At 61.2% G+C, this 57,671-nt stretch carries 48 protein-coding genes and 1 pseudogene (1 of these 49 only partly in view); 20 read left to right on the plus strand and 29 right to left on the minus strand.

The window, feature by feature from the left end; all coding sequences use genetic code 11:
- The first annotated feature begins 402 nt into the window (after positions 1–402).
- Entirely contained in the window at positions 403–1,134 is a 732-nt protein-coding gene (locus ACLD1X_RS05720) for a class II aldolase and adducin N-terminal domain-containing protein (RefSeq protein WP_429366507.1), read from the plus strand.
- A 73-nt stretch (positions 1,135–1,207) separates the two neighbouring features.
- Here ACLD1X_RS05720 and ACLD1X_RS05725 read toward each other — a convergent pair whose 3' ends face one another.
- From ACLD1X_RS05725 to ACLD1X_RS05735, 3 genes are all read right to left on the minus strand, one after another.
- Positions 1,208–2,272 (minus strand): GlxA family transcriptional regulator, encoded by a 1,065-nt coding sequence (locus tag ACLD1X_RS05725; protein ID WP_429366508.1) that lies wholly within the window; start codon positions 2,270–2,272, stop codon positions 1,208–1,210.
- 9 nt (positions 2,273–2,281) lie between these two features.
- Positions 2,282–3,943 (minus strand): choline dehydrogenase, encoded by a 1,662-nt coding sequence (locus tag ACLD1X_RS05730; protein ID WP_429366509.1) that lies wholly within the window; start codon positions 3,941–3,943, stop codon positions 2,282–2,284.
- Positions 3,944–4,077: 134 nt separating this feature from the next.
- Entirely contained in the window at positions 4,078–5,247 is a 1,170-nt protein-coding gene (locus tag ACLD1X_RS05735; RefSeq protein ID WP_429366510.1) for an aromatic ring-hydroxylating oxygenase subunit alpha, read from the minus strand.
- Positions 5,248–5,548: 301 nt separating this feature from the next.
- Between ACLD1X_RS05735 and ACLD1X_RS05740 the strand changes: the two genes are divergently transcribed.
- A complete protein-coding gene (locus ACLD1X_RS05740) occupies positions 5,549–5,899 on the plus strand; it encodes a hypothetical protein (protein WP_429366511.1) in 351 nt (116 codons plus the stop codon).
- A 1,446-nt stretch (positions 5,900–7,345) separates the two neighbouring features.
- Here the strand turns inward: ACLD1X_RS05740 and ACLD1X_RS05745 are convergent.
- Together ACLD1X_RS05745 and ACLD1X_RS05750 are read right to left on the minus strand one after the other, a co-directional pair.
- A complete protein-coding gene (locus tag ACLD1X_RS05745; RefSeq protein ID WP_429366512.1) occupies positions 7,346–8,527 on the minus strand; it encodes an acetyl-CoA C-acyltransferase family protein in 1,182 nt (393 codons plus the stop codon).
- Entirely contained in the window at positions 8,524–9,306 is a 783-nt protein-coding gene (locus ACLD1X_RS05750; protein WP_429366513.1) for an enoyl-CoA hydratase-related protein, read from the minus strand. Before ACLD1X_RS05750 ends, ACLD1X_RS05745 begins: the two co-directional genes overlap by 4 nt.
- A gap of 215 nt (positions 9,307–9,521) precedes the next feature.
- On the opposite strand from ACLD1X_RS05750, the gene ACLD1X_RS05755 reads away from it, so the two are divergent.
- Genes ACLD1X_RS05755 through ACLD1X_RS05765 form a run of 3 tightly spaced genes read left to right on the plus strand, consistent with a single transcriptional unit; the run spans position 9,522 to position 12,991 of the window.
- Positions 9,522–10,628 carry a polyamine ABC transporter substrate-binding protein gene (locus ACLD1X_RS05755; RefSeq protein ID WP_429366514.1) on the plus strand — a complete coding sequence of 369 codons (1,107 nt, stop codon included), beginning with the start codon at positions 9,522–9,524 and terminating at the stop codon, positions 10,626–10,628.
- Between the two features lie 39 nt (positions 10,629–10,667).
- Positions 10,668–12,086, plus strand: coding sequence for an aminotransferase (locus tag ACLD1X_RS05760; protein WP_429366515.1), 1,419 nt, complete (start codon positions 10,668–10,670; stop codon positions 12,084–12,086).
- Positions 12,083–12,991: a helix-turn-helix domain-containing protein gene (locus tag ACLD1X_RS05765; protein ID WP_429366516.1), complete on the plus strand. Its 909-nt coding sequence runs from the start codon at positions 12,083–12,085 to the stop codon at positions 12,989–12,991. The genes ACLD1X_RS05760 and ACLD1X_RS05765 overlap by 4 nt, the downstream gene beginning before the upstream one ends.
- A 162-nt stretch (positions 12,992–13,153) precedes the next feature.
- Here ACLD1X_RS05765 and paaZ read toward each other — a convergent pair whose 3' ends face one another.
- The 12 genes from paaZ to paaF form a co-directional block, all read right to left on the minus strand.
- Positions 13,154–15,208: a phenylacetic acid degradation bifunctional protein PaaZ gene (gene paaZ, locus ACLD1X_RS05770; protein ID WP_429366517.1), complete on the minus strand. Its 2,055-nt coding sequence runs from the start codon at positions 15,206–15,208 to the stop codon at positions 13,154–13,156.
- 154 nt (positions 15,209–15,362) lie between these two features.
- Positions 15,363–16,439 (minus strand): 1,2-phenylacetyl-CoA epoxidase subunit PaaE, encoded by a 1,077-nt coding sequence (gene paaE, locus ACLD1X_RS05775; protein ID WP_429366518.1) that lies wholly within the window; start codon positions 16,437–16,439, stop codon positions 15,363–15,365.
- A gap of 34 nt (positions 16,440–16,473) precedes the next feature.
- Positions 16,474–17,007, minus strand: coding sequence for a 1,2-phenylacetyl-CoA epoxidase subunit PaaD (gene paaD / locus ACLD1X_RS05780; RefSeq protein WP_429366519.1), 534 nt, complete (start codon positions 17,005–17,007; stop codon positions 16,474–16,476).
- Positions 16,994–17,755: a 1,2-phenylacetyl-CoA epoxidase subunit PaaC gene (paaC, locus tag ACLD1X_RS05785; protein ID WP_429366520.1), complete on the minus strand. Its 762-nt coding sequence runs from the start codon at positions 17,753–17,755 to the stop codon at positions 16,994–16,996. The genes paaD and paaC overlap by 14 nt, the downstream gene beginning before the upstream one ends.
- A gap of 8 nt (positions 17,756–17,763) precedes the next feature.
- Positions 17,764–18,045 (minus strand): 1,2-phenylacetyl-CoA epoxidase subunit PaaB, encoded by a 282-nt coding sequence (paaB, locus tag ACLD1X_RS05790; RefSeq protein ID WP_007943393.1) that lies wholly within the window; start codon positions 18,043–18,045, stop codon positions 17,764–17,766.
- A gap of 28 nt (positions 18,046–18,073) precedes the next feature.
- Entirely contained in the window at positions 18,074–19,063 is a 990-nt protein-coding gene (gene paaA / locus ACLD1X_RS05795) for a 1,2-phenylacetyl-CoA epoxidase subunit PaaA (RefSeq protein ID WP_085718506.1), read from the minus strand.
- 936 nt (positions 19,064–19,999) lie between these two features.
- Complete coding sequence (paaK, locus tag ACLD1X_RS05800) at positions 20,000–21,325, minus strand: phenylacetate--CoA ligase PaaK (protein ID WP_429366521.1); 1,326 nt, start codon at positions 21,323–21,325, stop codon at positions 20,000–20,002.
- 99 nt (positions 21,326–21,424) lie between these two features.
- On the minus strand, positions 21,425–22,636 hold the full coding sequence (gene pcaF, locus ACLD1X_RS05805) for a 3-oxoadipyl-CoA thiolase (RefSeq protein ID WP_429366522.1): 1,212 nt from the start codon (positions 22,634–22,636) through the stop codon (positions 21,425–21,427).
- Entirely contained in the window at positions 22,633–23,079 is a 447-nt protein-coding gene (paaI, locus tag ACLD1X_RS05810; RefSeq protein WP_429366523.1) for a hydroxyphenylacetyl-CoA thioesterase PaaI, read from the minus strand. The genes pcaF and paaI overlap by 4 nt, the downstream gene beginning before the upstream one ends.
- Positions 23,072–24,589 (minus strand): 3-hydroxyacyl-CoA dehydrogenase PaaH, encoded by a 1,518-nt coding sequence (gene paaH, locus ACLD1X_RS05815; RefSeq protein WP_429366524.1) that lies wholly within the window; start codon positions 24,587–24,589, stop codon positions 23,072–23,074. The genes paaI and paaH overlap by 8 nt, the downstream gene beginning before the upstream one ends.
- Before the next feature lie 3 nt (positions 24,590–24,592).
- The gene (paaG, locus tag ACLD1X_RS05820) at positions 24,593–25,384 is read right to left on the minus strand and encodes a 2-(1,2-epoxy-1,2-dihydrophenyl)acetyl-CoA isomerase PaaG (protein WP_429366525.1); all 792 of its coding nucleotides are present in this window, start codon (positions 25,382–25,384) and stop codon (positions 24,593–24,595) included.
- A 37-nt stretch (positions 25,385–25,421) separates the two neighbouring features.
- Positions 25,422–26,195: a 2,3-dehydroadipyl-CoA hydratase PaaF gene (paaF, locus tag ACLD1X_RS05825; protein ID WP_429366526.1), complete on the minus strand. Its 774-nt coding sequence runs from the start codon at positions 26,193–26,195 to the stop codon at positions 25,422–25,424.
- A gap of 349 nt (positions 26,196–26,544) precedes the next feature.
- Between paaF and paaY the strand changes: the two genes are divergently transcribed.
- The 3 genes from paaY to feaR all read left to right on the plus strand — a co-directional run bounded on the left by paaY (position 26,545) and on the right by feaR (position 29,260).
- Positions 26,545–27,141 carry a phenylacetic acid degradation protein PaaY gene (gene paaY / locus ACLD1X_RS05830; protein ID WP_429366527.1) on the plus strand — a complete coding sequence of 199 codons (597 nt, stop codon included), beginning with the start codon at positions 26,545–26,547 and terminating at the stop codon, positions 27,139–27,141.
- Between the two features lie 179 nt (positions 27,142–27,320).
- Entirely contained in the window at positions 27,321–28,244 is a 924-nt protein-coding gene (gene paaX, locus ACLD1X_RS05835; RefSeq protein WP_429366528.1) for a phenylacetic acid degradation operon negative regulatory protein PaaX, read from the plus strand.
- 101 nt (positions 28,245–28,345) lie between these two features.
- A complete protein-coding gene (gene feaR, locus ACLD1X_RS05840) occupies positions 28,346–29,260 on the plus strand; it encodes a transcriptional regulator FeaR (RefSeq protein ID WP_429366529.1) in 915 nt (304 codons plus the stop codon).
- Between the two features lie 139 nt (positions 29,261–29,399).
- On the opposite strand, the gene ACLD1X_RS05845 is transcribed toward feaR, so the two are convergent.
- Together ACLD1X_RS05845 and ACLD1X_RS05850 are read right to left on the minus strand one after the other, a co-directional pair.
- Positions 29,400–30,143 (minus strand): anti-sigma factor family protein, encoded by a 744-nt coding sequence (locus ACLD1X_RS05845; RefSeq protein WP_429366530.1) that lies wholly within the window; start codon positions 30,141–30,143, stop codon positions 29,400–29,402.
- Positions 30,136–30,648, minus strand: coding sequence for a sigma-70 family RNA polymerase sigma factor (locus ACLD1X_RS05850; protein WP_429366531.1), 513 nt, complete (start codon positions 30,646–30,648; stop codon positions 30,136–30,138). The genes ACLD1X_RS05845 and ACLD1X_RS05850 overlap by 8 nt, the downstream gene beginning before the upstream one ends.
- Before the next feature lie 154 nt (positions 30,649–30,802).
- On the opposite strand from ACLD1X_RS05850, the gene ACLD1X_RS05855 reads away from it, so the two are divergent.
- A complete protein-coding gene (locus ACLD1X_RS05855; protein ID WP_429366532.1) occupies positions 30,803–31,771 on the plus strand; it encodes a metallophosphoesterase family protein in 969 nt (322 codons plus the stop codon).
- 14 nt (positions 31,772–31,785) lie between these two features.
- Positions 31,786–32,094 carry a cupredoxin domain-containing protein gene (locus ACLD1X_RS05860; RefSeq protein WP_429366533.1) on the plus strand — a complete coding sequence of 103 codons (309 nt, stop codon included), beginning with the start codon at positions 31,786–31,788 and terminating at the stop codon, positions 32,092–32,094.
- Positions 32,095–32,247: 153 nt separating this feature from the next.
- On the opposite strand, the gene tynA is transcribed toward ACLD1X_RS05860, so the two are convergent.
- A complete protein-coding gene (gene tynA / locus ACLD1X_RS05865) occupies positions 32,248–34,536 on the minus strand; it encodes a primary-amine oxidase (RefSeq protein WP_429366534.1) in 2,289 nt (762 codons plus the stop codon).
- A 233-nt stretch (positions 34,537–34,769) separates the two neighbouring features.
- Between tynA and ACLD1X_RS05870 the strand changes: the two genes are divergently transcribed.
- From ACLD1X_RS05870 to ACLD1X_RS05880, 3 genes are all read left to right on the plus strand, one after another.
- Entirely contained in the window at positions 34,770–35,270 is a 501-nt protein-coding gene (locus tag ACLD1X_RS05870; RefSeq protein WP_429366535.1) for a sigma-70 family RNA polymerase sigma factor, read from the plus strand.
- Positions 35,271–35,310: 40 nt separating this feature from the next.
- Positions 35,311–36,294: a FecR family protein gene (locus tag ACLD1X_RS05875; protein ID WP_429366536.1), complete on the plus strand. Its 984-nt coding sequence runs from the start codon at positions 35,311–35,313 to the stop codon at positions 36,292–36,294.
- A gap of 98 nt (positions 36,295–36,392) precedes the next feature.
- Entirely contained in the window at positions 36,393–38,816 is a 2,424-nt protein-coding gene (locus tag ACLD1X_RS05880; protein WP_429366537.1) for a TonB-dependent siderophore receptor, read from the plus strand.
- A gap of 65 nt (positions 38,817–38,881) precedes the next feature.
- Here the strand turns inward: ACLD1X_RS05880 and ACLD1X_RS05885 are convergent, their stop codons facing one another.
- A complete protein-coding gene (locus tag ACLD1X_RS05885) occupies positions 38,882–40,399 on the minus strand; it encodes a trypsin-like serine peptidase (protein WP_429366538.1) in 1,518 nt (505 codons plus the stop codon).
- 141 nt (positions 40,400–40,540) lie between these two features.
- Positions 40,541–41,692, minus strand: a complete 1,152-nt coding sequence (locus ACLD1X_RS05890; RefSeq protein ID WP_429366539.1) for an MFS transporter — start codon at positions 41,690–41,692, stop codon at positions 40,541–40,543.
- 165 nt (positions 41,693–41,857) lie between these two features.
- On the opposite strand from ACLD1X_RS05890, the gene ACLD1X_RS05895 reads away from it, so the two are divergent.
- The 3 genes from ACLD1X_RS05895 to ACLD1X_RS05905 all read left to right on the plus strand — a co-directional run bounded on the left by ACLD1X_RS05895 (position 41,858) and on the right by ACLD1X_RS05905 (position 44,573).
- On the plus strand, positions 41,858–42,850 hold the full coding sequence (locus ACLD1X_RS05895; protein ID WP_429366540.1) for a diaminopimelate epimerase: 993 nt from the start codon (positions 41,858–41,860) through the stop codon (positions 42,848–42,850).
- A 246-nt stretch (positions 42,851–43,096) separates the two neighbouring features.
- On the plus strand, positions 43,097–43,585 hold the full coding sequence (locus tag ACLD1X_RS05900; protein WP_429366541.1) for an Hcp family type VI secretion system effector: 489 nt from the start codon (positions 43,097–43,099) through the stop codon (positions 43,583–43,585).
- A gap of 10 nt (positions 43,586–43,595) precedes the next feature.
- Positions 43,596–44,573: a hypothetical protein gene (locus tag ACLD1X_RS05905; RefSeq protein WP_429366542.1), complete on the plus strand. Its 978-nt coding sequence runs from the start codon at positions 43,596–43,598 to the stop codon at positions 44,571–44,573.
- Between the two features lie 937 nt (positions 44,574–45,510).
- Here the strand turns inward: ACLD1X_RS05905 and codA are convergent.
- From codA to ACLD1X_RS05925, 4 genes are all read right to left on the minus strand, one after another.
- Positions 45,511–46,755, minus strand: a complete 1,245-nt coding sequence (gene codA, locus ACLD1X_RS05910) for a cytosine deaminase (RefSeq protein ID WP_429366543.1) — start codon at positions 46,753–46,755, stop codon at positions 45,511–45,513.
- A gap of 112 nt (positions 46,756–46,867) precedes the next feature.
- A complete protein-coding gene (locus tag ACLD1X_RS05915; RefSeq protein WP_429366544.1) occupies positions 46,868–47,698 on the minus strand; it encodes an alpha/beta fold hydrolase in 831 nt (276 codons plus the stop codon).
- A gap of 150 nt (positions 47,699–47,848) precedes the next feature.
- Positions 47,849–48,205: a 6-carboxytetrahydropterin synthase QueD gene (gene queD, locus ACLD1X_RS05920; protein ID WP_008021670.1), complete on the minus strand. Its 357-nt coding sequence runs from the start codon at positions 48,203–48,205 to the stop codon at positions 47,849–47,851.
- 75 nt (positions 48,206–48,280) lie between these two features.
- Complete coding sequence (locus ACLD1X_RS05925; RefSeq protein WP_429366545.1) at positions 48,281–49,360, minus strand: patatin-like phospholipase family protein; 1,080 nt, start codon at positions 49,358–49,360, stop codon at positions 48,281–48,283.
- Positions 49,361–49,764: 404 nt separating this feature from the next.
- Here ACLD1X_RS05925 and ACLD1X_RS05930 point away from each other — a divergent pair, with 404 nt between their 5' ends.
- The 3 genes from ACLD1X_RS05930 to ACLD1X_RS05940 are packed head-to-tail and all read left to right on the plus strand — an operon-like array spanning position 49,765 to position 52,070.
- The gene (locus ACLD1X_RS05930; RefSeq protein ID WP_429366546.1) at positions 49,765–50,085 is read left to right on the plus strand and encodes a PepSY domain-containing protein; all 321 of its coding nucleotides are present in this window, start codon (positions 49,765–49,767) and stop codon (positions 50,083–50,085) included.
- 3 nt (positions 50,086–50,088) lie between these two features.
- Positions 50,089–50,757 (plus strand): response regulator transcription factor, encoded by a 669-nt coding sequence (locus tag ACLD1X_RS05935; protein ID WP_429366547.1) that lies wholly within the window; start codon positions 50,089–50,091, stop codon positions 50,755–50,757.
- Positions 50,754–52,070 (plus strand): sensor histidine kinase, encoded by a 1,317-nt coding sequence (locus ACLD1X_RS05940; RefSeq protein WP_429366548.1) that lies wholly within the window; start codon positions 50,754–50,756, stop codon positions 52,068–52,070. Before ACLD1X_RS05935 ends, ACLD1X_RS05940 begins: the two co-directional genes overlap by 4 nt.
- Positions 52,071–52,204: 134 nt before the next feature.
- Here the strand turns inward: ACLD1X_RS05940 and ACLD1X_RS05945 are convergent, their stop codons facing one another.
- The 3 genes and pseudogenes from ACLD1X_RS05945 to ACLD1X_RS05955 form a co-directional block, all read right to left on the minus strand.
- A complete protein-coding gene (locus ACLD1X_RS05945) occupies positions 52,205–53,881 on the minus strand; it encodes an MFS transporter (RefSeq protein WP_429366549.1) in 1,677 nt (558 codons plus the stop codon).
- A gap of 293 nt (positions 53,882–54,174) precedes the next feature.
- Positions 54,175–54,930, minus strand: coding sequence for a methyl-accepting chemotaxis protein (locus tag ACLD1X_RS05950; RefSeq protein ID WP_429366704.1), 756 nt, complete (start codon positions 54,928–54,930; stop codon positions 54,175–54,177).
- Positions 54,931–55,032: 102 nt separating this feature from the next.
- Positions 55,033–56,526 (minus strand): annotated as a pseudogene (locus ACLD1X_RS05955) (HAMP domain-containing protein); the annotation flags it as partial.
- A gap of 156 nt (positions 56,527–56,682) precedes the next feature.
- Between ACLD1X_RS05955 and ACLD1X_RS05960 the strand changes: the two are divergent.
- On the plus strand, positions 56,683–57,671 hold the 5' portion of the coding sequence (locus ACLD1X_RS05960) for a Na+/H+ antiporter family protein (protein WP_429366550.1). It continues 328 nt past the right edge of the window; 989 of the gene's 1,317 nt are visible here — the first part of the coding sequence; it begins with the start codon at positions 56,683–56,685; its stop codon lies off the right edge, out of view.

The raw sequence follows: 57,671 nt of genomic DNA on the forward strand, positions 1-57,671 counted from the left end.
CCTGTTGGAGCGGCGGTTAATTATGATGGGTGTAATATGACGTATGTAATATTTTGTGGCAAATGGTTTTTGCTGCCGGTCGTCAGGTGACTGGTTTGATGCGAGGGCAGTTGAATAGGTGGCGGTCGATCTGACGCCTTCGCGAGCAAGCCCGCTCCCACAGGGTATGTGTCGAACAAACTTTTCTGTGAACAACACAGGTCCCTGTGGGAGCGGGCTTGCTCGCGAAGGCGGTGTTACAGACGAAAGAGATGTGGCAAGTAAATGATTACGGACTCGCCATCTCGGCCGTTCACCCTGACGAGCCGGCCGATAGCGGCAATCCGTGTCGTTTCCCGTCAAGTGCGCGAAAGGCGTCGCTCTACACTGCCAGCAACCGATCTACATCCGGGGGAGCACGGGATGAATCAACCTGTCGAGCAACTGCGTATCCGCCTGGCCTGTGCGTTCCGCTGGGCGGCGCGGCTGAACCTGCACGAGTCCATCGCCAACCACTTCAGCGTCGCGGTATCGGGGGACGGTCGCGAGTTCCTGATCAACCCTTACGGCAAGCACTTCTCGCGGATCAAGGCCAGCGACTTGCTGCTGCTCAACGCCGATGAGCCCGCCAGCCTCGATCGCCCGGACGCGCCGGACATCACCGCCTGGGCCTTGCACAGCGCCTTGCACCGCAATCAGCCGCATGCCCGTTGCATCCTGCATACCCACTCGAAATACGCGACGGCCCTGGCCTGCCTGGCGAACTCGCGCCTGCCGCCGGTCGAGCAAAACTGCATGCGTTTTTTCGAGCGCGTGGCGATCGACGAAGGCTTCGACGGCATGGGCCTGGGAGAAGAGGCGGAGCGTGTCAGCCACCTGCTGGGGGACAAGCCCATCCTGCTGATGGGCAATCACGGCCTGCTGGTGGCGGCACCGAGCATCGCCCAGGCGTTCGATGACCTGTACTACTTCGAACGCGCCTGCGAGACCTACATCACCGCGCTGTCCACCGGTCGCGAGCTGCGTATCGCCAGCGATGAAATCGCGCGCAAGACCTGTCGGCAATGGCTCGACTATCCGGGCTTTGCCGACAAGCATTTCAATGCGCTGATGGAGATTCTCGACGAAGAAGAACCGGAGTATCGGAGTCTGTAGGAGCTGGCTTGCCAGCGATGGCGTACCTGAGATCGCCATCGCCGGCAAGCCGGGCGCCTGCGAAAAGCGTTCGTCAATCGGCCTCGACCGGCCGGTGCTCCTTGCGCAGCGGCTGGCGCATCACCGGGGCGGTCCACACCTGGCTGCGGTCTTCGCTGGGCGGGCAGCCGAAGCGGGCGCGATAGGTACGGGAAAAGTGCTCCAGCGAACCGAAGCCCGAGCAGGCCGCCACCTGGGCGACGCTCAGGCGCGTCTGTTGCAGCAGACTGTGGGCCTTGGCCAGGCGCAGGGTGATGTAGTACTTGAGCGGCGACAGGCCGGTCTGATCCTTGAATTGCCGCTCCAGTTGTCGCCGTGAAAGGCCGACCTGAGCGGCAATCGCTTCGCAATCCAGCGGTTCCTCCAGCGCCTGCTCCATCAAGCCGATGGCGCGGCGGATCTTGCTGCCGTACAGCCCGGTGTTGGTCAGGCCGCCGTCCAGCTGATTGTCGGCCGGCGCGCGCACCTGGCCCATCAACAGGTGCATGCCGATTTCCCGGGCCAGTTCGCTGTCCAGGCTCTGGCCGATCCAGCCCAGCAGCATGTCCAGAGTCGTGGTGGCGCCGGCGCAGGTCATGCGCTGGCGCTCCAGGGTGTAGAGCTGCGGCCGGGCGTGGACCCGTGGATAACTTTCCTGGAAACCCTGCAGGTTGTCCCAGTGCACGGCCGCTTCGTAACCGTCGAGCACGCCGGCGGCGGCAAGCAGTTCGGTGCCGGTTTCCACGCCCATCAGCACGGCGCCGAACAACGCCTGCTTGCGCAACCAGCTTTTCAGCGCGAGGTTGCGGCTGTGCTTGTGCACATCGAAACTGGCGAGCACCACGCACACATCGAAACCCTGGTCGGCCTTCAAGCCGTCATTGGCGACCGTGGTCAGGCCGTTGCTGGCCTGCACCGGTTCACCGTCCAGGGACAACAGCGACCACTCGAATACGCTGCGCTGGGTCAGCCAGTTGGCGATGGCCAGCGGTTCCAGCACGGCGGCCAGACCGAAGTTGGAAAACGACGGCAGCAACAGCACCGCGACACGCAACGGCGCGACATCGCCGCGCTGCCAGGTGAAAGGTGCATCGGTGCTGTTGGACGGCTGATTGCTCATGGGTGGTCTCTATCGTTGCTGCGTTTGCCATTGTGGGTGAATCCATACCGGCGCATCGACGGCCGGCAGTGGTGGCAGGCCGCGAATCAGGTCGCTGGCCTTTTCCGCGATCATCACCGTCGGCGCATTGGTGTTGCCGCTGACGATCGCCGGCATGATCGAGGCATCCACTACCCGCAGTCCGTCGAGGCCATGCACCCGCAGTTGCGGATCGACCACGGCTTCGACATCGCTCGCCAGCCCCATCTTGCAAGTGCCGCTGGCATGGTAGCCGGTTTCCGTGACCTGCCTGGCCCAGGCGTCCAGCGCCTCGTCACTTTGCGCGTGCGGGCCGGGCACCAGCTCTTCGCCACGATAAGCGGCCATCGCCGGTTGCGCGATGATCTCGCGCACCAGCCGTGCGCCGGCGCGCATGTCGGCCCGATCCTGCTCGGTTTTCAGGTAATTGAACAGGATGCGCGGCGGCTGCCTGGGGTCGGCGCTGTCGAGCGTGACGCTGCCCAGGCTGGTGGGGCGCATCAGGTCGATGTGGATCTGGAACGCGTGGCCCGGCACCAGGTCGACACTGCCGGGCTTGACCGCCAGGGGCATGAAGGTCAGTTGCAGATCGGGAAACTCGACCCCGGCCCGAGAGCGGATGAAGGCCCCGGCCTCGAAATGGTTGCTCGCCGCCAGCCCGTCGTGGGTGGCAAACCAGCGTGCGCCGATCCACCATTTGCCCGGCGCGGTGGTCCATGGGTAGAGCGAAACGGGCTGCTTGCACAGGTATTGCACCACCGTGTCCGGGTGATCGTTGAGACGCCGGCCGACGCCGGGCAGGTCGTGCCTGACCTCGATCCCCAGGTCCCGCAGTTCCGCCGCCGGCCCAATGCCGGACAGCAACAGTAATTGCGCTGAGTTGATGGCCCCGGCGCTCAGCAACACTTCACGCCGGGCGAAGGCCTGGTGGACCTCGCCGTTGTGCTCGTATTCAATGCCGGCGGCGCGTTTGCCGTCGAACAGAATGCGCAGCGCCAGCGCGTCGGTACGCACCTGAACGTTGCCCCGGGCCAGCGCTTCACGCAGATAACCACGGGAGGTGCTCCAGCGCCGCCCGGCGCGGGTGGTGCGATCCACCGGGCCGAAGGCTTCCTGGCGATAACCGTTCAAATCGTCGCTCAGGCCATACCCGGCCTGCGCACCGGCCGCCAGAAACGCCGCGCACAAGGGCGTCGTGGTATCGCCGGGGGTGACGTGCAGATGCCCCGTCGCCCCACGGTAATCGTCCGCGCCGTCGGCATGGGTCTGGGCGCGTTTGAAATACGGCAGCACGTCCTGATAACCCCAGCCGTCGCAGCCCTGTTCGGCCCAGCCGTCGTAGTCCCGGGCATGGCCACGGATGTAGACCATGCCATTGATCGAGGACGAACCGCCCAGCGTGCGACCTCGCGGCGTGCCGATCCGGCGGCCGTTCAGATAGGGTTCCGGCTCGGAACTGTAGCTCCAGTTGTAGCGCGTGCCGCCGACCACCAGGCCCACGGCCGACGGCATGTCGATGGTCCAGCTCTGGTCCGCCGGCCCCGCCTCCAGCAGCAGAATCCGCACCGCCGGGTCTTCGCCCAGGCGGTTGGCCAATACGCAGCCGGCGGATCCTGCGCCCACGATCAGGTAATCAAACGCATGGTTGGGCATGATTGGGAGTGCTCCATAGTGTAGGAGCGAGCTTGCTCGCGATGGACGTCAACGATGACGCGGGCTGTTTGAATACCCGCGTTGCCTTCACGTTTTTCGCGAGCAAGCTCGCTCCTACAGGGATCGGGGGTGATTCAGATCGCGGAATCACCATGAATCCCGTTAAACACCAACCGGTGAAAGTGATGCACCAGGTGCTCGCTTTCATTGCTGCGCTGGGCATCGATCATGTAGCGCCCCTGGTCGTAGCCGAGCGAGCGCAGGCCTTTTTGCACCGAGATGTTCAGCGCGATGTCCTCCGGCCCCAGGTCCTCGTTCATCCACTTCATGCACGAAGTACTGACCTTTGCGGTCTCGGCATTGCTGGAGTAGTAACCGAAGCGCAGCAGCGAGCGTTCGGCGTCCAGCGGGATCATGATGAACGAGCCCAGGAACTCCGAGAACGGGAAGGTGTAGAAGGTGTTGTTCGGCCACATGCCAATGTTGAAGAAGCACTCGTCCGGGTTCAGGTCCTTGCGCAGGGGCACGCCGTAGGCTTCGGTCACCGACAGGTTGGCCGGGGCAATGTAGGTCCACCAGTTGTCGCGTTTGCTCAACTGATAGCCCTTGAAGTCGATCAGCTTCGCCAGGTCGATATGGCAGGGCCCGGACAGCTTGAAGTGATAACCCTCGATGGAGTTGTCCATGATCACCTTCCAGTTGGCGGGCACGATCACGTCCTGTTCCTCGATCAGGCGCATGTTGGCCAGGTCCGGAAACACCCGGTGCATTTCCTCGTCCGCACCGGGGAACAAGTCCCGCAGGGACGGCGCGTTCGGGTCGAGGTTGAAATAGATGAAGCCACCCAACTCTTCGGTGCGAATCTGTGGGATGTTGAACTGCTGCAATTCGAAGTTCTTCATCTTCTCGCAACGCGGTGCGCTGCGCAGGCTGCCGTCCATTTCGTAGCACCACGAGTGATAGGCGCAACGCACCACGCCACCGGTGGTGCCGCGCCGTTCTTCGAGCAGGCGATTGCCGCGATGCTGGCAGACGTTGTGGAAGGCATGGATCTGCCCCTGCCGATTTTTTGCCACCACCACGCTCTGGTCGAACAGATCCGTGACCACGTACTGACCCGGTTCGGCAAACTCACTGACGTGCCCGGCGACGTGCCAGGCGTGCATGAAAATGTTGTCGCGCTCGGCCTTGAACAGGGTTTCGTCGTAGAAGTAACGCGAGGGCAGGGTGAAGGCTTCTTCCGGGTCCTGCTGGTCCCAGCCGTCGATCGAACTTTGGGTCTTGAGGTTGTGCATGGATTGCATGGGGGGCTCTCCTCGGTGCCTGGCGCCGCAGGGTACGGCTTTGTCGTGGGTCCTAATCTAGGGGGCAGAGAGGCGGGTGGATTGATGGAAAACGACCAGTTGCGGGGGAAAACATCAAGCATTGCGAGGCTGCAATCTTTTGACCTGGAGCAAGTCATTGTGACTTCGACGTGGTCATACTGACTCTATTTTTTTGTGGTCAGTATGACTCTCGTAAGATTAACTTATTGATATGCAACGATTCTTTAAATGGCATGTTTTGTGATTTTGATATGGCATTGACTCGAAGAAGGAATTTGCCATGTCTCACTCAATTCCTTTCGGATTCACGCTCTGTCTGTTGCTTTCCCCCTTGTGCATGGCTGACCAGGTCGTGCGCGAAGTGCCCGATACCACCGCCGGCAAAGGTTACGGTGCCCTGACCGGTTTGATGGTTGGCGCAGTGGGTGGGCCTGTTGGCGCATTGGTCGGTGCTGGTGCCGGTTTTTTTGCCGGCGGTTCGATTCAGCAAGCTGCCGGGCTGACGGAAACCGCTTATGAAGTGAAGGACGCCCAAGGTGAAATCAGCACCGTGCGCTCGCCCAATGCCCGCTTCGAGCCGGGTCAGCAGGTGGCGCGCAAGGGGCTGCGGTTGGTGCCGCAGGGCAGTTGACGCTTCACACCGCCTTTTCAGGGGTTCCCCGTTTTGCCGGGCAGATGAGCCGCATCTCGTCTGCCCGTTTTTTTATGGGGACATTGGCTGTGTACATATCCATTGTTGCGGTAATGGCCACTATTGGTTCCGCCCTGACGGCGGGTTACTTGGAGAAGCGCCAAGTAACCAAGCGCTTTATCCCCTGACGTACGGCCCTTCGCTTAGGCTCAGGGTTCCCTCGCTCCGGTCCTGCTCCGTGGGCCCGCCGCGATCGGCCATCCATGGCCGTACGCGGCTAACCCGGCATCCATGCCGGGTTGCCCACTGCGCAGAACCTGCGCTCGGCCTTCCGACGGGGCAGGGCAGATCAAAAGCCAGGCGGCCTGCGGGCCGACCTGACTTTCGTGGCTGTACTCAATCTCCTGTAGGAGCGAGCCTGCTCGCGAAAAATGCCCAGACAACGCGTTCATCCAGACATCCCGCGTCATCGTTGACGACCATCGCGAGCAGGCTCGCTCCTACAGGTTGCTTGGGGGGCAGTTGCAAGAAATTGGTTGGCTATCAGGTCGGCCCGCGCTGAAGCGAACACGTTCCCCTGTAGGAGCGAGCTCGCTCGCGAAAAATGCCCAGACAACGCGTTCACCCAGACATCCCGCGTCATCGTTGACGACCATCGCGAGCAGGCTCGCTCCTACAGTTTGATTGGGGGGCAGTTGCAAGAAATTGGTTGGCTATCAGGTCGGCCCGAGCTGAAGCGAACACGTTCCCCTGTAGGAGCGAGCTCGCTCGCGAAAAATGCCCAGACAACGCGCTCATCCAGATATCCCGCGTCATCGTTGACGACCATCGCGAGCAGGCTCGCTCCTACAGGGAATCGGGGGCAACAGCCAAAGCCAGGTCGGCCCGAAGGCCGCCTGGCTTTTGCTTTTGCTTTTGATCTTCTTGCCCTCTCGAGAGGCCGAGTGGAGGTTCTGCGTAGTGGGCAACCCGGCATGGATGCCGGGTTAGCCGCGTACGGCCATGGATGGCCGATCGCGGCGGGCCCACGGAGCAGGACCGGAGCGAGGGAACCCTGAGCCTAAGCGAAGGGCCGTACGTCAGGGGATAAAGCGCTTGGTTACTTGGCGCTTCTCCAAGTAACCCGCCGTCAGGGCGGAACCAATANTGGCTTTTGCTTTTGCTTTTGATCTTCTTGCCCTCTCGAGAGGCCGAGTGGAGGTTCTGCGTAGTGGGCAACCCGGCATGGATGCCGGGTTAGCCGCGTACGGCCATGGATGGCCGATCGCGGCGGGCCCACGGAGCAGGACCGGAGCGAGGGAATGCCGAGCCTAAGCGAGGCACCGAACGTCAGGGGCAAGAGCCCTTGGTTACTTGGGGCTCTTCCAAGTAACCCGCCGTAAGGGCGGAACCATTAGCAGCCATCACAACAACAATGGATATGCCCCCAATCCAAATGTACCCCTATCAAACCCGCTCAAAAATCGCCGCAATCCCCTGACCGCCACCGATGCACATGGTCACCAGCGCATAACGGCCACCGGTGCGATGCAGTTCATGGATGGCCTTGGTCGCGATGATTGCGCCGGTTGCGCCGACCGGGTGGCCCAACGCAATCCCCGAACCGTTCGGGTTGACCTTGGCCGGGTCCAGATCCAGTTCCTGACTGACGGCACAGGCCTGGGCGGCGAAGGCGATGTTGGCTTCTATCACGTCCAGGTCGGCGACGGTCAGGCCAGCGCGCTTGAGCGCCAGGCGCGTAGCCGGAATCGGGCCCAGGCCCATGAATTCCGGCTCGACGCCGGCGTGGGCGTAGCTGACCAGGCGGGCAAGCGGTTTCAGGTTATTGGCCTGGACCGCATTGCCGGTGGCCATGACCAGTGCGGCGGCGCCATCATTCAGCCCCGAGGCGTTGCCGGCAGTGACTGAGCCGTCCTTCTTGAACGCCGGCTTCATCGCCGCCAGCTGTTCCAGGGACGTGGCACGCGGATGCTCGTCGACGCTGAACAGCTTGACGCCCTTGCGATCCTGGATTTCCACGGTCGCGATCTGCTCGCTGAAGTAGCCGTTGGCAATCGCATGGGCCGCACGTTTCTGGTCTTCCAGGGCCAGGGCGTCCTGCATTTCGCGGGTGATGCCGTTGCGTGCGGCGACGTTTTCCGCGGTGATACCCATGTGAATGTTCTGGAACGGGTCATGCAGGATCCCGAGCATGTAGTCGATGACCTGGGCGTTGCCCATGCGCGAACCCCAACGGGCGCTCGGCATCAGGTACGGACCACGGCTCATGGATTCGGCACCGGCACCCACGACGATGTCGGCATCGCCCAGCATCAGGGTCTGCGCAGCGTTGATGATCGCTTGCAGGCCCGAACCGCACAGGCGGTTGACGTTGTAGGCCGGGGTTTCCTTCGGAATGCCGGCGTTCATCGCTGCAACGCGGGAGATGTAGGCATCGCGGGTTTCGGTCGGGATCACGTTGCCCATCACCAGATGGCCAACGAGCGCCGGGTCCACGGCGGCTCGCTCCAGGGCGGCTTTTACGGCCGTGGTCGCCAGGTCGGCCAGTGGCACGTCCTTGAGCGAACCGCCGAAGGTACCGATGGCGGTACGGGCGGCGCTGACAACGTAGATTTCTGGAGTGTTCATGGCTGGTTTCCTTTCGGTTGATTCTTGTCTGTACTGCGATTGAGCAGGGCGTTCAAGGCGTTTTTCGCCTCGTCGGTGTTCAAGCGCTGAATGAACAGGGTGTTTTCTTCGCGCAGGGTGGCTTCCAGTTCGGTCAGGGAAGCCTGTTTCATCAGTTGCCGCGATTGGCGCAAGGCTTGCCGGGGCATGGCCAGAAAGCGCCGGGCGATGGTGGTGGCCGCCGCCAGGCATTGTTCGCCGTCATCGAAGGCTTCATTGGCCAGGCCCCAGGCCACCGCTTCGTTGCCGTCCAGGCCGTTGCCCAACAGGAGCAGGCTCGCGGCGCGGGCATGGCCGAGCCGGCGTGGCAGCAACAGGCTGGCGCCGAATTCGGGGCACAGGCCGATGTTGACGAACGGCATGCGCAGCTTGGCGTTGCGGGTGACCAGCACCTGATCGCAATGCAGCAGCAAAGTAGTGCCAATGCCGATGGCGGCCCCGCAGACAGCCGCGATCAGCGGCTTTTGCAGGCGTGTGACGACTTTCATCAGGTGGAACGCCGGGGCGTCCAGGTGCGTTGGCGGATGCTGGAGGAAATCCACCAGGTCATTGCCGCTGGTAAAGCAGGCCGGGCCGCCGGTGAGGATGATCACACCGGTCTGCGCGTCTTCGTCCGCGGCCTGCAACAGGTCGGCCAGTTGCGTGTACATGGCGTTGTTCAGCGCGTTGAGCTTGTCCGGGCGGTCGATGGTCAGCGTCAACACGCCGTCGCGTTGCTCGTGTTTGATCAGGTCGGTCATCGCAGGCTCCGCAGGGTCGTTTCAGGCCGCCACTTTAAGCGCCGGACAAACCCCGGATCTATGGCAAAACGGGTCAACTGCGCTGCCGCTTTTTGCCATGCCGGTGAGCCAAAAACGACACACACCCATTCGGGGTATGGTTCCGCCCGGCGAATCGACCAATAGTGAGGGCATCCGCTCATCCAGAGCCGAACTCGCTATAAGGTGCATTTGCTATGGGCAAGACGCTGCTTAAGGTGATTTCCAGCCTGTTTGTTGTACCGCTGACATTGAATGCCTACGCCGCTCAAGTGGACGACAGCAACACGCTGCGGCTCTATAACTGGGCGGACTACATCGGTGAAAAAACCATCGCCGATTTCGAAAAGGCCACCGGCATCAAGGTGGTCTACGACACCTTCGACTCCTATGAAACGGTGCAGGCCAAGTTGCTCACCGGCCATTCCGGTTATGACCTGATCGTACTGAACGCGTCGCTTGCGCCGCCGCTGATCAAGGCCAAGGTGTTCCAGCCGCTGGATAAAAAACAGCTGCCGGGCTGGACCAACCTCGACCCGAAAGTCCTCGAGGACCTGCAAGGCTATGACCCCGGCACCCAGTACTCGGCGCCGTACACCTGGGGTAGCAACGGCGTGACCTACAACGTCGACAAGATCAAGGAACGCATGCCGGACGCACCGATCGGTTCGCTGGCGATGATTTTCGATCCAAAGATCGTCTCGAAGTTTGCCGATTGCGGCGTGACCCTGCTCGATGCGCCGACCGAAGTCATCCCCATGGCCTTGACCTACCTTGGGCGCGACCCGCGAAGCGCTGCACCGGCGGACCTGAAAGCCGCCCAGGAACTGCTGCTGTCCGTGCGGCCGTACATCCGCAAGTTCGACTCGGTCAATTACCTGACCAGCCTGCCCAATGGCGACGTGTGCATGGCCATGACCTGGTCCGGCGACTACGCCACGGCCATGGCCCGCGCCGCAGAAGCCAAGAAGAAGATCGACCTGGCGTACTTCATTCCCAAGGAAGGTTCGCTGATCTGGTTCGACAACATGTACATCCCGGCCGACGCGACCCACGTCGCCAATGCGCACAAGTTTCTTGAGTACCTGATGCAGCCGCAGGTGATGGCCGACGTCAGTGATTTCATCAACTACGCCAACAGTAACGCGGCAGCCACGCCGTTGCTGAACGCCGATGTGCGCGACAACCCGGCCATCTACCCCGATGCGCAGACCCGCGAGCGCCTGTTCCCGCAGAAGACCCAGGACACCAAGGACATGCGGGCGATTACCCGGGTCTGGAGCACCGTGAAAAGCGGCATCTGATTTGTTCGATCGTTAGTCAATTCGGTTAGAGGTTTATTTATGGCGACGCCAACACGCACCGTTTTTTCCCCAGCGGACGAGTCCCGGCTGGTCAAGGCCGACAAGGCTCACCATATGCACGGCTATCACGTGTTCGACGAACACGCCGAACAAGGCTCGCTAAACATCGTTGCCGGCGATGGCGCTTACATCTACGACACCCAGGGCAACCGCTTTCTCGACGCCGTGGGCGGCATGTGGTGCACCAACATCGGCCTGGGTCGCGAGGAAATGGCCGAGGCCATCGCCGACCAGGTGCGCCAGCTGGCCTATTCGAACCCGTTTTCCGACATGTCCAACAACGTCGCCATCCAGCTGTGCGAAAAACTCGCCAGCCTGGCCCCCGGCGACCTCGACCATGTGTTCCTGACCACCGGCGGCTCCACCGCCGTGGACACCGCGTACCGGCTGATCCAGTACTACCAGAACTGCCGCGGCAAGCCCGAGAAGAAGCATGTCATCGCCCGGTTCAACGCCTATCACGGCTCCACCACGCTGACGATGTCGATCGGCAACAAGGCCGCCGACCGCGTGCCGGAGTTCGATTACGCCAACCCGCTGATCCACCACGTCTCCAATCCGAACCCGTACCGTGCGCCCGAGGGCATGGACGAAGCGCAGTTCCTCGAGTTCCTGGTCAAGGAATTCGAAGACAAGATCCAGTCGATTGGGACGGACAAAGTGGCTGCGTTTTTCGCCGAGCCGATCATGGGCTCGGGCGGGGTGATCATTCCACCCCGGGGCTATCTCAAGCGCATGTGGGACGTCTGCCAGCGCTACGACATACTGTTCGTCGCCGACGAGGTGGTGACCTCGTTCGGGCGCCTGGGCAAATTCTTTGCCTCTTACGATGTGTTCGACGTGCAGCCCGACATCATCACCACCGCCAAGGGCTTGACCTCGGCCTACCTGCCGCTGGGCGCATGCATCTTTTCCGACCGCATCTGGAAAGTCATCGCCGAGCCGGGCAAGGGCCGCTGTTTCACCCACGGCTTCACCTACAGCGGCCACCCGGTGTGCTGCACGGCGGCGCTGAAGAACATCGAAATCATCGAGCGGGAAAACCTGCTGGCCCATGTCGACACGGTGGGGGCGTACCTGGAGGAGCGCCTGGCAACCCTGCGGGACTTGCCGCTGGTGGGCGATGTGCGCTGCCAGAAACTCATGGCCTGCGTGGAATTCGTCGCCGATAAACGCACCAAGGCGCTGCTCCCCGACGAGATCAACATCGGCGAGAAAATCCACTCGCGGGCCCAGGCCCGGGGCTTGCTGGTGCGGCCGATCATGCACCTCAACGTGATGTCGCCGCCGTTGATCCTGACGTTTGCCCAGGTCGATGAAATCGTCGAGACCCTGCGGGTGTGCATCCTTGAAGTGGCGGCCGAGCTTGAGCAGAGCGGCCAGTATTTCGGCCAATGACTTCATCCGTCAGGCTTTTACCAAGGCCCTGTTCACCCGCTAGACTGCGGGGCATGAGCAAACCAGACGACGATACGCTGATCGCAATGCCCTTCGGGGCACTGCACAAATGGCATGGGGGAATGCGCGAGGCATTCGCCCATATCGATGAGCCCGACGCCCTGCAATACCTGGCGGCGGCGTTGGGGGAACTGGTGTCCATCGAGTCGATGATGATCAGCCTGGAGCGCAAGGACCGCGCACCCCAGTTGCTGTATCAGCGCGGGATTGCCCAGGAGTATCAGGTCTCGATTCTTGAACGCTATTTTTCCGGGGGCTATCTGCTCGACCCGTTTTGCCTGGCGGTGGAGCAGGGATTGGCGCAAGGGTTCTATCACCTGGAAGAAATCGCGCCGGACAACTTCTTCGACAGTGACTACTACAAGTCTTACTACCTGAAGGCGGGCTGTTCGGAAGACAGCTACTACATCGTCGATATCGGCAATGACACGAAGATTTCCGTCAGCCTCTATCAGGGTTTCGGTGGTGAATGCTTGAGCGCCGAACAGTTGAATCTGCTACGTGCCGTAGAGCCGCTGGTGCGCGAGTTCGTCAGCGAATTCAGTCAACGCGGGATGCTGCACAATCACGAGATCCAGTGCGATAAAGACCAGGGCCTGCGCGATGATCTCAAGCTCCGGGTGCAGTCGGCTTTCGAGCATTTCGGCAGCGACGTGCTCACCGAGCGCGAGCGGGAAGTGGCGCACATGGTCCTGCGCGGGCATTCGGTGAAATCCACGGCCAGCCAGATGAGCATCTCACCGGAAACCGTGCGCATGCACCGCAAGAACCTGTACCTGAAGCTGGAGGTGGGTTCGCAGTCGGAATTGTTTGCGCTGTTTATCGAGTGGTTACGCAAGCACTGAGAATTTCAGCTCGGCACAAATCAAATGTGGGAGCGGGCTTGCTCGCGAAAGCGGTGCGTCAGTCGACATCATCAGTGACTGACACACCGCTTTCGCGAGCAAGCCCGCTCCCACAGTGGATTGAGGTTGACCACAGGATCTGCGGTCAACCAGGAGGCCTGATCAATCCTCGCGTTTGACCACCAACGTCAAAATGTCATAGCTGGCCACCAGCTCACCCAACTGGTTGGTGACTTCCACATCCCACGCCACCACCCCTTGCGGGATGCCTTGCGGGCTTTTCTTGCCCTGGTCGATCTTGCGCTTGCAGGTCAGGCGGGCCTGGATGGTGTCGCCGATGCCTACCGGGTTGATGAAGCGCAGGGTGTCGAGGCCGTAGTTGGCCAGCACCGGGCCGACGCCGGGGGAGACGAACAGGCCGGCGGCGGCCGACAGCACGAAGTAACCGTGGGCGATGCGCTTGCCGAACTGCGATTCCTTGGCCGCGATGTCGTCAAAGTGCATGTAGAAGTGGTCGCCCGACAGGCAACCGAAGTTCACCAGGTCCGCTTCGGTGACGGTGCGACGGTGAGTCAGCAACGACTCGCCGATCTGCAGGTCCTGGAAGTAGCGGCGGAACGGATGCACGTCGGTTTCGATGACCTTGGCGCCACGCACGTATTCACCGGTGACCGCTGCCAGCATGGTCGGCGAGCCTTGTACCGCGGCGCGTTGCAGGTAGTGCTTGACCGCACGCAAACCGCCGAGCTCTTCACCGCCACCGGCACGACCCGGGCCGCCGTGCTTGAGTTGTGGCAGTGGCGAGCCGTGGCCGGTGGATTCGCCGGCGCAATTGCGGTCCAGCACCAGCAGGCGACCGTGCAGTGCAGCGGCCACCGGGATCGCTTTGGCGGCGATCTGTGGATCCTTGGTCACCAGGCTGGCGACCAGGCTGCCTTTGCCGCGAGCGGCCAGGGCCAGCGCTTCGTCGAGATCGTCGTAGGCCATCAGGGTGCTGACCGGGCCGAACGCTTCGATGTCGTGGGCGCCGCCTTCGGCGTGCGGATCGCGGGCTTGCAACAGGGTTGGGGCGAAGAACGCACCCTTGTCGACGTTCACGCCGCGCGGTTCAAAACCGTCACGGGCGCCGAACAGCAGGTCGCTGCTCTGCAACAGCATTTCCAGGCGCTCGGCCACGTCTTTCTGTTGATCGTGGGATGCCAGTGCGCCCATGCGCACGCCTTCCACCGACGGGTCGCCGACCACTACTTTGGCCAGGCGATCACGCAAGCGCGTAGCGACTGCATCGATGTGCTTGGCCGGGACGATGGCGCGGCGGATGGCGGTGCATTTCTGCCCGGCCTTGGTGGTCATTTCCCGGGCGACTTCCTTGATGAACAGCTCGAATTCTTCGTCGTCCGGGGTCACGTCCGGGGCGAGGATCGCGCAGTTCAGCGAGTCGGCTTCGGCGGTGAACGGCACCGAGTTGCGGATCAGGTTCGGGTTCACCCGCAGCTTGGCCGCGGTGTCGGCAGAACCGGTGAAGGTCACCACGTCCTGGCCTTGCAGGCGGTCGAGCAGGTCGCCGGTACCACCGATGATCAGTTGCAGGCTGCCCGCTGGCAACAGGCCGGATTCGTCCATCAGGCGCACCACGGCTTCGGTCAGGTAGCTGGTGGCGCTGGCTGGCTTGACGATGCACGGCATGCCGGCGAGGAAGCTCGGGGCGAACTTTTCCAGCATGCCCCAGATCGGGAAGTTGAATGCGTTGATGTGCACCGCAACGCCGCCACGTGGTACCAGGATGTGGGTACCGGCGAACGAGCCCATTTTGCTCAGCTGCATGGCTGGGCCTTCGTGGACCACGTTGCCCGACGGCAGCTCGCGCGAGCCGAGGCTGGCGTAGGTGAACAGCGTGCTGTTGCCGCCTTCGATATCGATCCAGCTGTCGGCGCGGGTCGCGCCGCTGTGGTGGGAAATCGCGTAGAGCTGTTCCTTGCGCTCGGCCAGGTACAACGCCAGGGCCTTGAGACGCTGGGCGCGTTGCTGGAAGTCCAGCGCCATCAGGCCGCTGACGCCTTGGCGACGGCCGTGCTCGATAGCTTCGGCGAAGTCCGGGCGCTCTTCATGGGTACGGGCGATTTCATGGCCGTCGATGGCGCTGCGCAGGATTTGCGCGCCTTGTTGGCCGATCCAGCGGCCGGCGATGAAACTTTGCAGGGTAGGGGCGTGAGACATGTTGGCTCCTGGAATCAAAATAATTGGACAACCTGTAGGAGCGAGCTTGCTCGCGATGGTCGCGAACGATGACGCGTGTTTTCTGGATAAACGCGTTGTTCTCAGGTTTTTCGCGAGCGAGCTCGCTCCTACAGGGGGGGCAGTAGTCGGTGTTTTAGAGCTGGTCGAAATCCAGCACGACCTTGTCGCTGATCGGGAAGGCCTGGCACGACAGCACATAGCCGGCGGCCACTTCGTAGTCTTCCAGGGCGTGGTTGCTGTCCATCTCCACTTCGCCTTCGATGACCTTGCACTTGCAGGTCGAGCACACGCCGGCCTTGCACGAGTAGGGCAGTTCGGCGCCCACTTCGTTGCCCGCATCGAGGATGCTTTGGCTGTTACGTGGCAGGTCGAAGGCCAGGGCGCGGCCGTCGCTGATCACTGTGATCTGGCTGACCGCCGCATCGACCTGACGGGCAGCTTCGCGGGCGGCGCGTTTTTGCTCGCTGCCGGCGGCGGCGAACAGTTCGAAATGGATGCGCTCAGGCGCCATGCCCTTGGCCTTGAGGCTGTCGCGCACGGTCTCGGTCATTTCCTGCGGGCCGCAGATGAAGGCGGCGTCGAGGGCCTTGACGTCGAGCCAGCGGCTGAACAGTTGTTCGCACTTCTCGGCGTTGATCCGGCCGTTGTACAGGTCAATGTCCTGCTGCTCGCGGCTGAACACGAAGATCAGGTTCAGGCGCTGCAGGTAGCGGTTTTTCAAGTCCTCAAGCTGCTCGCGAAACAGTGCACCGGAGCTGGAACGGTTGCCGTACAGCAGGGTCACGCGGCTGTGGGGCTCGGTTTCCAGGGTGGTCTTGATGATCGACAGGATCGGCGTGATGCCGCTGCCCGCGGCCACTGCCAGGTATTGGCCATGGCGAGCCGGATCGAGTTCGACGCTGAAATGGCCGGCCGGCGGCATGACTTCCAGGGTTTGCCCGGCTTTCAGGTGTTCGTTGGCGTAGGCGGAAAAACGCCCGCCGGCCACGCGCTTGATCGCCACGCGCAGCTCACCGTCGTTGACCCCGGTGCAGATCGAGTAGGAGCGACGTACTTCTTCGCCGTCCATTTGCGTACGCATCACCAGGTGCTGGCCCTGGGTGAAGTGGAAGCTGTCTTGCAGTTCCTGCGGAATCTCGAAGGCGATGGACACCGCGTCACGGGTCTCGGTGCGCACGTCCTTGATGGTCAGGCTGTGAAATTTGCTCATTGTTGTTCTCCAGCTGGGACGGCCGATTCGCCGCTCAGATGCACTTGAAATAGTCGAACGGTTCCCGGCAATCGACGCAGCGGTACAGCGCCTTGCACGCGGTGGAACCGAACTCGCTGAGCACTTCGGTGTGCGCACTGCCGCATTGCGGGCAGACGATCACCGGGCTTTCACCGAGCAGGCTGCGCTTGCTGGAACTGCCCTCGGGCGGTGCGATGCCGTAGGCGCGCAGGCGTTCACGACCGCTGTCGCTGATCCAGTCGGTGGTCCAGGCCGGGGTCAACTTGCGCTCCAGGTGCGGCGCCTTGAACCCGGCGAGTTCCAGCGCCTCGCGGATATCGCTCTCGATCACTTCGGTGGCGGGGCAGCCGGAGTAGGTCGGCGTGACCACCACGTGCAAGTGACCGGCCTGCCAGTCCAGGTCGCGGACGATGCCCAGGTCGACCACACTGACCACCGGCACTTCCGGGTCCATGACCTCTGCCAAAATCGCCCATGCGGCAGCCAGGTCGGTCGGTTGAGCCGGCCGGGCGCCGAGGTCGCTGGCGATCAGCTCACCAGGTTGCATCAGGGTACGCTCGTGGCAGGAACTGCATTTCGGCGAGCAGGATGCCTAAGTGTTCGGTGTGCAGGCCCTTGCGCGCATTCAGGTAGAAATAGCTCGGTGCGGCCGGCACGGGCAGGGTGGCGCTGGCGAAGATCTGCTCGACTTTGGCTTGCCACTGCGTGGCGACGCTGGCGATGTCCGGCGTGATGCTGGCTGCGCACAGGCGCTGTTCGCTGTCATCGGCGGCGATCAGCTCAACGGTGAAACGCCAGACCTCGGGGATCGCCGCGAGCATGCGCTTGTGGCTTTCCTCGGTGCCGTCACCCATGCGCTCGACCCACTCGCCGGAGCGGCGCAGGTGATAGGTGACTTCCTTGACCGCTTTGGCGGCGATCCCGGCGATGCGCTCATCGCTGGACTGGCTCAGGCCCTGCAACACCGGCAAATGCCAGGCGTCGTAGAGGAACTGCTTGAGCATGGTCACCGCGAAGTCGCCGTTGGGTTGTTCCACCAGCAGCAGGTTGCGGTAGGCACGCTCGTCGCGGCGGAACGCCAGGTGATCGGCGTCGCGGCCGTCGTCCAGCAGTTCAGCGGCGTATTCAAGCCAGTTGCGCGCCTGGCCCACCAGGTCGAGGCCGACGTTCATCAGTGCCAGCTCTTCTTCCAGTGCCGGGGCCTTGCCGCACCACTGGCATAGGCGCTGGCCCTGGATCAGGGCGCTGTCACCGAGGCGCAGCAGGTATTCGATCAGATCAGTCTTGTTGTCCATGGTCGACCTCACATGTGCCCGACTTCGGCCGGCAGCTCGTAGAAGCTGGCGTGGCGGTAGACCTTGTCGTCCGACGGATCGAACAGCGGGTCTTTTTCATCCGGCGACGAGGCGGTGATCAGTGCCGACGGCACGACCCACAGGCTCACGCCTTCGCTGCGACGGGTGTACAGCTCGCGGGCGTTTTCGATGGCCATGGTGGTGTCGGCGGCGTGCACGCTGCCGACGTGCTTGTGGTTCAGGCCGTGCTTGCTGCGCACGAAGACTTCGAAGAGGGTCCACTCGGACATTTCAGTTACTCCACATCAGGTGGCCGGATCAGGCGGCGTTCTTGTTTTGTTTTTTGCGGGCGTGGGCGACGGCGGCTTCACGCACCCAGGCACCGTCTTCAATCGCCTTGCGGCGGGTGGCGACGCGTTCCTGGTTGCACGGTCCGTTGCCCTTGAGCACTTCGTAGAATTCGTTCCACTGGATTTCGCCGAAGTCGTAGTGGCCGCGCTCGGCGTTCCACTTCAGGTCCGGGTCGGGGCAGGTGCAGCCCAGCAATTCCAGCTGCGGGATGGTCTGGTCGATGAAGCGCTGGCGCAGTTCGTCGTTGCTCTGGCGCTTGATTTTCCAGGCCATGGACTGGGCGCTGTTCGGCGAGTGTTCGTCGCTCGGGCCGAACATCATCAGCGACGGCCACCACAGGCGGTTGATCGCGTCCTGGACCATGTCTTTTTGCGCCTGGGTACCGTGGCGCATCATGGTCAGGAGGATTTCGTAACCCTGGCGCTGGTGGAAGCTCTCTTCCTTGCAGATGCGGATCATCGCCCGCGAATACGGGCCGTAGGAGGTGCGCTGCAGCACCACCTGGTTGACGATCGCCGCGCCATCCACCAGCCAGCCCACCGCGCCCATGTCGGCCCAGTTCAGCGTCGGGTAATTGAAGATGCTCGAGTACTTGGCCTTGCCGCTGTGCAGCTTGGCGATTTCTTCATCGCGGTCGGCGCCCAGGGTTTCCATGGCGCTGTACAGGTACAGGCCGTGGCCGGCTTCGTCCTGGATCTTGGCCATCAATTGCAGTTTGCGTTTGAGCGAAGGCGCGCGGGTGACCCAGTTGCCTTCGGGCAGCATGCCGACGATTTCGGAGTGGGCGTGCTGGGAAATCTGCCGGATCAGGGTCTGGCGGTAGGCATCTGGCATCCAGTTCTTGGCTTCGATCTTGATTTCTGAATCGATTTTTTCCTGGAAGGCGCGTTCCTCTTCGGACATCTCCGAGAGGTCTTTTATGCGCTTGACGCCTGTTTCTACTAGCTGTGCGTACATTTCGGTCTCCGGCCTCTTTTTTGTTCAGGGGCATTTCGAGGGCATGGATAACTTTATAAGCGATACAGAAATTAATATCAAACACAAAATGACGTGTCGTATTTGTTTTTTGTATCGCTTTGGCTTGCGTGGGGTTTGGGTTGGGGGTGCATATCCGTTGCTGCGGTAACGGCGGCTTAGGGTTTCGCCCTTACGGCGACTCACTTTTTTTGACAAGCGCCTCAAAAAAAGTAAGCAAAAAAAGCGCTCGCCCCGAACGTCCGGCCCCTCGCCAGGGCTCGGGGTTCCTTCGCTCCGGCATTCATCCGGGGGCATTGCCCTCCGGTCGGCTTCGCGCGACCTACATGCAATGAGTTCGACTGCGTCGAACGGCGCTGCGCGCCATTTCCCGGATGAACGCCTCCGCTCAGCCTGCCGAGGGGGCGGGTGGATCAAGATCAAGAGCGGCAGGCGAGCTAACGCTCGGCCTGTGGTTTGGTGGGTGTACGCCGTCCTCTGCGGGAGCGCGTACCTGTGGGGGCTGGCAAGTCGGATCGCCGCACCGCAGCTCCCACAGGAGATTGGGTACACCGGCAAAAGCCAGGTCGCCTTGCTTTTGCTTTTGCTTTTGCTTTTGCTTTTGCTTTGGCTTTTGAGGTGTACGCCCCCTCGAGAGGCTTCGTTCCGGTTCTGCGCAGTGGGCAACCCGGCATGGATGCCGGGTTAGTCGCGTACGGCCAGGGATGGCCGATCGCGGCGGGCCCACGGAGCAGGACCGGAGCGAGGGAATGCCGAGCCTTGGCGAGGCACCGAACGTCAGGGGCAAAGCGTTTTGGTTACTTTGGCGCTTTTCCAAAGTGACCCGCCGTAAGGGCGGAACCATAAGCGGCCGTTGCCGCAGCAATGGATATGCAAAAAAAAGCCCCGCATAAAGCGGGGCCATAAAGGGTGCAGCAGTCATGCTTTAGGGCGTTTATCCACCACGTGGCAGGCCTTGCCCTCGGATCGCTTGATCGAGTGGAAAGGCTGCAACACGATCCGTGAACTGATCCCGATATACGTCTTGATGTGCTTGCTCAACTCGCCACAAACAGCCTTCTGCTGTTCGTCGGTCAGGTGCTGATGCTCGGCCTTCAACTCCACATGCACGTCAACGCTGTCCAGGTTGCCGTTGCGATACAGATGGATCTCATAGCACTCGGCAAGTTGTTTGACTTTGAGGACCTGCTCCTCGATCTGCGTCGGGAACACGTTGACCCCGCGGATGATCAGCATGTCGTCGCTGCGCCCGGTGATCTTGTCGATGCGGCGCATGGGGCGCGCGGTGCCCGGCAGCAGGCGCGTCAGGTCGCGGGTGCGGTAGCGGATCATCGGCAGGGCTTCTTTGCTCAGGGAGGTGAACACCAGTTCGCCCATCTGTCCGTCCGGCAGTACTTCGCCGGTGACCGGGTCGATGATTTCCGGGTAGAAGTGGTCTTCCCAGATGGTCGGGCCGTCCTTGGTTTCGGCGCATTCCATGGCCACGCCCGGGCCCATGATTTCCGAGAGGCCGTAGATGTCCAGGGCGGTGATGCCCATGCGTGCCTCGATGGCGCTGCGCAGTTCGGCGGTCCATGGCTCGGCGCCGAAGATGCCCAGGCGCAGGGCCAGTTTGTGCGGGTCGATGCCCTGGCGCTCGATTTCATCGGCGATGTTGAGCATGTAGGACGGCGTGACCATGATGATGTCCGGCTGGAAATCCTTGATCAGTTGCACTTGTTTTTCGGTCTGGCCGCCGGACATCGGGATCACGGTGCAACCCAGGCGCTCGGCACCGTAGTGCGCGCCGAGGCCACCGGTGAACAGGCCGTAGCCATAGGAAATGTGCACTTTGTCGCCGCGACGACCGCCAGCGGCACGGATCGAGCGGGCAACGACGTTGGCCCAGGTGTCGATGTCGTTCTGGGTGTAGCCGACCACGGTCGGTTTGCCGGTGGTGCCGCTGGAGGCGTGCAGGCGTACCACATCGCTCATCGGCACGGCGAACATGCCGTAGGGGTAGTTGTCACGCAGGTCGGACTTGGTGGTGAACGGGAATTTCGCCAGGTCGTCGAGGGACTTGATGTCGTCCGGGTGCACGCCCAGCGCATCGAAGCGCTGACGGTACAGCGGCACGTTCTGGTAGGCGTGTTTCAGGCTCCAGCGCAGGCGTTCCAGCTGGTGCGAACGGAGTTCGTCGACACTGGCGGTTTCCAGCGGGTCCAGCACAGGATCAAGCGTGGATTGGGAAATTGGCATGTTCATGGTTTCACTCGAATTGTTTTTGTGTTCAAGCCCCTTCGCAGCGGGGCTTTGAGTGCATGCCCCAAGGATACCTCTGGGCTCCTCGGGAATCGCGGTTCTTTAGTGGGATAGACGCTCGATGATCAGCGCGATCCCCTGGCCGACACCGATGCACATGGTGCACAGGGCGTAGCGGCCATTCCGTTCCTCAAGCTCGTGCAGGGCAGTGGTGACCAGTCGTGCGCCGCTCATGCCCAGCGGATGGCCAAGGGCGATGGCGCCGCCGTTGGGGTTGACCCGTGGATCGGTGTCGCTCAGGCCCAGTTCGCGCAACACGGCCAGGCCTTGTGCGGCGAAGGCTTCGTTGAGCTCGATCACGTCCATGTCCGCCAGGCTCAGGTTGGCCAGTTCCAGCACTTTGCGGGTGGCCGGTACCGGGCCGATGCCCATGATGCGCGGCTCGACGCCTGCGGTAGCCATCGCAACAACGCGGCCACGGGCGGTCAGGCCGTTGCGCTTGGCGACTTCCGGGCTGGCCAGCAACAGGGCGCAGGCACCGTCGTTGACGCCCGAAGCGTTGCCGGCGGTGACGCTGCCGCCTTCGCGGAACGGCGTACCCAGTTTGGCCAGTTGCTCCAGGGTGGTGTCGCCACGCGGGTGCTCATCGTGCTCGACCACTTTGGCCGGGCCTTTGCGCTGGGGGATTTCTACCGCGACGATTTCTTTGGCCAGACGTCCATTGGCCTGGGCAGCGGCAGCGCGTTGCTGGCTGCGCAGGGCGAAGGCGTCCTGGTCGGCCCGGGAGATGTTGAACTGTTCGGCGACGTTCTCTGCCGTTTCCGGCATGGAGTCGATGCCGTAGGTCTTTTTCATCAGCGGATTGACGAAGCGCCAGCCGATGGTGGTATCGAAGATTTCGGCCGCACGGGAAAACGCCTGCTCGGCCTTGCCCATCACCAGAGGTGCGCGGGACATGGACTCAACGCCACCGACCAGCATCAAGCCGGTTTCGCCGCTGCGAATCGCCCGGGCGGCGGTGCCGATGGCATCCAGCCCGGAGCCGCACAGGCGATTGAGGGTGGTGCCCGGCACGCTGACCGGCAACCCGGCCAGCAGCGCCGACATGTGCGCGACGTTGCGGTTGTCTTCGCCGGCCTGGTTGGCGCAGCCGTAGATCACGTCGTCAACCGAGTTCCAGTCGACTTGCGGATGGCGGCGCAGCAGTTCGCGCAACGGCACCGCGCCGAGGTCGTCGGCGCGCACGCCGCTCAGGACGCCAGCGTAACGGCCGATCGGAGTGCGTACCGCGTCGATGATCAGGGCGTCTTTCATTCGGGGATCTCCTGCGTCAGCACCGGGCCGCGCACTTTGTAGGATTTGCCATGGAACAGGGCGATCAGTTGGCCCTGCTGGTTTTCGATGCGTACGTCGTAGTTGCCGGTGCGCCCGGAGCGGCTCTGCTCGGTGCAGTCGGCGTTCAGCGTGTCGCCCAGGTGCGCCGGGGCGATGTAGTCGATGCTGCAGCCGATGGCCACCGTGGCCTCGTTGTAGCTGTTGCAGGCAAAGGCAAAGGCCGAGTCGGCGAGGGCGAACAGGTAGCCGCCGTGGCAGGTGCCGTGGCCCTGGAGCATATCGGCCCGTACCGTCATGCCCACACGGGCAACACCCGGACCGGCGGACAGCAGGCGCATGCCCATGGCCTGGCTGGCGGTGTCGCGCTGGAACAACGCTTGCGCGCAGTCGCTGGCCAGGTTCATCGCTTCGCGGTTAGTCATGGAAGTTTCTCCCTTCGGCAACCCGGCGGCGCAACAACAGCGATGGCCGGTAGCGTTCTTCGCCGTAGGCGGCTTGCAGGTTGTCCAGCACGGTCAGGATGTGGGGCAGGCCGATGGCATCCGCCCAGGCCAGCGGGCCCTGCGGATAATTGACCCCGGCGCGCATGGCCAGGTCGATGTCGGCGGCCGAGGCCACGCCTTGCAGCAGGGCGTCGGCGGCTTCGTTGGCGAGCATGGCGACGGTGCGCAGGACGGCGAGGGCCGGGCTGTCGCTGAGCAGGCTGATCTTGAGCCCGGCCCGTTGCAGCAGGGCGACGCCCTGTTCGAGTGCCAGCGGATCAATGCCATTCGAATAGCTGATGGCGATGCGCTGGGCCTTGGCGTAATCGTGGGCCAGATCCAGCAGGATCAGGTTGCGCAGCCCGTCTTCCCGGGCGCGCTGGCAGGCCATGCGGCCGTCGCTCAGGGCCAGCACCGCGTCACCCACCCGCAGCAACCCGCGACCGTCGCGGCGGATGACTTCGACGCCTTGCTCGCTCAAGCGCGCCAGCAAACCCTGGGCGATGCCGAGGTCACCTTCGGCGATACAGGTCTCGACGCTCGCGCTGCAGCTGATTTCAGCGGCATGCGGGCGTTCGGCGCCTTGGGCGTAGCTGTAGAAGCCTTGTCCGCTTTTGCGCCCCAGACGTCCGCCGTCCACCAGTTCTTTCTGGATCAGCGACGGCAGGAAGCGGGTGTCCTGGTAATAGGCGTCGAACACCGAGCAGGTCACGGCGTAGTTGACGTCATGGCCGATCAGGTCGGTCAGTTCGAACGCGCCCATGGCAAACCCGCCGGCTTCGCGCATCAGCGCATCGAGCGTCGGGCAATCGGCAACGCCTTCCTGAAGCATGCGCAGGCTCTCGGCGTAGAACGGCCGGGCCACGCGGTTGACGATGAAACCCGGTGTGGAGCGGGTGTGCACCGGTTTCTTGCCCCAGGCTTTGGCGGTGTCGTACAGGCATTCGGCGAGTGCCGGGTCGCTGGCCAGGCCGGAGACGACTTCCACCAATGCCATGACTGGCGCCGGGTTGAAGAAGTGCAGGCCGAGCAGGCGCTGTGGATGATCAAGTTGCGCGGCGATGCTGGTGATCGACAGCGACGAGGTGTTGCTGGTCAGGATGCAGTGCTCGCCGCAGATGCCTTCGAGCTGGCGAAACAGCGCGCGCTTGACCTCAAGGTTCTCGACGATGGCTTCGATGATCAAATCGCAGTCGGCCAGGGCTTCGATGGCTTCCACCGCTTGCAGCTTGGCGATGGTGGCGCTGCGCGCTTCGGCGGACAGCTTGCCGTTTTCGACGCGTTTGCCCAGTTGCCGGTCAATGCCTTCGATGGCCTGGGCGGCAGCACCGGGACGATTGTCCAGCAGCAATACCGGATGACCGGCTTGAGCTGCGACCTGGGCGATACCGGCACCCATGGCGCCGGCGCCGATCACGGCGACGCGTTCAGTTTTATTCAATGCGGTCATGACTCAGCGTCCCTTGAAGCTTGGGGTGCGTTTTTCCATGAAGGCGCCGACGCCTTCGCGGTAATCCTCGCTACGCCCGGCCAGGCGCTGCAGGTCGCGCTCCAGGTCCAGCTGCTCGTCGAAGCTGTTGCTCATGCTGGCGTTGAGGCTGCGCTTGATCAGCGCCAGGCCGTAGGTTGGCTGGGTGGCCAGGTGTTGCGCGAGTTTCAGCGCTTCGTCGCGCAGTTCGGCGTCTTCAACGCAGCGGTAGATCAAGCCCCATTGCTCGGCCTGTTCAGCGGTCAGGCGGTTGCCGAGCAAGGCCAGGGCCTTGGCGCGGGCCATGCCGACCAGGCGCGGCAGGGTCCAGGTGCCGCCGGAATCAGGGATCAGGCCGATCTTGCAGAAGGCCTGGATGAAGCTTGCCGAGCGCGCGGCCAGTACCAGGTCGCAAGCCAGCGGAATATTGGCGCCGGCCCCGGCTGCCACGCCGTTGACCGCGCAGATCACCGGCATCGGCAGATCGCGCAGTTGGCGGATCATGGGGTTGTAGAACTTCTCGATGGATTCGCCCAGGTCCGGCACGGCGGCGCCTGGCGCGACATTGCGGTCGCTCAGGTCCTGCCCGGCGCAGAAGCCGCGACCTTCACCGGTCAGCAGCAGTACGCGCACGTCCGGGTTCTGCCGCACTTGCTTCAACGCTTCTTTCACTTCGCCATGCATCTGGGTGTTGAAGCTGTTGAGCTGGTCCGGGCGGTTGAGGCTCAGCAGGGCAACGCCGGCCTCGATGGAAAACAGGATGTGTTCGAAGTTCATGGTTTGGGCGCTCTCTGGGAGTTCTCGAATTCGGTGATTACTGGCCGGTAAAGGTCGGTTTGCGCTTTTCCTGAAAGGCCTGGATGCCTTCATCACGATCGCGGGTGCCGGCCAGTACGGTGAAGGCGTGGCGCTCGAAGCGCAGGCCGCTGGCAAGGTCGGTGTCCATGGCCTTGAGCAGCGCTTCCTTGGCCAGGCGCACAGCCAGTGGCGCCTTGGCTGCAATGCTGCGGGCGATGTGCAGGGCGCGCTCGACGGTGAACTCCGGTTGGGTCACTTCGCTGACCAGGCCGGCGCGCTGGGCCTGGCGGGCGTCGATCGGCTCGCCGGTCAGCACCATCTGCATGGCCATGGATTTGCCGACGGCGCGCAGCAGGCGTTGGGTGCCGCCTGCGCCGGGCATGATCCCGAGGTTGATTTCCGGCTGGCCGAAGCGGGCGTCTTCGCCGGCAATGATGATGTCGGCATGCATCGCCAGTTCGCAGCCACCGCCGAGGGCGAAGCCGTTGACTGCGGCGATCAGCGGTTTGTTGAAGCGGGTGATGGTTTGCCACGAGGCCTGGCGCGGGTCGTCGAGGATGCCGACCAGGTTGCGCTCGGCCATTTCCTTGATGTCGGCGCCGGCGGCAAAGGCCTTGCGGCTGCCGGTGAGGACCACGGCGCGGGTGTCCGGGTCGGCCTGCGCGGCATTCAGTTCATCGGCCAGTTCGCCCAGCAACTCGGTGGTCAGGGCATTCAGCGCTTGCGGGCGCTGCAGGGTAATCAGGCGCACGCCAGTCTCGATCGTTTCGACGGTCAGGGTTTGAGGCACGGCGGTTGCCCTCACGGTGTACGCACGGCGGTGATGCCGGCTTGTTATTGGATCGGCCGCAGGGGCCGGTTTTGCCCAAGTATAGCTATAACGTGATACGTAAATACAATACGAAAATAGATTTAATGTGTCTGATTGCTGTGGCTCTCTATTGATTTTCTTCTGGGGTCAGGGACTGTGATTGCGGATTTACCCCTGAGTTTATTGGGTTTTAGCCCAATTCAAGCCGCCTGTGGGCATTCGTCGGAAAGCACGATTTCAAGTGATACGCTTTTTAGTCTTTGTGCTTGTAAAAGTGATGTGATACAAAATAAGCCAATATTTGCATCGCTTTGTGAAGGACGCTTTCATGACCTGCTACAGCCTTGATGGCCTGACCCCGGTGGTTGACCCGAGCGCCTATGTGCACCCGACTGCGGTATTGATCGGCGACGTGATCATCGGCCCGCATTGCTATGTCGGTCCGCTGGCCAGCCTGCGCGGGGACTTCGGGCGGATCGTGCTGGAGGAGGGCGCCAACCTGCAGGACACCTGCGTGATGCACGGTTTCCCCGACAGCGACACCGTGGTCGAGCGCAATGGCCACATTGGCCACGGTGCGGTGCTGCACGGTTGCCGGATCGGCGCCGACGCCTTGGTGGGCATGAATGCCGTGGTGATGGACAACGCCCGGATCGGCCCGCGTTCATTCGTTTCGGCGGCCGCGTTCGTCAAGGCCGGCTTCGAATGCCCGGAACAGTCGCTGGTCATGGGCGCACCGGCGAGCATCAAGCGCACCCTCAGCGATCAGGAAGTGGCGTGGAAACAGGCGGGCACACGTGAGTACCAGGAACTGGCCAAGCGGTGCCTCACGCAGATGCAGGTTTGCGAACCGTTGAGCGAGCCGGAAGCTGATCGCCCGCGCATCAGCGACAGAGGGTTGCGGCCCAAGGGCAGTGCCTTGTGAATACAAATCCCCTTGTAGGAGCGAGCCTGCTCGCGATGGACGTCAACGATGACGCGGGCTGTCTGAATGCCCGTGTTGGCCCGACGTTTTTCGCGAGCAAGCTCGCTCCTACAGGGTGGATTTGCGATTAACAGGCAGGATTTAGGTATATTCCTTTTCTTTTTTTGCACGGAACGCCCATGTCGTCCCTGACACCCTTGAACCATCTGATTACACGCTTCCAGGAACAGACGCCGATCCGCGCCAGTTCCTTGATCATCACGTTGTACGGGGATGCCATTGAACCCCATGGCGGCACCGTGTGGCTGGGCAGCCTGATTCAATTGCTCGAGCCCATCGGCATCAACGAACGGTTGATCCGCACGTCGATCTTTCGCCTGACCAAGGAAGGCTGGCTGACCGCCGAGAAAGTCGGTCGTCGCAGTTATTACAGCCTGACCGGCACCGGTCGCCGGCGTTTCGACAAGGCCTTCAAGCGCGTCTACAGCACCACGATGCCGGCCTGGGATGGCTCCTGGTGCCTGGTGATGCTCTCGCAACTGACCCAGGACAAACGCAAACAGGTGCGCGAGGAGCTGGAGTGGCAAGGCTTCGGTGCGATTTCGCCGGTGGTGCTGGCTTGTCCGCGCAGTGACCGTTCCGACATCAACGCGAGTCTGCTCGACCTCGGCGTGCAGGAAGACACCATCGTCTTCGAAACCACCGCCCAGGATGTACTGGCCTCCAAGGCGCTGCGCCTGCAAGTGCGCGAAAGCTGGAACATCGAGGAGCTGGCTGCGCACTACAGCGAGTTCATCCAGTTGTTCAGGCCGCTGTGGCAAGCGCTGCGCGAGCAGGAAAACCTGCAACCGGCCGACTGCTTCCTGGCGCGGGTGCTGTTGATTCACGAGTACCGCAAGCTGCTGCTGCGCGACCCGCAACTGCCGGACGAGTTGTTGCCCGGCGATTGGGAAGGCCGTGCCGCCCGCCAGTTGTGCCGCAACATTTACCGTTTGATCTACGCCAAGGCCGAAGAATGGCTGAACGCTGCACTGGAAACGGCCGACGGCCCGTTGCCGGATGTGGGTGAAAGCTTCTATCGGCGTTTTGGCGGATTGAAATAGCACGTCATTGTTCAGGGAGCGGTGCTGTTCAGGAGACTTGAAGCATCCGATGTCGTGTGGATTGACGTAGACAATAAAAATAAGCCTGCGCGAGGCCTGACATGATTTCTACAACAGCACAGCGCCATGATGGGTTCGACCAGTGGATCCATCAGATCAACCAGATCTGTGGCGCTTTCAACGCACAACCCCTGGGCAGTGAATTTGCCGGGCGCATCCGCGAATACCAGAGCGATGCGCTCAAGCTCAGTTTCGTCGACGCATGCCAGGCGCGTTTGTACCGTACGCCCCAGGAAGTCGCGGCGGGCGAGGGCGGCAAGTATTTTGCGGTGTTCCAGCTCGACGGCACGGCGGGCATGGCCCAGGGTGACGACAAGGTCCTGTTGTCCCCCGGTGACATCACGCTGATCGATGCCTCGCGGCCCAGCGACTTCATCTACAGCGAAAACTCCCGGCAGTTGTCGTTGATCCTGCCGTATCAACTGGTCGAGCAAACCCTGCGCTTCAATCAGGTCAAGTGCGGCCACCGGATTGCTGCCAGCTCGCCCATCGCGATGCTGTCGCACCGGCTGATCCTCGATGCTTCCCGCCAGCAGCACCTGACCCGCCAGGAAAGCGAAGCGACCCTGGAGGCGATTGTCAGCCTGCTGCGCCCGGCGATCAGCCAGGCCGACGACTGCACCGATGCCCATGAGCGGATCTTTCGCAAGACGCTGACCTTCATTGACGAAAACATTCGCTCCGAAGACCTGTGTCCGGAATGGCTGGCGCGGGAAGTCGGCATGTCCACCCGTGGCCTGTACCGGATGTTTGCCAAGAAAGGCCTGGTGGTGGCGCGCTACATCAAGAACCGCCGCCTGGACCTGTGCGCCGAATCCCTGCGCCAGTCGGGCAAGGAACAGAAGTTGTCGGTGCTGGGGTATTCGTGGGGTTTTTCCGATTCGAGCTACTTCTCCACGGCGTTCAAGTCGCGCTTCGGCATTGCGCCGGGGGAGTACCGCAAGCAGCATGCCTGATAGATTTTCGGAACATGACATAACCCTGTAGGAGCGAGCTTGCTCGCGATGGTCGTGAACGATAACGCTTACAACCAGATGCCCAACGGTGCCATGGCGTTTTTCGCGAGCGAGCTCGCTCCTACAGGGGGTAGACGTTTTACGTGCCATTGCGGAGCAACTGGCCCAGCGTCTCCAGCTCGCTTTTTTCCACGTCTGACACCAGCACGAAGCGCATGTGATTTTCTTGCCAGGACACCACGTTGAAGCCGCGGATCGTTTCGCTCTGGCGCGTTTTGTCGGCCTGCGGCGTGGGCAGGATGAACACATTGATGATGTGCTTGTTGCGCCCGTAACTCAGGGCCGCTGTGGTCTGGTGTTGCAGATAATCCAGGCGCCCGCCCAACAGTGGAAAACCCTGCGCCGAGTAATCGGATACCGGTGGCGAGAAGTCGAGTTTGCCGGTGAACCAGGGTTTCACGGTGTGGCGGTCGGACGACATCACATCGTTCAAATGCTCGCCCATCAATGAGCGAACGTGGCTGGAGACAGCCTCGTCCATCAACGGCTGTTCGCTGCCAGGCGTTGCCACATACAACACCATCGCCAAGGCCAGCGCCGCCGCTGAAAACGCTGGCGCGAACCACGCTCGCCAACGCTCCAGAGTACTGGGAGCAGGCGCCTCGGGGGCCAATACCCGGGCGGTCAGCGACGCCGGTGCCGCGTAGTACGGCGCCCGTTGCTTGACGCTGGTCATCAGCAGCCTTGCCTGATCGTGCTGGTGCGCACACTCGGCGCACTCGGCCAAATGCCCGGCCACTTGCGCTGCGGTTGCAGGGTCAAGTTCCTGGTCCAGATAGCCATGCATCAATGTCTGGCAAACCGTGCAGTCGAGTTCATTCATGATCGTGCAGCTTCAGTAGTTCGAGCTTGAGCATGGCACGAGCCCTGGCCAGTCTCGACATGACGGTGCCGAGGGGAATATCGACCACCAGGGCGATGTCCTTGTAGGGCATGTCTTCGAGCTCCTTGAGAACAATCACCTCACGGAACGCCGGTGGCAGGGCGCACAGGGCTTGCTGGACCAGCGCGGCATTTTCCGTGTGAATGGCCAGCAACTCCGGGGTCTGGTCGTGGCTTGATGCTCCCGGGTCCTGGGCAACATCGTCGCCGAAAGCGACCCAGCGGCGCCCGGCCGTGGCCTTGAGCCAGGTGTAGCTTTCATTGCGCACGATGGTCAGGAACCAGGCCTTGGCGTTGCCATCGACAACACGCTGGGAAAACCGGAAGGCGCGCAGGGCGCTTTCCTGCACGACATCGCGCGCGGCGCTGTCGTTGCCGGTGAGCCAGCGTGCGAGGTTGTAGGCGGCGTCCAGGTGGGGCGCAAACAATTCCTCAAATCGCGTCATGGTGGTTCCCGCACTGTCCCTCTTCTATAACTGTGGCCCGTGGCATTTTATTCCCCGGAAAAAGAATATTTTTCGACCGGGAATAAAGATCGGTCCCACAAGGTTTTACCTCGTGTCAGCTGCATCACTGTAGTTCGCCTGCGAGGGAAAACCGATGAACATTCATTCAAAACACCAACGACGCGTCGACGACCTGCTCAATCCTGACCGCCGCACGCTGCTCAAATGTTCGGCGTGGGCCGGGGCCGGCGTGGTCTGGGCCCTGTGCGGCGGCATTCCCCGGGCTTTCGCCCTGGATGACGCGGGAAATGTCACGGATCCCAAGGCACTCGCCAGCAACTTCCACTTTGTGCAGGTCAGCGACTCGCACATCGGTTTCAACAAGGAGGCCAACCCGGATCCGGTGAAGACCTTGCAGGTGGCCATCGACAAGGTCATCGCGCTGCCAAAACGGCCCTCGCTGATCCTGCATACCGGCGATATCACCCACCTGTCCAAGGCCGAAGAGTTCGACACCGCCGCCCAGTTGCTCAAAGGCCTGCCGTCCACCGTGCACTACGTGCCGGGCGAGCACGACACCCTTGATGAAGGCGGCGGCAAGCTCTATCTGCAACGCTACGGCAAAGGCACCAAGGGCAATGGCTGGTACAGCTTCGATGACCACGGCGTGCATTTCATCGCGCTGGTGAATGTCTTCAACTTCCAGGCGGGCCACGAAGCGACCCTTGGCGCCGATCAACTGGCGTGGCTGGCCGACGACCTGCGCGCTGTTACAAGCAGCACGCCCATCGTGGTGTTTACCCATATTCCGTTGTGGACGATTTATCAGCCGTGGGGGTGGGGCACCGAGGATGGCGATAAGGCGATTGCCATGCTGCGCCCGTACGGTTCGGTGACGGTATTGAACGGGCATATCCATCAGGTCATCCAGAAGGTCGAAGGCAATATCACCTTCCATACCGCCCGTGGCACCGCGTATCCGCAACCCGCACCGGGCACGGCGCCGACGCCTGGGCCGATGACGGTGGCCGCCGATCAATTGCGCAATTATCTGGGAGTCACCGATGTGCGGGCGACGCAGGGTGAGCATCCGCTGGCGCTGATCGATTCGACACTGGTCTAGGGGAGGGTAAGCGAATGAAAACGCGATGGTTGGCGGTAACCTGCCTGATGCTGGCGATGCCGGCAGGGGCTCAGGAGGTGAAGGTCAATATCAGGGAGTTCATGTTCGGACCCAAGGATCTGGCGGTCGCCGTGGGCACCAAGGTGACGTGGGTGAACGACGACGAAATCCCGCACACGGTGGCGGAGACGCACAAGGTATTTCGCTCGGCGGCGCTGGACACCGGTGACAGTTATTCCTGGGTGTTCAACACGCCGGGGGAGTACGAGTATTTTTGTGCGCTGCATCCGCAGATGATCGGCAGGATTGTGGTCAGCCAATAATCCGCGGATCCGCTGATCACCTGATCACCTGATCACCTGTAGGAGCGAGCTTGCTCGCGAAAAACGTCAGGACAACGCGGGTATTCAGACAGCCCGTGTCAGCGTTGACGTCCATCGCGAGCGAGCTCGCTCCTACAGGGTTGTGTGTGTGCCTTATTTCGGTGCGTTGAGGTTCAGGGTCGGCGTTTCATCGAAGAAGTTCCACGGTTTCAACAGTACGTGCACCCATTCGGTCGGCATGATCGGCCATTCTTCGGCACGGGCGATGTGGGTGGTGCCGGTGGTCAGCCAGACCACATCGTCGGTGTTGTCGATGGAGTGGTTGTCCTGGGTGAATTGCCCCAGGCCAGAGTCCTTGTCCGAGCGGTTCGGGTACTTGCCTTCCGGGTATTTTTCCTCGGGGCTGTATTGCGTCACCCACAGCTGCTTGTCCATGAAGCTCAGGCGGTGGTAGAGCCATTCGTCCTTGCCGAAGTTGGCGCCCTTGGCCACCGGGTGCGTGCCGCCGGCGTACGGAATCAACTGATAGGAAACCGGGTTGCCGACCTTGTTTTCCTTGCTGAAGTTGGTCAGCAGGCGCACGGTCGACGGGTCGAACTTCTGCGCCGCCTGCTGCTCGTTGCCGACGACTCTGGTTTCGGTTTGCATGGTGCTGGTGCGCGGGCCGCCACGGTCGTTCGGCAATACCACCGGGTTCACTTCCACCAGTGAGTTCTGCTCGCCGTCCACGTCCATGTCGAGGCGGAAGTTGTAGATGTGCTGGTGCGTGGTGCCGACGATGTTGTGGTCCAGCAGGGTGCCGTAGCGCGTGTCTTCCTTGGCGGTGTCTTCGTGCATGGTCTTGGATTTCACACCCTTGACCGCTTCGATGCCGGTGGCGCCGGCGTCGATGCCGATGGTGCCGTTCTGCTGGAAGACCCAGTCGAAGATATAGTCGTAGTTGCCCACGGTGCTGATCCAGCGCACCACCAGTTCACGACGCTCGGTGCTGAGGTTGGGCTGGCCCATTTCCTGGTGTTTGTATTCCGGGCCGGCGTAGCGCTCGAACACTGCGATGGCGCGCGGGATCGCGGTTGGTGCGCCGGTGTAGTCGGCGATGGTAGCGTCCAGCAACACGGCGTTTTCCGGGGCGTCTTTACCGCGGGCAATCGGTGAAGTCAGGGTGCCCATGCCGTAGTCGCCGGAGTCGAGGTAGGCCTTGAAGTACCAGCCGACATCCGGGTCGCCGTAAGGCACGATCATGCCGCCCAGCGAGCCTTCGTACATGATCTTGCGTTTCTTGCCCTTGTCGTCGTAGGTGACGGTGGACAGGATCGGGCCGACCCGCGAATCGAGGCGAACGTGGAAGTCCCAGTTCTGCCAGTGAATGCTGTTGCCGCTGATGGTGTAGTTCTTGCCCTCGGGCTCGGTGATTTCCAGCGGCTTGACCTCGACGCCCTTGCGTCCGCGCCCGTCATACGGCGTCGGTTTCATCGGCACCGGGATCAGCGCTTCGTCTTCGATCTTGATCAGCTTTTTCTGTTCCAGATCGACAATTGCCACCAGGCCTTCAATCGGGTGCGCCCAGTAGTTGCCGTCATCGGTGTTGAGGTAGCTGACGATTTTCAGCAGGCGCTTGTCCTGCGCCAGGCCGTCCTTGCCGTCGAAGTAACCGACGGTCAGCGGCGTGGCCACGACCTTTTTCACATCGTTGATACCGCGCTTGGCCAAGGCCTGGGCGTATTCCGGGCTGGTCTCGACGGCCGATTGCACCGTTGCGAAGTCGTCCAGCAGCACCATGCCGTGGGCGCCTTCGATCGGCTTCCAGGATTTGAGTTGTTTGCTGTCGAGATCGACCAGCGCCTCGATCACGTGCTTGCCGTCGAGCACCACAATACTCGCCTGGCGCGGCTGGGCGACGTTCTGCCCGGTCAGGGCGAAGTTCCACACCTGATCCTTGGGCGGTTCCTTGATCGAGACTTCGGTAAAGCGGAAACCGGGCTTGTAGTTTTCCGACTTCTTGACGATGTCCACAGCCGTGGTGATTTCGGCGGCGCTCAGGGGATTGAGCGGGTTGGGGCGGGTTTCGACGACGAAGGTCTTGTCCAGGCCGGACTGGAACACCTGGTTGATGAAGTCCGTGGACATGAACGCCGTATGGTCCTTGAACACCACCGGCACTGTCAGCTCGATCCGCTTGCCATTGAGCATCGCCACTTTGCTGTCGGGCTTGACCTTGAGGTAGACCCCGTCCTTGGCAATGGTGAACAGGTTGGCGTAATCGTCCCATTTCACCGTGGCACCAAAGGCCTCCAGACCCGCTTGCAGCGGCACCATGTCGGCGTGACCGCCGTGGGCCTGGGCAGTGTTCGCCCAGAAAGGCAGGCCGAGGGTGCTCAGGGTGATGGCCAGGGCCAGACGGGCAAGCGGTGTTCTTTTAGGCAATGCTTTGGAGCTGAACATGTGTGAATTCCTGGGGAAAAGCCGGGTACAGGCATTGCTGCACTGTGTTCCAACCCGTCAATGGTTGCATTTGAATGCCTGCCAGATTTCTTTGGTTCCGTGCCGCAAGCCAGCTTTCCTGACGAAATGCATCCTGGCAAGCGGACAAAGTGCCCGGTGCGGGGATCGCAAGTCATTGCTTCCGGTTAATAGGAAGCATTACTATTCGCACCCCGTCTCCACAGCACAGCGCAATGACCCTCAAGCTGCCCCGCAGACACGGCTTTTTCGAGCATTACGAAGAGTTGGTTGGCACCTGGACCCGTCGCCTGAGAAACCGTCAGCAGGCCGAGGACCTGGCCCACGATACCTTCGTGCGGGTGCTCGAGTCCGATTCGGCGCGGGTGGAGCAGCCCCGGGCGTATTTGCACCAGACCGCGCGCAACATCGCCGTGGATGGTTATCGGCGTGAGGACCGGCGGGGCGCCATGGAGTCAGAGGCGATTGATCTCAGTGAGTCGCCGACCGGCGACCCGGAGCATTTCATGCACGCGATCCAGTTGGCCGATTCCATCGAACGGGCGCTCGCCGAGCTGCCGGTCAACTGCCGCAAGGTGTTTGTCTGGCAGAAGATCGAGGGCCTGACCCAGGCCGAAATCGCCGAGCGCCTGGGGCTGTCCAGGAACATGGTGGAAAAGTATATGATCCGCACGCTTCGACACCTGCGCGATCGCCTGGACGGGTTGCAGTCATGACCGGCCGCGCCTTCTTCTCCCCGGCCAAACAGGAACTTCCATGATGGATACTCGTGATTGTGCGTGCGGGCAAACAACGGTTCGCGATGACGCGGCGCAGTGGTTTGTGCGTTTGCAGGAGCCTGTGGTCGATGTCGACGTGCGTCGCCGGTTTCAGGCCTGGCTGGACGAACACGCCCAACACCGAGACGAATTCGCAGTGCTCCAGGGTTTGTGGAGCGCCGCCGAGCTGGTGCCGGCGGCGCGTTTGCGTGCCTTGTGTGAAACCCCGCCAGCCCTGAAAAAGCGCCGCCCCGTGCTGCGTTACGCGGTGGCCGCCAGCGTGCTGGCAGTGGCGCTCGGCCTGGGCCTGTTCAGCGGCCTGAATCATCCTGCGCCGTACACCGCCGAGTTCTCGACGGCCCTGAATGAGCGACGCCATGTGGCGTTGCCGGATGGCTCGGTGGTGGACCTGGACAGCCGCAGCCGGATTCAGGTGCGCTTTGAAAAGGGTCAACGCAACGTCGAGCTGAGCGAAGGCGAAGCGATGTTCAGCGTCGAGCATGACACCCGCCGGCCTTTCGTGGTCGCGGCGGGCAGTGGCAAGGTCACGGTCACCGGCACCCGTTTCGATGTGCGTCGCGGCGCCAGCGAAACCCGGGTGGTGGTGGAGCAGGGCACCGTCAGGGTTCAAGGTCGCGACGCCGCCGACAGCGACTTCATCAATCTGACGGCAGGCCTTGGCACCCATGTCGATGCCCAGGGCAACGTTGCCGCCGCCTATGCGGTCAACCCGGCGGAAATGACTGCCTGGCGCAGCGGCAAACTGGTGTTCAACAACGCCAGCCTGGCCGATGTCGCCGAGCAGGTCTCGCGTTATCGGGAGAAACCGCTGAAGGTCGGCAACGCGACAGTGGGCAATCTGCGCCTGACCAGCGTGTTCAAGTCCGACAACACCGACGCGCTGCTCAAGGCCTTGCCGAGCATCCTGCCGGTGGCCGTGCGCACCCTTGGCGACGGCAGCCAGGAAATAATTTCAAAATAAAATTCAGGTTTTTTTCGAGTTCTTCGTCTTCCTGTTCAACTGCAACTGGTTTGCATTAACAAGCGCATGCTCTTGCGATCCACAGGACTACGTTCGACGTGAAAAACCCCACCGCTAAAAACAACAAACTCCCCTGGTTGCCGCTGGCCCTCGCGCTGGCGGTCAACGTTGCGCTGCCCCAGGCCTTTGCGGCCGACGGCATCCACATTCCGGCGCAACCCTTGGGACAAGCTTTGAGCCAGTTGGGCCAGCAAACCTCGCTTCAGGTGTTCTTCAGCCCTGAACTGGTTGCCGGCAAGCAGGCTCCGGCGGTGGATGGCAACCTTTCCCCGGAAGACGCGCTGCGCCAGTTGCTGCAAGGCAGCGGCCTGCAATACCAGATCGATGAAGGTTCGGTGACGCTGATGCCGGCACCAGCTTCGGCGGCCAGCGGTCCACTGGAACTGGGCGTGACGGACATCAAGGTGGTCGGTGACTGGCTTGGCGATGCCGATGCCGCCGTGGTGCAGAACCATCCCGGCGCACGAACCGTGATCCGCCGCGAGGCCATGGTCGAGCAGGGCGCGATGAACGTCGGCGACGTGTTGAAACGCGTTCCTGGCGTGCAGGTGCAGGACGCCAACGGCACCGGTGGCAGTGATATTTCCCTCAACGTCGGCGTGCGCGGCCTGACTTCGCGCCTGTCGCCACGCTCCACCGTGCTGATCGACGGCATCCCGGCGGCGTTCGCGCCTTACGGCCAGCCGCAACTGTCCATGGCGCCGATTTCCTCCGGCAACCTCGACAGCATCGACGTGGTGCGCGGTGCCGGTTCCGTACGTTACGGACCACAAAACGTGGGTGGCGTGATCAACTTCGTGACCCGGGCAATCCCGGAACAGGCCTCCGCGGAAATCGGCACCACCCTGGAAACCTCGCAGCACGGTGGCTGGAAACACATCGACACCGCGTTCATGGGCGGCACCGCCGACAACGGCATGGGCATGGCGTTGTTGTATTCCGGCGTGAACGGCAACGGTTACCGTGAAAGCAACAACGGCAACGACATCGACGACGTGATCCTCAAGACCCATTGGGCGCCGACCGATGTCGACGATTTCAGCCTCAATTTTCACTACTACGATGCCAAGGCCGACATGCCCGGCGGCCTGACCCAGGCGCAGTTCGACGCCGACCCGTTCCAGTCCGTACGCGACCACGACAACTTCAGCGGCCGCCGCAAGGATGTGTCGTTCAAGTGGGCGCGGCAGATCGATGATCGCACCCAGGCCGAAGTGCTGACCTACTACACCGACAGTTTTCGTGGCAGCACCATCGCCGCCCGTGACCTGAAGACCCTCAGCTCGTACCCGCGCAGCTACTACACCTTCGGTATCGAACCACGGGTGTCTCATGTCTTCGATGTGGGCCCGACCACCCAGGAAGTCAGCGTCGGTTATCGCTACCTCAAGGAAGGCATGCACGAAGAGGCCAGCCGTGTGGCGCTGGTCAACAACGAGCCCGTGGTGCGTCCGGGGGCGGACGGCCATGTCTATCAGGACCGTACCGGTGGAACCGAGGCCAATTCGGTCTATGTCGACAACAAGATCGACGTTGGCAACTGGACCGTCACGCCGGGTATTCGCTTCGAGCACATCAGCACCGACTGGCACGACCGCCCGGTACTCGACACGGCTGGCAAACGCGTGCCGGAGAAAAAACGCAACATCGAAAGCAATGAGCCGCTGCCGGCCCTGAGCGTGATGTATCACATGTCCGATGCCTGGAAACTGTTCGCCAACTACGAAACCTCGTTCGGCGCGCTGCAGTACTTCCAGCTGGGGCAGGGCGGTATCGGCGACAACACCGCCAACGGCCTGGAGCCGGAAAAGGCCAAGACCTACGAAATCGGTACGCGCTACAACGATGACGTGTGGGGCGGCGAGGTGACGCTGTTCTACATCGACTTCGACGACGAACTGCAATACATCAGCAACGATGTGGGCTGGACCAACCTCGGCGCGACCAAACACCAGGGCATAGAGACGTCGGTGCACTACGATCTGGCCGCGCTGGACCCACGCCTCGACGGCCTGACCGCCAACGCCGGTTTCACCTACACCCGCGCCACCAGCGAAGGCGATATCCCGGGCTTCAAGGGGCGTGACCTGCCGTTCTACTCCCGTCAGGTGGCCACTGCCGGCCTGCGTTACGACATCAACCGCTGGACCTGGAACCTCGATGCGTTCGCCCAGTCCAAACAGCGCTCGCCGGGCACCGGCGTGAACGCCGACGGCAGCTTCAACGGCAACTACATCACCGAAGGCACCGCCGACGGCCAGTTCGGTGACATTCCGGGTTACGTGACCTGGAACATGCGTGGCGGCTATGACTTCGGCCCGCAGGTGTCGAACCTGAAGCTGGGGGCCGGGGTGAAAAACATCTTCGACAAGCAGTACTTCACGCGCTCCAGCGACAACAACTCGGGCATGTACGTCGGCGCGCCGCGCACGTTCTTCGTGCAGGCCAGTGTCGGGTTCTGACAGGCCGAGATGTACCCGGCTTGTCCCCACAGGTTGCATTAAATCCGTGGGGATCTAGTCGACGATTACTCGGGTAGTTTGAAGTCGGCAACAGGAGAAGGATTCCCGGCAAGGTCGTTTGTTTTAAGGCAGACGACTACCTGACCGCTCTCGACAGATACTTCAAACACGCCGATTGATCCCTGGACGGGCCTATATTCCGCATCGTCCAGGCAATTGGTCTGGTTGGTTGGGCCGGCTTTATACTTATACTGATAGGCGTTCAGATCGGGACTAACGGGAAACACTCTGATTTCATAGGTAACTTCGTCCATTTGGGTAATGGTATAAATCGGAGCAAGCTTGTTCGGTCCTTCCATCATCCAGCGCCAGTAAACTCTTGCGTTTCGCGCATCCCATTGGCCCGGAACACTGATTTTATCGTTCTGGCCCATGATGCACATCAAGTACATGCCGGCTCCGCTCTCGACTTTCTGACTGAGTTCGTTTTTCCTGCCTTCAATGCTGGTGATGGGGTCGCTATAGCCACTCAGAGTCCGGCAGTCCGCCAATGTTCGTGTGTACTTGTAGCGGTAGTAAGGCTGATCGATAGAAAAAAGTTCTGTCCATTGCCAGGGCACAACGGCTCCAGCATCATCACGCTCAAGTTTTATGTGATTCTGTTCCGGCAAGGAAGAATCAAAAGTAAACGCTGGCCCGAGGCTGCAAACTCCATTCTTTCGATTGAATTTACCTGCTGTAAAACACTCCTGAATACCGATGGTTTGTGTGGCGTAGTTGGTATCCGTGGCTTTGCTGATTGCGCCATTGATTACTTCACAAGGGGCACCACTGCTGCATCGGGAATGCCCGCTACCACGTGTAGTGGTGCCTACTACGGCGACGACTTCGTTAGTGTAGCGATCCAGGACAGGGGAGCCGGAGATACCTGACACGACATCCAGGCACCGATTGCTGATTTGATCCTGCCATGCCCACATACTTTCGATAACCCCAGCCGAGTGCTCCTGCGGGCAAGCCATACGTTGAACATGGCTGCCGACAGGTGATCCGACGATCAGTATGTCGCTCCCTTGAGATAAGGAGCGGGTCGCCAATTTCAGTGGAACAATGCCTTGATCGATGAGTTGCCCGAGTGTCTGGTCGAGTTGGATGATGGAAACATCCTGTCCCCGGATGGTGCTCCAGTTTATCGTGGTGATGGGGAACGACTTCTGTTTCTCGGCAGTGTCCTGAAAATAGTTAAAAGAAACATGACCCTTGGCAACCTCATTTTCGAGCACCGTGTCAGGGTTGAGGTGGCTGCAATGTCCCGCAGTCAATACATAGGCCGGATCATCCAGTCCATCGGGTTTGTGGCGTGTATCAATCAACGTACCTGAACAAGTCATGCCGCCTTCAATTTCGACTCGACCGATTGACTGCCAGTGATCGTACTGGCCCGTAGCGTTTTTCAGCGATTGCGCAGCAGAAAAGTTGGGTGTCCCTTCCCCCCAATCCTGTTGTTTTCCCATTGCGGAGTTCAGGCCTCCCAAGGTAAACAACAAGACAGAGCATGCGTTCACAAACGATGTTTTTTTCATGATGGAGATCCAGAGATGAACTTCTCATGTCAGGATCAAACTGCAGAAACTTCTTGTCTACTGTCATAAATGACAGTTTTATGTGCCGTTGGTCCACTTGTTTCGAGCAACCTGTAGCCGGTTCCAGATGGCGTGTACGTCTTAGACCTTCAACACCTTCCCGCCAATCGCCACCGCCACCAGCAGCACCGCCATCAAGGCAAAGGCAAAACTCAGGCTGCTGCCATGGGCGATGAAGCCGATCACGGCCGGCCCCGCCAGGATGCCCGCATAACCCAGGGTGGTAATGGCCGGCACGGCGATGCTCTCGGGCATGACGGTCTGCTTGCCCACGGCGGTGTACAACACCGGCACGATGTTCGAGCAACCGGCCCCCAGCAGTGCGTAACCCACCAGCGCCGCCTCCCAACCCGGTGCGAATGTCGCCAGCAACAAGCCTGTGGCGGCTGTCAGCCCGCCGAACACAATCACCCGGGTCGCGCCCAGTCGCCGTACGATTTTGTCACCGGTCAGGCGTCCCACGGTCATGGTCAAGGCAAACGCCGCATAACCGAGCCCCGCATAGGCGGTGTCGATACCCCGTTCCTGGGCCAGGAACACCGCGCTCCAGTCCAGCGCCGCGCCTTCGGCCAGGAACACGATGAAGCACATGCCGCCGATGAACAGGACGATGCCATGGGGAACGGCAAACGCCGGCCCCGAACTCTCGCTGCCATAGGGCAACAGGTGTGGCACGGCCTTGGCCAGCGCGATCAACAGAAGCACGATCACCACCAGCGTGGCCCCCAGTGGTGAAATCCCCAGGCCAAGCAACCCGCTGACGCCCGCCGCGCCAACGATCCCGCCAAGGCTGAACAGGCCATGGAACCCCGACATCATGTTTTTGCCGCTAGCGCGTTCGACGATCACCGCTTGCAGGTTGACCGTCGAATCCACGGTGCCGAGACCCGCGCCGAACATGAACAAGGCAGCGATCAGGGCCGGAATCGACGACACCGTCGCCAGCAGCGGCAGGGCGGCGCAGATCAGCAGGGTCCCGCCGGTCGCCACGCGCCGGCAGCCGAAACGCGAGGCCAGGACCCCGGCCAACGGCATCGCCAGAATCGAACCCACGCCCAGGCAAAGCAGTAACAGGCCCAGGGTGCCCTCATCCAGCCCGGCCCGGGCCTTGGCATAGGGCACCAGCGGCGCCCACGCGGCGATGCCGAACCCGGCGATGAAAAAGGCGATGCGCGTGGACATCTGTTCCAGGCGGCCGGGAACGAAGGTGGTTTGGTTGTTGAGGCTGGTCATATCAATCCCTGGCAAAAAAACGTCACGTCCTCAACGGACAGTGATCGACCGGCGAGGGTTCGATCAGTGCCCGGAAAGTTTGCGGTCAATCAGGGCGACATCGTTGCACAGCGCCGCTGTGTTTCGCGATATGTTGAGTCATTCCAATGACACACGGAGGGCGCCATGGCGCAGAGGTACGACGCACGGGGCAATATCTACATCGTGGTAGCGCCCGAAGAACTGCGCCGCCAGGGCATCGACTTGCCCGCTCAGGCCAGCCAGGCTGCGCAAACCCGTCAGGCATGGGCCGTGGCGGCCATCGAGGCTTGCTGTAGCTGGGCACCCGGCACGCAGCCGGCCGGCGGCAAGGATCATCGCAGTGACGGATTGCTGGTCGGACCGTTCCAGTCGTCGTCGCCCTTCGATCTGCTGATCGTCAACACCGACGGCACGCTGGCCGAGCGCAGCGGCAACGGGCTGACGATCTTTTCTCAGGCGCTGAGCGACCAGGGGCTTTTTGCGCAGGGCGAAACCTGTGAACTCAGGGTACATCACGATAAAACCGACACGCCTTCACCGGGGCAGACTTCGGTGAAAACCGCTCAAGTCGAGGGCGTGAAGGGTTTCTGGCTCGACCTGGGGCAGCCGGGATTCGGGCCGGCAGCGGTCAGTGCCCACGGGGTTGAGGCTGTGGTGTTCAATGGTCGTGAACTCAGCCACGTTGAACCCTTGGCGGCACTCAATGGCGCCTGGTCGCGCAGTCAGTTCGCGCGGGTTGGTAATCCGCATTGCGTGACGCTGGTGGACAGTGCCGAGGATCTGCCGAGCAACGAGCAGATGCGTGAACCGGCGTTGGGTGACGGGTTGATGCGGATCGCCTACGCGATGCCGGTTGGGGAAGGCAAACCGTGCCCGGCGGGGATCAATCTGCAATGGGCGATGCGCTTGTCCGAAGGGCACATCGCCGCGCGGGTGTTCGAGCGGGGTGAGGGGCCGACGGCGTCGTCGGGGACCAGCGCCAGTGCGGTGGCCAGTGCGGCCTGGCGGGCGGGTTGGGTCAGCGCCGGGGAGGTGAAGGTGACGATGCCAGGTGGCACGGCACCGATCTTGCTGGAAGAGGAGCAGGGGGAATTGAGTCGGGTCAGCTTGTTTGGTACGGCTCGAATGATGGATTGAATGAGACACTGATTTCTTGATCTTTGCTCTGAGCTGAGTCTTTTAAAGACTTCCACCACAATTGGGAACTGCGTGAGGGACGGTCAGATTTTTTGTAGTGCGTCCTACAGAACTAAGCCGGCGCATAGGTAGGAAAGATCTGAATTCACCGTTTGGCAGTCTGCATCAGTCAATACTTGGTCACAAAACCGTACATTCGCCCATGGATGATTTTATAAAAACTCCCCAAAGCCAAGGAGCGGTTGTATGGCACTCGATGCATTTATCAAGATCAATGGAATCCCTGGTGAAGCCCTTGATGAGCAACACCGGGACTGGATCGAAATTACGGGCTACCGCTTCGGCACTCACCAGGGAACCTCAGCTACTGCCAGTTCAGCCGGGGGAGCTTCTACTGGACGAACGACCGTTACCGACTTTACGTTTACCAAAAAACTGGATAAGTCCAGCTGCAAGCTTATGGAGGCAAGCTGCGCAGGTGAGCATCTGAAAGAAGTTGTTTTGAGTTTGCACCGCGCTGGCGGCGACAAGCTCAAATTTTTCGAAATCAGGCTGGAAGAGGTCATTATTTCCAGCTATTCACAAACAGCAAGTGATGGTGTTCCGTCTGAAAGTATCAGTCTTGACTACGGTCGCATAAAAACGGTTTACACCCTGCAGAAACGCGTGGATGGCGCTGGCGGCGGCAACGTAGCTGGCGGTTGGGATCGAATCAGTAACAGCAAGTGCTCCTGAGGTTCCCTCCATGTCAAAGGCATATGTTTTTGTAAATTCCCACGTGCAGCCATATTCATATTTGAAGTCGAACTTTAACCTTGGACAAAAATCCAGTGCGAAGTTTGATGTGCTGAATGCACATGTTGTCAATGCCGTGGTGTTGCCGGGCGAGATAATTATTGTAGGCGATGAGTCAGTATCGTCCTGTACTGCCGAAGAAGCGTTTTATATGCAGAAGGCTTCGCAAGTCCATTTGGCCATAATGGCGAATGGGATGCAGAGCGACGGATTTTTAGTAGAGAATCATGAGTTTCTGACTAAGGCGCTTGGGTATACATCTCTAGGGATCGGCGCCGTGGGCGGCGCCTGGAGCAAGCACCTTGATGGCATCAAGAAAACCCTTGAAGAAATTGAAGCCGCTCATGGTGATCTCCTCAGAAATGGCGGCACTCGGAATCGAGACGCTTTTTATTTAAAGCGAAAGGTTCTATTTGAGAAACTTGATGGTCAGTTAAAGAAATTTGCCCGATTTGGATCCGGCTTACGCAACCAAGGTTCCATCAAGGAAATGCTGGGCATATCCACCAAAAGTTACTTGCATACAGGGACCATAACCGGCTATGCCGAAACTATTAATGGTGTGGCGAAAGCGTCGAGTCTTCTTAAAAAGGGTACGTACTTGGGTGTCGGTTTGAATGCAGCTGCGGCAGGTATCTCTATCTATACCGCATGCTCAACTGGGCGTGAAGAACAATGTAGAAAAGCTAAATATGTTGAAGGTGGTAAATTGTCCGGGAGCCTGATTGGGGGATCTTTTGGAGGTTTATCCGGTGGTTTCGCAGCTACGATCGGGTGCGCTGTGGCCTTCGGAGTCGTTACCGGCGGAGCCGGTGCACTAGCCTGTGCTGTGGTTGGGAGTGGAGTCGGCGGTTGGGCAGGAGGAGAAGTTGGTGGCGGTATGGGTGAGATGGGCGGTGAAGTAGTTTATGAGTACCTGCAAAGGTGAGGGTCGTGTTGGGTTTTTTTGCGATATTCATATTGTTCCTCATGTGTCTGACACTGTTCTGGATACTTCTATCCTCCAGTCGATATACGGAATTAATAGAGAGTTACTTAAGCAGAAGTAAATTTGTAGCGAATAATCGTGAGGCTTTTTCGGGGTTGGGGCTGATTGGTAAAGCTCTCAAGAATGGGTCGATTGCATTAATGTTCTTGATTCCTCGGCTAAGCGAAAGACGTGGTCTTATAGAAAAAGATGAATTGTTAAATTTGCCTCCACACCTGAAGCGAAAGCTGATAGCACCCTGGATCACGGGAGGAGTGTTGTTTTTTGTGATGTTCGTTTTTTGGCTTTTTTTTGTTTGATTTTTGTGCTGTGGCCTTCGGGTTGGTTGCCGGAGGTCCCGGCTCACTGGCTTGCGCTGTGATTGGAGGCGGGGTAGGTGGTTTGGTTGGCGGTGAGGTTGGTGGAAGCATGGGAGAGATGAGTGGCGAAATCGTTTATGAGTTTATGTCAAAATGAGTGATATTGCGTTTGCGATCATTTCGATATTTATAATGGTCTCCATGTTTCTAGTGATGTGCTGGATATTTGTGTCGTGTTATCGGTTTACGGAATTAATAGAAGGTTGTCTAAATAAAAGTAAGTTTGTGGCGAATAATCGAGCCGTATTTTCAAGTTCGGGTTTTATTGGGGTGGTTGTCAGAAACTGTTCCATGGCATTAATGTTCTTGATTCCTCGACTCTGCGAGAGGCGTGGTCTTATAGAAAAAAACGAGTTGTCGAATTTGCCACCACACCTTAAGCGGAAGCTGTTAGCACCTTGGATCACCGGCGGGGTGCTGTTTTTTGCGATGTTCGTTCTTTGGTTTTTTTATGTTTGATTTTTACTTTCGGTTATCGCCGGGTGTTATCCCGGGTGTCATTAAAAACGACCCGGGGATCAGCTCACCCCACTGAACTCCACCACCGGCATCGTCCGCTTCATCAACACCTTGCCATCGCGCACCGAGTACAGCGGCAACCCTTGGCTGCGGATGACTTCGTAGTCACTCTCCGCCGACAGGATCAGCAGGTTCGCCGGTCGCCCGCGCTCCAGGCCATAGCGATCGCCGAGGTTCATGGCCCTGGCGCTGTTGTCCGTCACCAGGTCCAGCGCACTTTGCAGGTTGCGATAACCGAGCATGTGGCAGATGTGCAGGCCGGCTTCGAGCACCCGCAAGATGTTGCCATTGCCCAGCGGATACCACGGATCGACGATGGAGTCCTGGCCGAAGCACACGTTCATGCCCGCTTCCAGCAACTCGTTGACCCGGGTCACGCCCCGGCGTTTCGGGAAATTATCGAAGCGCCCTTGCAGGTGGATGCTTTCAGTGGGGCAGGAGACAAAACTGATGCCCGAATGCCCGAGCAGGCGAAACAGTTTGGCGCAGTAGGCGTTGTCGTAGGAGCCCATGGCCGTGGTGTGGCTGGCCGTGACCCGCGAACCCATGTCGCGGCTGCGGGCCTCTTCGGCGAGCACTTCGAGAAAACGTGACTGCGGGTCGTCGGTTTCGTCGCAGTGCACGTCCACCAGGCAACCGCTGCGTTCGGCCAGGTCCATGAGGAACTTCACCGAACTGACGCCCTGATCGCGGGTGTATTCGAAATGCGGAATGCCACCCACCACGTCCGCGCCCATGCGGATCGCTTCTTCCATCAACTCGCGGCCATTGCGGTAGGACTCGATGCCTTCCTGGGGGAACGCGACGATTTGCAGGTCGACCAGGTGCCGGCTTTCCTCGCGCACTTCGAGCATCGCCTTGAGCGCAGTCAGTTGCGGGTCGGTGACGTCGACGTGGGTGCGCACATGCTGGATGCCGTGGGCGGCGAGGGCCTGAATGGTTTTTTTGGCCCGGGCCTTGGTGTCCTCCAGGGTGATGGTCGCCTTGCGTTCGCCCCAGCACTCGATGCCTTCGAACAGCGTGCCGCTCATGTTCCAGCGCGGCTCGCCGGCGGTCAGGGTGGCGTCGAGGTGGATGTGCGGCTCGACAAAGGGTGGCACCACCAGATTGCCGCCGGCATCCAGATCGTCAGGGCTCAGGGTCGGGGCTTCGGTCTGGCGGGCGATGCTGCTGATCCGGCCGTTTTCCAGGAACAACTCATGCAAACCTTCCTGATTGCGCAGACGGGCGTTGATGATGTGCATCGGGCGGATCCTTATGGCCAATCGTATAGTCGATACTTCTACGTTAGCTCGGTGATGGCAATTCATGCCAGTGACATTGGCCAGCACCCTCCAGATGTGGGATCGGATTTGTTCAGGAAGATTGTTGCAAAGGCAAAAACCGCATCAAGGCAGCAACGACCGCTTCAGGCGCGTCTTCCTGGACCAGGTGCCCGGCGTTGGGTATCGGATGGAACTGTGCGCCGGGAATCATCTGCTGCAAGGCCCGCCCGCGTTCGACGGGAATCCACCGGTCGTCTTCACCCCAGAGAATCTGCACCGGGCAGCGAATCGTCGGGTACAACCCCTGCGCCTCAAGGGTGTAGCACTCGTCCATCTGCGCGATCTGCCGGTAGAACGCCGCTTGCCCCGGCTCTCCCAGCCATGGCTGTACGTAGGGGGCGAGTTCGGCGTCGGGGATTTCGCGCTGGATGGCCCCGCGAATATAGGCCGGTACGATGGCGCGCTGGATGTAATCGGGCAGTCCGCTGAACGCCGCTTCATGCTGACGCACATGCTGCACGAACGGCGAACCCCAGGGCGTCAGCGCCACCGGGTCGATCAGCGTCAGGCTGCGGTAATCCTTGCCATTGAGCAGATGCGTGCGCAGGGCGGTGGCGCCGCCGAAGTCGTGGGCCACCACGTCGGGGCGATCCACGCCCCAATGCTCCAGCAGTTGCGCCAACAGCCGGTTTTGCACGCCCAGGGACACATCGTCATCCGGCTGTGCGGATTGCCCGTAACCCAGCAGATCGAAGTAGTGCACCCGGTGTGTGGTGATGAAGTGCGGCGCTATGCGGTGCCACACCCAGGAAGAAAAGGGCGTGCCATGCACGAACACCAGCGGCGGGCCGTCGCCGTGTATGGCGTAGCGCACCTGATGTCCGTTGAAGTCGAAGACCTGATCCAGCGGCCAGTCGATCATTGCTTCCTGATCCTTCCTCACTGTAGGAGCGAGCTGGCTCGCGATGGGCATCAACGATAACGCTGGGCATCTGGCAGCCCGCGGGGCTCAGGCGTCCATCGTCGGAACGCCGCCCGGAGCTAGCTCGCTCCTACAGAGGGGGCTGTGTTTTTATTCGCCGCGATAGATGCAACCGCTGGTGCAGGTTTCGTGGATGCGGATCGCGCTGAGTTCCGGCAGCAGAGGCTTCAGTTCCTGCCAGATAAACTTGGCCAGCACTTCGCTGGTCGGGTTTTCCAGGCCAGGGATGTCGTTGAGGTAGTTGTGGTCCAGACGCTCGTACAGCGGCTTGAAGATCTCTTTGATTTCCGAGAAATCGCGGATCCAGCCAGTGTGCGGGTCGAGGTCGCCGCTCAGGTGAATTGCCACTTTGAACGAGTGACCGTGCAGGCGCCCGCACTTGTGGCCGTCCGGTACGTGGGGCAGGCGGTGGGCGGATTCGAAGGTAAACTCTTTGAAAATTTCCACAGTATCTTCAGCTCTGTTCAGGTGGCGTTCGCCGCAAAGATTCGGGCAGGTGGCGAGTTTATCAGTTTGTCCTGACTAAAGGGTCAGCAAGCGCTCGCCCAAGCGACCGTTGGCGGCCAGTTCGAGGAATTCGTCGCCCATGCGGCGGCTTTCATCCATGGTCGTGCGCCAGTATTTCTGCCGGCTCGGGGCGTCACCCATGAAGCGCTTGAAGTCGTTACGGTCTGGCAGCTTGCCGTAGGGCAGGCGCGCCAGGTAGTCCTTCGACGGCGCCAGCAGCAGCACGTTCTGCAAGCGCGCCGGGCAGGCGCGGCGCCACGGCAGGGTCTTGTCGAACCAGCCGGGAATCACCCGGTCGGTGAAGTGTGGGTAAAGCACGATGTCGTTGCCGCTGTAGGGCAGGTCCAGGTGGTAGTCCAGCAAGCCGCCGTCGCGGAAGGTGCCGGCGCCAGCGCCCGGCAGGTCGCGCACGCCTTCCATCACCATCGGGATCGAGCCTGAAGCCAGCAGGGCCTGGCGCAGATTGCCGGCGTTGAGGGCGACAAAGCGCGACGGGAAGTCGTTCAAGGCGTCGACCGGCGGCGCCAGGCGCGGGTCGTGGATGATCAGGCGTTCGAAGTGCCGGGCCAGCCGCGCCCGGCCGCGCAGGTTGTCGGCGATGACCGAGGACAGGCCCAGCCCGAGGCGACCGCGATGATCGTCGGCGAGCAGGCCGTGGCTTTTGACCACCATGATGTTCAGGCGGTAATCGCTGTTGTCGAGGATCGAGGCATCGCGACCGTCGAGCAGGTCATCGAGCATGCGCCGGGAGCTCTGGCTGATCTGCGCCATGGTCACGCCCTTGGCGAAATTCTGCTCGGTGTACAGCTGCCCCAGGCGCCGGATGCCTTCGGCGGCGTCCGGCAGGCAGGCACTGGCGAAGCGCCAGGAACCCACCGATGCACCGATCAGCGAGCGTTCCCGCGGTGCCGCCGGCAGCCACTCGCCGAACAGCGCCAGGTCCAGCCCCTGAATCCCCAGCGCCTTCGGACCGCCGGCCGCACCGGGCAAGGTGCCGACTTCGGCCGCCTCCAGGCCGTTGGCGCGGATGTGCGCAAAGGCGCGCGGACCGGCCTTGAGGGTCAGAGAAGGGAACTTGATGTGGATGGCGGTCATTGCGGTCTCGGAGTGTGGCAAGCGGGGATTATAAAACCTGTACTTCATGTATACGAACAACCTGTGGGAGCGGGCTTGCCCGCGATGGCGTCTGCACATCCGGCATTGATGTAGCAGATACACCGCTATCGCGGGCAAGCCCGCTCCCACAGGGAATGTGTAATGGCCAGCAATGATGGCAATTCAGTTTCAATTAAGTTCATCCGGCTAAGGTGTACCCACGCCCGGGAACCTGGCCCGGATCAAGCGCCGGGATTGTGCGACGCTGGTACCATTGCGGCTTTCGAGACGCTCACGCCACTCGCACTGGCCAGTTCTACCAATAATTGGCAGCAGGATATCGACCGGGCTCTGGAATTAGACGCGGTCAGCGGGCAGTGACTCAAGGATCATCAGGATTGGTAATGAAGGTGTTTCTACTCAATCGATGCGCCGGCAGCCGGATGGCGCTGCTGCTTCTGGCATTCTGCTCGGCGGTGATGGCCCGCGACCTGGACCAGGATGAAGCCCTGCGCCTGCGTCAGCAAGGTGTGATCCTGCCGCTGGAGCAACTGCTGCAGCAGGCGATGGATCGCTACCCTGGGGCAAAACTGCTGGAAGCCGAACTCGAAGAGAAGCACAACATCTATCTTTATGATGTCGAGTTGTTGACGCTCGAAGGCGTGGTCCGTGAGCTGCACATCGATGCGACTGACGGCCGCTTATTGAAAGACAAGGAAGACTGATCCATGCGCTTGCTCCTGGTGGAAGACCATGTGCCCCTGGCCGACGAACTGCTGGCCGGTCTCAACCGCCAGGGTTATGCGGTGGACTGGCTGGCCGACGGTCGCGACGCGGTGCATCAGGGCAGTACCGAACCTTACGACCTGATCGTCCTCGACCTCGGCTTGCCCGGCATGCCGGGGCTTGAGGTGCTGGCGCAATGGCGCGCGGCGGGGCTGGCCACGCCGGTGCTGATCCTGACGGCCCGTGATTCCTGGGCCGAACGCATCGAAGGCCTCAAGGCGGGCGCCGACGATTACCTGACCAAACCCTTTCATCCCGAAGAGCTGTTCTTGCGCATCCAGGCGTTGTTGCGCCGCTCCCATGGCCAGGTCAACCAGCCGACGCTCAAGTCCGCCGGGCTGCACCTGGACGAAGGTCGCCAGTGCGTTGTCCGCGACGGCGCCGACATTCAGCTGACCGCCGCGGAGTTTCGCCTGTTGCGTTATTTCATGCTGCACCCCGAACAGATCCTCTCCAAAAGCCATCTCGCCGAACACCTCTACGACGGCGAGACCGAGCGCGATTCCAATGTGCTGGAGGTCCACGTCAACCATTTGCGCCGCAAGCTCGGCAAAAGCGTGATTGAAACCCGTCGCGGCCAGGGTTATCTGCTCGGCGGACAAGCCCGGTGAGATCGATCCAGCGCCGCTTGAGCCTGGGCCTGATCAGCGTGATGGTGGTCGTTGGCCTGGTGCTGGCGCAAACGAGCCTGTGGCTGTTCGAAATGGGGTTGCAACGCTACCTCGAAGCCGGGCTGCGCAACGACAGCGAGAACCTGCTGGCGGCACTGGTGCGCGGGCCGCAAGGCTTGCAACTGGATGAACGACGTTTGTCACCGGCCTATCAGCGGCCGTTTTCCGGGCATTATTTCCGCATCGATTTCGCCGATGGCCATTGGCGCTCACGTTCCTTGTGGGACCAGGAACTGCCGGCACTCGATCAACCCGGCCTGCACGACAACCTGCAACTGGGGCCGGAAGGGCAGCAGTTGCTGGTGCTGCGTACGGACTATCGACGTTCGAGGGTGCCGATTTCCATCAGCGTCGCCGAGGATTACACGCCAATACGCGAAAGCTTCCGGCGCATGCAACAGCTCGGGTTGGGCCTCGGTCTGGCAGGGCTGTTGCTGATTCTGCTGCTGCAGCGGATTACCGTGCGCCGCGCCTTGCGTCCGCTGGAACAGGCACGCGAGCAGATCGCGCAATTGCAACGGGGCCAGCGCTCGCAACTCGATGATCAGGTGCCAGTGGAGCTGGAGCCTCTGGTGGCGCAGATCAACCACTTGCTGGCCCACACCGAGGACAGCCTCAAGCGCTCACGCAACGCCCTGGGCAACCTCGGCCACGCGTTGAAAACACCGCTGGCGGTGCTGTTGAGCCTGGCTTCAAGCGAACAGCTTGAGGCGTACCCGCAACTGCGCAAGACCCTCAAGGAACAACTGCAGCAGGTCGAGCAACGGCTCAATCGCGAACTCAATCGTGCAAGGCTGTCCGGCGATGCGTTGCCGGGCGCACTGTTTGATTGCGATGCCGAGCTCCCCGGATTACTGGCAACCCTGAACATGATCCACGGCGAGCACTTGGCCCTGAGCTACCGCGCACCGACCGGCCTGCAATTGCCATGGGATCGGGAAGACCTGCTGGAGCTGCTGGGCAACCTGCTGGACAACGCCTGTAAATGGGCGGATGCCGAGGTTCGCGTGAGCGTGGCCGAAACGGCGGGCGGGTTTGAACTCTGTGTCGAAGATGACGGCCCGGGCATCCCCGAAGAGCGTCGCGATCAGGTGTTCAGCCGAGGTACGCGGCTGGATGAACAAACCCATGGGCATGGCCTGGGGCTGGGCATCGTGCGCGACATCGTCGATAGCTGGGATGGGAAGTTATTGCTGCTGGACAGTGAGTGGGGCGGGCTGAAGGTCGTCATCGAGTTGCCCAGGCACACTTGAAATCTACCGGTCAGGACTCTGAACCTGTGGGAGCGGGCTTGCCCGCGATAGCGGTGGCACAGTCAATGGTGATTTTGAATGTGACGGCCTCATCGCGGGCAAGCCCGCTCCCACAGGGACTGTAGGGGTCGGATTCAGGTGTGATGAATCTCCCGATCCTTGGTTTCCGGCATGAAGAAAATGCCCAGCACGGCCGTCATCACCGCGATGACGATCGGATACCACAGCCCGTAGTAGATATCCCCGGTGGCCGCGACCATGGCGAACGCCACCGTCGGCAGGAAGCCACCGAACCAGCCGTTGCCGATGTGGTAGGGCAGCGACATCGAGGTGTAGCGGATGCGCGCCGGGAACAGTTCCACCAGCCAGGCGGCAATCGGCCCGTAGACCATGGTCACGTAGATCACCAGGATCGTCAGGAGCAACAGCACCATCGGGTAGTTGGTTTTCGCCGGGTCGGCCTTCTCGGGGTAGCCGGCTTCCTTGAGTGACGTGGCCAGCGTGGCGGTGAACGCGTCGTTCTGGGTCTTGAAGTCGGCGGCCGGCATGCCGGTGCCTTCGAAGCTCTGCACCACTTTATCGCCAATGCGCACCTGCGCCACGGTGCCCGGCTCGGCCTTCACGTTCTCATAGGGGATGGCCCGTTTGGCCAGCACGGTCTTGGCCAGGTCGCAGGAACTGGTGAATTTGGCCTTGCCCACCGGGTCGAACTGGAACGAGCACTGGGCGGGATTGGCGATGACCGTGACCGGGTTTTTCTCCTGGGCGACGAACACGTCGGGGTTACCGTACTGGGTCAACGCATGGAAGATCGGGAAATAGGTCAGGGCCGCGAGGATGCAGCCGGCCATGATGATGCCTTTGCGGCCGATGCGGTCGGACAGGCTGCCGAAAAAGACGAAGAACGGGGTACCGATCAGCAGCGAGCCGGCAATCAGCAGGTTGGCGGTCTGCGGTTCGATCTTCAGCGTCTGCAGCAGGAAAAACAGCGCATAGAATTGCCCGGTGTACCAGACCACGGCCTGGCCGGCGGTGCCACCGAGCAGGGCCATGATCACGATCTTGAGGTTGTCCCAACGGGCGAAGGATTCGGTCAGCGGTGCCTTGCAGGACTTGCCTTCAGCCTTCATTTTCATGAACACCGGTGACTCGCTGAGCTGCAGGCGGATGTACACCGAGATGATCAACAACAGGATCGACAGCAGGAACGGAATCCGCCAGCCCCAGGCCTCGAAGGCTTCGGTGCCCAGCACGGTGCGGCAGGCGAGGATCACCAGCAGTGAAAGAAACAGGCCGAGGGTTGCGGTCGTCTGAATCCACGAGGTGAAGTAGCCGCGTTTGCCCTTGGGGGCATGTTCGGCCACGTAGGTGGCAGCTCCGCCGTACTCACCGCCCAGCGCCAGGCCTTGCAACAGGCGCAGGCTGATCAGGATGACCGGCGCGGCCACGCCGATGGTTGCATAGCCAGGCAGCATCCCCACCACGGCCGTGGAGACGCCCATGATCACGATGGTGATGAGAAAGGTGTGTTTGCGTCCGATCATGTCACCCAGCCGGCCGAACACGATGGCGCCGAAGGGCCGCACGGCGAAGCCTGCGGCGAAGGCGAGCAGGGCGAAGATGAAGGACGTCGTTTCGTTGACACCGGCGAAGAAGTGCTTGGCGATGATCGCCGCCAGGGAGCCGTACAGGTAGAAGTCATACCATTCGAACACGGTACCCAGGGACGACGCGAAAATGACCTTGCGCTCCTCCCGGGTGATCCCGTGGTTGGGCGTGCTGCCCGCGGATGTGCCGTAGATTGCCGTCATGAGTATTCTCCGTCTTGCTCTTGTCGTAGGCCGGAGTTCCCACCATCAATTACCGTACCCAGGCCCTGGGGCTGAAGTCATCGGATCACGGGTCTTGCATTGAGGTTGACGCCACAAAATGCTGCAAGGTTCCTTGAAGCATAATCGGCCTGTGGCAGATATCCACTTGCCACCATTTTATTGAACAGCTCGACATTTGTAGGAGCGAGCTTGCTCGCGATGGAGTGTCAGATACCTTGGTGTCGACTGACGCACCATCGCGAGCAAGCTCGCTCCTACAGAGGGGGCTGGGTTTAAACGCGGAACTGATCCATCAGGCTCTGCTGCTGGTTCGCCAGGCTGTTGAGCGACTGGCTGACCCGTGCCGATTCATTGGCCTGGCCCGACAGCGATTCGGTCACGTCGCGAATGGTCGCCACGTTGTTGTTGATCTCCTCGGCCACCGCGCTTTGCTCTTCGGCGGCACTGGCGATCTGCATGTTCATGTCGTTGATCACCGTCACCGCATCACCGATCTGGCGCAGTGCCGTCACGGCCTGGCCTACCTGTTCGACACTGCCCTGGGCCTGACGATGGCTGTTGTTCATCGAACTCACGACATCCTGGGTGCCGTTTTGCAGTTGTTCGATCACCAGGCGGGTTTCTTCGACAGACTCCTGGGTCCGTCGCGCCAGGTTGCGCACCTCATCGGCGACCACGGCAAACCCGCGTCCGGCCTCACCGGCACGGGCCGCTTCGATCGCGGCGTTGAGGGCCAGCAGGTTGGTCTGCTCGGCGATCGCACGGATCACCTCCAGTACCGTACCGATCTTCTCGCTGTTGGCTGCCAGGCCTTCGACCTGAACCATGGCCGCGCTCATGTCGGCGGCGAGGTTGTCGATGCTGGTGGTGGTGCGGTCGATCACAGTCAAGCCCTGACGGGTCGCCTGATCGGCATCGCGGGCGGCATGTGCCGCTTGTGCGGCGCTGCGGGCGACATCCTGGGCGGTGGCGCTCATTTCATGGGACGCCGTCGCCACCTGATCCACCTGGCGGTATTGCTGTTCCATGCCGGCGCTGGTCTGGGTGGCGATGGCGGACGACTGGTCCGCGGTGCTGCGGGCGTCCTGCACCGAGCGTTTCACTTCGGCGATGATCGGTTGCAGCTTGTCGAGGAAACGGTTGAACCAGCCGGCCAGTTGACCCAGTTCATCCTTCTTGTCGTAAGCCAGCCGACGGGTCAGATCGCCTTCGCCGCTGGCGATGTCTTCGAGCATGTGCGCCACGCCGAGGATCGGTTTGGTGACGCTGCGGGCCATCAGCCACACCAGCACCAGGCCCAACAAAGCGGCGAGTATCCCCAGGCCGAGCTCGACCAGCGTACCGGCGGTGTTGCTGTCGTCCAGTTGCTTTTTCAGGGCTTCGGCGGGGCCGACCAGGACTTTCTCCGGGACGTCGAGCAGCACGCCCCAGGATTTACCGCCAGGAATCGGCTGGAACGGTGCCAGCACTTTCAGTTGCTGATTGCTGCTCAGGCTGTCGGTCTTGCTACTGGCGGCAAGCATGCGCAGCAGTTCGGCGCCACTGGCCTTGTCCACGGCCTCCAGGCGCTGGCTGAGTTTGCTGGCGTCCGGGCTGTAGCCGGCGAGCAGGCCGGCCGGGCTGACGATGCTGACACTGGTCTGGCCGTCGTAGAGTTTCTTGCTGGCGCCCAGGCTGACCGCTTGCAGGCTGTTGAGGTTGATGTCCACCGACAGCGAGGCGATGACCTTGCCGTTGACCGTCAGCGGGAAAACGATGCTGGTCATCAGCACGTTCTGGCCGTCGATCTCATAGAAGTAGGGTTCGATCACGCACGGCTTGAGCGTGGTGCGCGGGCAGGTGAACCAGGCGTTGGCCGCTTCGCCGCTGGGGCCGGTGCTGGTGTCGGCCATGTCCTTTTCCGGCAACGCCATGGACGTGACTTTGCCCGGCGTCGGCTGCGACCAGTAGAGGGCGAAACGCCCCTTGTCGTTGCTGCCCAGTTCGGCCTGACCGATGAACAGTTCGTCCTTGCCATCCAGCCCGTTGGGTTCGAACACCAGGGACAAGCCGAGCAGGTCCGGGTTGGCCTGCAGGGCCGACTTGACCTGGCGGGTCAGGTCTTCGCGCAGGTCAAAGGCATCGAGAAAGCGCTTCTCGGCCTGCTCACGCAGGAACAGCACCTGGCGGGAGAAGCCGTGGCCGTACTGATAGGCGTCCATGAACTGCTGGCGAATTCCCAGCGCCTGGTTTTCGCCCTGGGACTCGATCCGGGCCTGGGCCGCTTCGGTCAACATCTCCATGTTCGAGGCTTTCACCATCTCGGAGCTGTGCTCCATGCGGTACAGGGAAAGACCCACCAGCAGGGTCACGATGCCCGCCAGGCACAGCCCGGCCAGCAGGGTGATTTTCCATTGAATGGAAAGTTGTCTGAGCGACATGGAGACGTCCTTATTCGATAAATATCTGAGACTTTGCACTGTAACGGCCGGGATTTCGGTTTCTTTATCCCTTTTATCGGCGATCAAACAGTGCCCTCTGTAGGAGCGAGCCTGCTCGCGATGGTCGCCAACGATGACGATGGAAACCTGATACCCCACGGTGCTCACAAGTGCATCGCGAGCTCGCTCGCTCCTACAGGTCATCACATGCCGTTACATATCGACAGCGCCGGGGTGCTTTGACAAGGAGGTGATGCTGCGGCACAGTGCGCGCCCTCTAATAAAACCCATTCCTTAATCCGCTGGCGGCTCTTCGCAGACTGCCGGACGGAGTCTTTTCGTTTGTCTCGAGGTAATGAAATGAATGCAGTAATTGCCGCGGTCGGCATCATGCTGGTACTCAGCCTGTCCCGCGTGCATGTGGTGATTGCCCTGATCGTCGGCGCGCTGGTCGGTGGCCTGACCGGTGGCCTGGGGATCGAGGCGACACTCAAGGCTTTCAACAGTGGCCTTGGCGGTGGGGCGACGGTGGCGTTGTCCTACGCCTTGCTGGGCGCTTTCGCCGTGGCCATTGCCAAGTCCGGCATGGCCCATGCGCTGGCCGACAAGGCGCTGGCGCTGGTCGATCGCCAGCACGCCAGCGGCGGTGGCCAGGTCAAATGGCTGCTGATCGGCCTGCTCTGGGTCGTGGCCATTGCTTCGCAGAACATCCTGCCGATCCATATCGCGTTCATTCCGTTGCTGGTGCCGCCGCTTCTCTATGTGCTGACCAGGCTGCAACTGGACCGCCGACTGATCGCCTGTGTCATGACCTTCGGCTTGATCACGCCCTACATGTTCCTGCCGGTGGGATTCGGCAACATCTTCCTCAATGAAATCCTGCTGGCCAACGTCGCCCGCAGCGGAGTGGACATCAGTGGCATCAATGTGACCCACGCCATGGGCATTCCGGCCCTGGGCATGGTGGCGGGCCTGTTGATCGCGTTTGTCAGCTACCGCAAGAAGCGTGTCTACGACCTGGAGAAGATCGAACAGGTCGAGCAAGTGGCGGTGCAATACAACCCGCTGAGCCTGATGGTGGCCGGCGTGGCCATCGCGGCGGCGTTCATCATTCAGCTGTTGCTGGATTCGATGATTATCGGTGCGCTGGCCGGTTTCCTGATTTTCTCGGTGTCGGGCATCGTCAAATGGCGCGACACCGACGACCTGTTCACCGAAGGCATGAAAATGATGGCGATGATCGGTTTCATCATGATCGCCGCCTCGGGCTTTGCCGAAGTGATGAAGGCCACCGGTGAGGTGCAGACGCTGGTCGAGTCGTCGGCCTCGTACATCGATCACAGCAAGGG

The organism is Pseudomonas sp. 18173 (genome assembly GCF_050432945.1).
Classification (GTDB): domain Bacteria; phylum Pseudomonadota; class Gammaproteobacteria; order Pseudomonadales; family Pseudomonadaceae; genus Aquipseudomonas.

Bases quoted from the DNA above. Each gene is read 5' to 3' on its own strand.
- ACLD1X_RS05915 (WP_429366544.1), bottom strand. From the start codon at position 47,698: ATGATCGACTGGCCGCTGGATCAGGTCTTCGACTTCAACGGACATCAG.
- paaX (WP_429366528.1), top strand. From the start codon at position 27,321: ATGTCGTCCCTGACACCCTTGAACCATCTGATTACACGCTTCCAGGAA.
- paaG (WP_429366525.1), bottom strand. From the start codon at position 25,384: ATGAACTTCGAACACATCCTGTTTTCCATCGAGGCCGGCGTTGCCCTG.
- ACLD1X_RS05720 (WP_429366507.1), top strand. From the start codon at position 403: ATGAATCAACCTGTCGAGCAACTGCGTATCCGCCTGGCCTGTGCGTTC.
- ACLD1X_RS05870 (WP_429366535.1), top strand. From the start codon at position 34,770: ATGACCCTCAAGCTGCCCCGCAGACACGGCTTTTTCGAGCATTACGAA.
- ACLD1X_RS05950 (WP_429366704.1), bottom strand. From the start codon at position 54,930: ATGGAACAGCAATACCGCCAGGTGGATCAGGTGGCGACGGCGTCCCAT.
- ACLD1X_RS05745 (WP_429366512.1), bottom strand. From the start codon at position 8,527: ATGAACACTCCAGAAATCTACGTTGTCAGCGCCGCCCGTACCGCCATC.
- ACLD1X_RS05900 (WP_429366541.1), top strand. From the start codon at position 43,097: ATGGCACTCGATGCATTTATCAAGATCAATGGAATCCCTGGTGAAGCC.
- paaA (WP_085718506.1), bottom strand. From the start codon at position 19,063: ATGTACGCACAGCTAGTAGAAACAGGCGTCAAGCGCATAAAAGACCTC.
- paaB (WP_007943393.1), bottom strand. From the start codon at position 18,045: ATGTCCGAGTGGACCCTCTTCGAAGTCTTCGTGCGCAGCAAGCACGGC.
- paaH (WP_429366524.1), bottom strand. From the start codon at position 24,589: ATGACCGCATTGAATAAAACTGAACGCGTCGCCGTGATCGGCGCCGGC.
- ACLD1X_RS05760 (WP_429366515.1), top strand. From the start codon at position 10,668: ATGGCGACGCCAACACGCACCGTTTTTTCCCCAGCGGACGAGTCCCGG.
- ACLD1X_RS05750 (WP_429366513.1), bottom strand. From the start codon at position 9,306: ATGACCGACCTGATCAAACACGAGCAACGCGACGGCGTGTTGACGCTG.
- paaZ (WP_429366517.1), bottom strand. From the start codon at position 15,208: ATGTCTCACGCCCCTACCCTGCAAAGTTTCATCGCCGGCCGCTGGATC.
- ACLD1X_RS05885 (WP_429366538.1), bottom strand. From the start codon at position 40,399: ATGAAAAAAACATCGTTTGTGAACGCATGCTCTGTCTTGTTGTTTACC.
- paaY (WP_429366527.1), top strand. From the start codon at position 26,545: ATGACCTGCTACAGCCTTGATGGCCTGACCCCGGTGGTTGACCCGAGC.
- paaD (WP_429366519.1), bottom strand. From the start codon at position 17,007: ATGCAACCTGGTGAGCTGATCGCCAGCGACCTCGGCGCCCGGCCGGCT.
- ACLD1X_RS05935 (WP_429366547.1), top strand. From the start codon at position 50,089: ATGCGCTTGCTCCTGGTGGAAGACCATGTGCCCCTGGCCGACGAACTG.
- codA (WP_429366543.1), bottom strand. From the start codon at position 46,755: ATGCACATCATCAACGCCCGTCTGCGCAATCAGGAAGGTTTGCATGAG.
- ACLD1X_RS05945 (WP_429366549.1), bottom strand. From the start codon at position 53,881: ATGACGGCAATCTACGGCACATCCGCGGGCAGCACGCCCAACCACGGG.
- ACLD1X_RS05905 (WP_429366542.1), top strand. From the start codon at position 43,596: ATGTCAAAGGCATATGTTTTTGTAAATTCCCACGTGCAGCCATATTCA.
- ACLD1X_RS05930 (WP_429366546.1), top strand. From the start codon at position 49,765: ATGAAGGTGTTTCTACTCAATCGATGCGCCGGCAGCCGGATGGCGCTG.
- paaK (WP_429366521.1), bottom strand. From the start codon at position 21,325: ATGAACATGCCAATTTCCCAATCCACGCTTGATCCTGTGCTGGACCCG.
- ACLD1X_RS05765 (WP_429366516.1), top strand. From the start codon at position 12,083: ATGACTTCATCCGTCAGGCTTTTACCAAGGCCCTGTTCACCCGCTAGA.
- ACLD1X_RS05850 (WP_429366531.1), bottom strand. From the start codon at position 30,648: ATGACGCGATTTGAGGAATTGTTTGCGCCCCACCTGGACGCCGCCTAC.
- ACLD1X_RS05725 (WP_429366508.1), bottom strand. From the start codon at position 2,272: ATGAGCAATCAGCCGTCCAACAGCACCGATGCACCTTTCACCTGGCAG.
- ACLD1X_RS05735 (WP_429366510.1), bottom strand. From the start codon at position 5,247: ATGCAATCCATGCACAACCTCAAGACCCAAAGTTCGATCGACGGCTGG.
- ACLD1X_RS05730 (WP_429366509.1), bottom strand. From the start codon at position 3,943: ATGCCCAACCATGCGTTTGATTACCTGATCGTGGGCGCAGGATCCGCC.
- ACLD1X_RS05875 (WP_429366536.1), top strand. From the start codon at position 35,311: ATGATGGATACTCGTGATTGTGCGTGCGGGCAAACAACGGTTCGCGAT.
- tynA (WP_429366534.1), bottom strand. From the start codon at position 34,536: ATGTTCAGCTCCAAAGCATTGCCTAAAAGAACACCGCTTGCCCGTCTG.
- ACLD1X_RS05755 (WP_429366514.1), top strand. From the start codon at position 9,522: ATGGGCAAGACGCTGCTTAAGGTGATTTCCAGCCTGTTTGTTGTACCG.
- ACLD1X_RS05860 (WP_429366533.1), top strand. From the start codon at position 31,786: ATGAAAACGCGATGGTTGGCGGTAACCTGCCTGATGCTGGCGATGCCG.
- paaI (WP_429366523.1), bottom strand. From the start codon at position 23,079: ATGACTAACCGCGAAGCGATGAACCTGGCCAGCGACTGCGCGCAAGCG.
- ACLD1X_RS05855 (WP_429366532.1), top strand. From the start codon at position 30,803: ATGAACATTCATTCAAAACACCAACGACGCGTCGACGACCTGCTCAAT.
- ACLD1X_RS05895 (WP_429366540.1), top strand. From the start codon at position 41,858: ATGGCGCAGAGGTACGACGCACGGGGCAATATCTACATCGTGGTAGCG.
- paaE (WP_429366518.1), bottom strand. From the start codon at position 16,439: ATGAGCAAATTTCACAGCCTGACCATCAAGGACGTGCGCACCGAGACC.
- ACLD1X_RS05740 (WP_429366511.1), top strand. From the start codon at position 5,549: ATGTCTCACTCAATTCCTTTCGGATTCACGCTCTGTCTGTTGCTTTCC.
- feaR (WP_429366529.1), top strand. From the start codon at position 28,346: ATGATTTCTACAACAGCACAGCGCCATGATGGGTTCGACCAGTGGATC.
- pcaF (WP_429366522.1), bottom strand. From the start codon at position 22,636: ATGAAAGACGCCCTGATCATCGACGCGGTACGCACTCCGATCGGCCGT.
- ACLD1X_RS05845 (WP_429366530.1), bottom strand. From the start codon at position 30,143: ATGAATGAACTCGACTGCACGGTTTGCCAGACATTGATGCATGGCTAT.
- ACLD1X_RS05890 (WP_429366539.1), bottom strand. From the start codon at position 41,692: ATGACCAGCCTCAACAACCAAACCACCTTCGTTCCCGGCCGCCTGGAA.
- paaC (WP_429366520.1), bottom strand. From the start codon at position 17,755: ATGGACAACAAGACTGATCTGATCGAATACCTGCTGCGCCTCGGTGAC.
- ACLD1X_RS05925 (WP_429366545.1), bottom strand. From the start codon at position 49,360: ATGACCGCCATCCACATCAAGTTCCCTTCTCTGACCCTCAAGGCCGGT.